The organism is Martelella sp. HB161492 (genome assembly GCF_013184775.1).
Classification (GTDB): domain Bacteria; phylum Pseudomonadota; class Alphaproteobacteria; order Rhizobiales; family Rhizobiaceae; genus Martelella.
This window is the reverse complement of the sequence record NZ_JAATVV010000016.1, coordinates 56,875-106,172: the sequence shown is the minus strand read 5'-3', so window position 1 is coordinate 106,172 and position 49,298 is coordinate 56,875. Positions and strand designations below refer to the sequence as shown.

37 protein-coding genes (1 of these 37 running past the window's edge) are annotated in these 49,298 nt (G+C 59.7%); 10 read left to right on the top strand and 27 right to left on the bottom strand.

All coding sequences use genetic code 11. The annotated features are described in order from the left end of the window. Positions 1-221 (top strand): hypothetical protein (locus tag HCK86_RS23985; RefSeq protein WP_210260000.1); only part of this gene is annotated, 221 nt, incomplete at its 5' end. Between the two features lie 152 nt (positions 222-373). Here the strand turns inward: HCK86_RS23985 and HCK86_RS21685 are convergent. Next, positions 374-1,108: an SDR family oxidoreductase gene (locus tag HCK86_RS21685; protein ID WP_176086578.1), complete on the bottom strand. Its 735-nt coding sequence runs from the start codon at positions 1,106-1,108 to the stop codon at positions 374-376. Positions 1,109-1,165: 57 nt separating this feature from the next. Here HCK86_RS21685 and HCK86_RS21680 point away from each other — a divergent pair, with 57 nt between their 5' ends. Then, positions 1,166-2,131 (top strand): AraC family transcriptional regulator, encoded by a 966-nt coding sequence (locus HCK86_RS21680; protein WP_176086577.1) that lies wholly within the window; start codon positions 1,166-1,168, stop codon positions 2,129-2,131. 141 nt (positions 2,132-2,272) lie between these two features. Here HCK86_RS21680 and HCK86_RS21675 read toward each other — a convergent pair whose 3' ends face one another. Together HCK86_RS21675 and HCK86_RS21670 are read right to left on the bottom strand one after the other, a co-directional pair. Continuing rightward, the gene (locus tag HCK86_RS21675; RefSeq protein ID WP_176086587.1) at positions 2,273-3,748 is read right to left on the bottom strand and encodes a protein adenylyltransferase SelO; all 1,476 of its coding nucleotides are present in this window, start codon (positions 3,746-3,748) and stop codon (positions 2,273-2,275) included. Positions 3,749-4,471: 723 nt separating this feature from the next. Further along, positions 4,472-4,735 (bottom strand): hypothetical protein, encoded by a 264-nt coding sequence (locus tag HCK86_RS21670; protein ID WP_176086576.1) that lies wholly within the window; start codon positions 4,733-4,735, stop codon positions 4,472-4,474. Positions 4,736-5,198: 463 nt separating this feature from the next. Between HCK86_RS21670 and HCK86_RS21665 the strand changes: the two genes are divergently transcribed. After that, positions 5,199-10,169, top strand: a complete 4,971-nt coding sequence (locus HCK86_RS21665) for an autotransporter domain-containing protein (RefSeq protein WP_176086575.1) — start codon at positions 5,199-5,201, stop codon at positions 10,167-10,169. Between the two features lie 88 nt (positions 10,170-10,257). Here HCK86_RS21665 and HCK86_RS21660 read toward each other — a convergent pair whose 3' ends face one another. From HCK86_RS21660 to HCK86_RS21560, 21 genes are all read right to left on the bottom strand, one after another. Continuing rightward, a complete protein-coding gene (locus HCK86_RS21660) occupies positions 10,258-11,421 on the bottom strand; it encodes an alginate lyase family protein (protein ID WP_176086574.1) in 1,164 nt (387 codons plus the stop codon). Positions 11,422-11,437: 16 nt separating this feature from the next. Continuing rightward, positions 11,438-14,203, bottom strand: coding sequence for an SEL1-like repeat protein (locus tag HCK86_RS21655; RefSeq protein WP_176086573.1), 2,766 nt, complete (start codon positions 14,201-14,203; stop codon positions 11,438-11,440). Positions 14,204-14,219: 16 nt separating this feature from the next. Continuing rightward, positions 14,220-15,572: a hypothetical protein gene (locus HCK86_RS21650; protein WP_176086572.1), complete on the bottom strand. Its 1,353-nt coding sequence runs from the start codon at positions 15,570-15,572 to the stop codon at positions 14,220-14,222. Between the two features lie 110 nt (positions 15,573-15,682). Then, positions 15,683-16,396 carry a hypothetical protein gene (locus tag HCK86_RS21645; protein WP_176086571.1) on the bottom strand — a complete coding sequence of 238 codons (714 nt, stop codon included), beginning with the start codon at positions 16,394-16,396 and terminating at the stop codon, positions 15,683-15,685. Continuing rightward, positions 16,393-17,961 (bottom strand): right-handed parallel beta-helix repeat-containing protein, encoded by a 1,569-nt coding sequence (locus tag HCK86_RS21640; protein ID WP_176086570.1) that lies wholly within the window; start codon positions 17,959-17,961, stop codon positions 16,393-16,395. The genes HCK86_RS21645 and HCK86_RS21640 overlap by 4 nt, the downstream gene beginning before the upstream one ends. Then, a complete protein-coding gene (locus HCK86_RS21635; RefSeq protein ID WP_176086569.1) occupies positions 17,958-19,130 on the bottom strand; it encodes a hypothetical protein in 1,173 nt (390 codons plus the stop codon). Before HCK86_RS21635 ends, HCK86_RS21640 begins: the two co-directional genes overlap by 4 nt. Positions 19,131-19,149: 19 nt before the next feature. Continuing rightward, complete coding sequence (locus HCK86_RS21630) at positions 19,150-20,610, bottom strand: glycosyltransferase (RefSeq protein ID WP_246739724.1); 1,461 nt, start codon at positions 20,608-20,610, stop codon at positions 19,150-19,152. A 309-nt stretch (positions 20,611-20,919) separates the two neighbouring features. Then, positions 20,920-21,804: a MurR/RpiR family transcriptional regulator gene (locus HCK86_RS21625; protein WP_176086568.1), complete on the bottom strand. Its 885-nt coding sequence runs from the start codon at positions 21,802-21,804 to the stop codon at positions 20,920-20,922. Between the two features lie 3 nt (positions 21,805-21,807). Then, positions 21,808-22,857 (bottom strand): ATP-binding cassette domain-containing protein, encoded by a 1,050-nt coding sequence (locus HCK86_RS21620; protein ID WP_176086567.1) that lies wholly within the window; start codon positions 22,855-22,857, stop codon positions 21,808-21,810. Beyond that, positions 22,854-23,612, bottom strand: coding sequence for a glycerophosphodiester phosphodiesterase family protein (locus HCK86_RS21615; RefSeq protein ID WP_348641112.1), 759 nt, complete (start codon positions 23,610-23,612; stop codon positions 22,854-22,856). Before HCK86_RS21615 ends, HCK86_RS21620 begins: the two co-directional genes overlap by 4 nt. Before the next feature lie 26 nt (positions 23,613-23,638). Then, positions 23,639-24,448 (bottom strand): carbohydrate ABC transporter permease, encoded by an 810-nt coding sequence (locus HCK86_RS21610; RefSeq protein ID WP_176086565.1) that lies wholly within the window; start codon positions 24,446-24,448, stop codon positions 23,639-23,641. Then, positions 24,438-25,307 carry a sugar ABC transporter permease gene (locus HCK86_RS21605; RefSeq protein ID WP_176086564.1) on the bottom strand — a complete coding sequence of 290 codons (870 nt, stop codon included), beginning with the start codon at positions 25,305-25,307 and terminating at the stop codon, positions 24,438-24,440. Before HCK86_RS21605 ends, HCK86_RS21610 begins: the two co-directional genes overlap by 11 nt. Positions 25,308-25,413: 106 nt before the next feature. Next, on the bottom strand, positions 25,414-26,670 hold the full coding sequence (locus tag HCK86_RS21600; RefSeq protein ID WP_176086563.1) for an ABC transporter substrate-binding protein: 1,257 nt from the start codon (positions 26,668-26,670) through the stop codon (positions 25,414-25,416). A 171-nt stretch (positions 26,671-26,841) separates the two neighbouring features. Further along, the gene (locus tag HCK86_RS21595) at positions 26,842-27,555 is read right to left on the bottom strand and encodes a FadR/GntR family transcriptional regulator (RefSeq protein WP_176086562.1); all 714 of its coding nucleotides are present in this window, start codon (positions 27,553-27,555) and stop codon (positions 26,842-26,844) included. Positions 27,556-27,781: 226 nt separating this feature from the next. Next, positions 27,782-29,356, bottom strand: coding sequence for an extracellular solute-binding protein (locus HCK86_RS21590; protein WP_210259999.1), 1,575 nt, complete (start codon positions 29,354-29,356; stop codon positions 27,782-27,784). Positions 29,357-29,470: 114 nt separating this feature from the next. Beyond that, the gene (locus tag HCK86_RS21585; protein ID WP_176086561.1) at positions 29,471-31,804 is read right to left on the bottom strand and encodes a DUF4962 domain-containing protein; all 2,334 of its coding nucleotides are present in this window, start codon (positions 31,802-31,804) and stop codon (positions 29,471-29,473) included. 170 nt (positions 31,805-31,974) lie between these two features. Then, positions 31,975-33,543 (bottom strand): extracellular solute-binding protein, encoded by a 1,569-nt coding sequence (locus HCK86_RS21580; RefSeq protein ID WP_176086560.1) that lies wholly within the window; start codon positions 33,541-33,543, stop codon positions 31,975-31,977. A gap of 33 nt (positions 33,544-33,576) precedes the next feature. After that, the gene (locus HCK86_RS21575; RefSeq protein ID WP_176086559.1) at positions 33,577-34,461 is read right to left on the bottom strand and encodes a carbohydrate ABC transporter permease; all 885 of its coding nucleotides are present in this window, start codon (positions 34,459-34,461) and stop codon (positions 33,577-33,579) included. A gap of 11 nt (positions 34,462-34,472) precedes the next feature. After that, complete coding sequence (locus HCK86_RS21570; protein WP_176086558.1) at positions 34,473-35,387, bottom strand: ABC transporter permease subunit; 915 nt, start codon at positions 35,385-35,387, stop codon at positions 34,473-34,475. Positions 35,388-35,398: 11 nt separating this feature from the next. After that, on the bottom strand, positions 35,399-36,499 hold the full coding sequence (ugpC, locus tag HCK86_RS21565) for a sn-glycerol-3-phosphate ABC transporter ATP-binding protein UgpC (RefSeq protein ID WP_176086557.1): 1,101 nt from the start codon (positions 36,497-36,499) through the stop codon (positions 35,399-35,401). Between the two features lie 28 nt (positions 36,500-36,527). Further along, positions 36,528-37,322, bottom strand: coding sequence for a GntR family transcriptional regulator (locus HCK86_RS21560; protein ID WP_176086556.1), 795 nt, complete (start codon positions 37,320-37,322; stop codon positions 36,528-36,530). Positions 37,323-37,848: 526 nt separating this feature from the next. On the opposite strand from HCK86_RS21560, the gene HCK86_RS21555 reads away from it, so the two are divergent. After that, positions 37,849-39,036, top strand: coding sequence for an iron-containing alcohol dehydrogenase (locus HCK86_RS21555; RefSeq protein ID WP_176086555.1), 1,188 nt, complete (start codon positions 37,849-37,851; stop codon positions 39,034-39,036). A 233-nt stretch (positions 39,037-39,269) separates the two neighbouring features. Continuing rightward, positions 39,270-39,530 (top strand): WGR domain-containing protein, encoded by a 261-nt coding sequence (locus tag HCK86_RS21550; protein ID WP_176086554.1) that lies wholly within the window; start codon positions 39,270-39,272, stop codon positions 39,528-39,530. A 132-nt stretch (positions 39,531-39,662) separates the two neighbouring features. On the opposite strand, the gene katG is transcribed toward HCK86_RS21550, so the two are convergent. Together katG and HCK86_RS21540 are read right to left on the bottom strand one after the other, a co-directional pair. Continuing rightward, positions 39,663-41,840: a catalase/peroxidase HPI gene (gene katG, locus HCK86_RS21545; protein ID WP_176086553.1), complete on the bottom strand. Its 2,178-nt coding sequence runs from the start codon at positions 41,838-41,840 to the stop codon at positions 39,663-39,665. 362 nt (positions 41,841-42,202) lie between these two features. Further along, positions 42,203-42,592, bottom strand: a complete 390-nt coding sequence (locus tag HCK86_RS21540; protein ID WP_176086552.1) for a hypothetical protein — start codon at positions 42,590-42,592, stop codon at positions 42,203-42,205. A gap of 178 nt (positions 42,593-42,770) precedes the next feature. Between HCK86_RS21540 and HCK86_RS21535 the strand changes: the two genes are divergently transcribed. Further along, positions 42,771-43,220, top strand: a complete 450-nt coding sequence (locus HCK86_RS21535; protein WP_176086551.1) for a GNAT family N-acetyltransferase — start codon at positions 42,771-42,773, stop codon at positions 43,218-43,220. 19 nt (positions 43,221-43,239) lie between these two features. On the opposite strand, the gene HCK86_RS21530 is transcribed toward HCK86_RS21535, so the two are convergent. Then, on the bottom strand, positions 43,240-44,445 hold the full coding sequence (locus HCK86_RS21530) for an ROK family protein (protein WP_176086550.1): 1,206 nt from the start codon (positions 44,443-44,445) through the stop codon (positions 43,240-43,242). Between the two features lie 357 nt (positions 44,446-44,802). On the opposite strand from HCK86_RS21530, the gene HCK86_RS21525 reads away from it, so the two are divergent. The 4 genes from HCK86_RS21525 to HCK86_RS21510 all read left to right on the top strand — a co-directional run. Then, entirely contained in the window at positions 44,803-45,786 is a 984-nt protein-coding gene (locus tag HCK86_RS21525) for a sugar ABC transporter substrate-binding protein (protein WP_246739726.1), read from the top strand. 118 nt (positions 45,787-45,904) lie between these two features. After that, a complete protein-coding gene (locus HCK86_RS21520; protein ID WP_176086548.1) occupies positions 45,905-46,984 on the top strand; it encodes an ABC transporter permease in 1,080 nt (359 codons plus the stop codon). Then, a complete protein-coding gene (locus tag HCK86_RS21515) occupies positions 46,981-47,769 on the top strand; it encodes an ATP-binding cassette domain-containing protein (RefSeq protein ID WP_176086547.1) in 789 nt (262 codons plus the stop codon). The genes HCK86_RS21520 and HCK86_RS21515 overlap by 4 nt, the downstream gene beginning before the upstream one ends. A gap of 194 nt (positions 47,770-47,963) precedes the next feature. Next, positions 47,964-49,298, top strand: partial view of a hypothetical protein gene (locus tag HCK86_RS21510; protein WP_176086546.1) — the start only. The gene runs 1,824 nt beyond the window's last position; 1,335 of the gene's 3,159 nt are visible here — the first part of the coding sequence; the start codon lies at positions 47,964-47,966; the stop codon falls past the right edge of the window.

Here is a 49,298-nt window from a genome sequence, read left to right as displayed (position 1 = left end):
TGTCGGGATTATTTACCGCAGTGGCAGCACAATGGCGCTGCTGCGGCCGTCACTTTTCGCTTGACTGGAACGGCCCCTTTACCGAAGTCCTGAGCCTAGGCACCATTCCAGCTGCTAGGTCGGCCGTCCGGTTCCTGCGCGTCTTCGCCATCCGTCCAAGACGCAACGAACGGCAGCTTTCGGCTTCAAAAATTGGCGAAGCAGACATTTACGCTCAATAGGCGCATAGTCGCTTTCGGCCCTCTGCGGACATTCTCTGTCCTGTTGGGCCGCTGCGGCGGGGCCTTTACCGAAGCGGCCGTCCGGGCCTCGAAGCAGCATTTCCAAGCATCCGTGGCCAGCAGTGCGGTAAACTTGCCGCTTGTCTCACCTGTTATCCCTGTGCGGTTGGCCGGACCACAATACTACCAACTTCGACATCAGCCGGCTGCTCGAGAGCATAGAGGATTGCTCGGGCGATCGCCTCCGGGGCCATTCCGATATCGCCCATCCGACCGTCGATCATCTCTCTGACAGAAGGATCCGTGATCGTTTGCGTGAAATTGGTCGAAACCATGCCCGGAGACACCTCGGTCACCCGCAGGTTAGGGCCCGCCTCCTGCCTGAGCGCCTCGGTCGCCGTTCGCACTGCATTCTTGGTCGCGGCATAGACGCCCATCGTCGGCAGAATCTTCAGCCCGGCCGTCGAAACGACGTTGATGATATGCCCGCAGTCCTGGCGGGTGAAGACCGGAAGCGCGGCCGCAATTCCGTAGAGCGTGCCGCGAAAGTTCACATCGATCATTGCGTCCCACTCCTCAACGCGCAGCGCGTCGAAGCGCGAGATCGGTCCGATTCCGGCATTGTTGACGATGGCATCGAGCCTGCCGAACCGCTGGACCGCGGTTTCAACAAGTCCTTCGAGGTCGGCGCGGCGGCGCACATCCGTTGCCTTGTGGGCCGCCTTGCCGCCCTCGGCGGTGATCTCTGCGACAAGCTGTTCAAGAATCGGTTCGCGGCGGGCACCCAGAACCATCGCTGCGCCTTGGGCCGCCAGCAGTTTTGCCGTGGCACGTCCGATCCCGCTGCTTGCGCCGGTAATGGCGACGACTTTACCTTCGAGTGTCATGAGCTGCGATCCTTTCGCTCTGTTTCGCTTGCCACGGATATATGTTACCAACGCAAGATGATCGATGCTAAGAAGTCCATCAATTTGTCGCAATCGTCTACATCTCAGCCCGACCCACTCTCCGACGTGCTTGAAGTGCTCGGCGCCCGCGTGACGCGGCAGACCCGCCTCGAGGCTGCAGGGGATTGGGCGCTGTCGTTCCCTGCAATGGATCGGTTGAAATTCGTGGCCGTGCTGCGAGGGAAGTGCTGGATGCAGACTGAGGGACGCACGGCGCAGCTGATGCAGGCCGGGGATGTCTGCCTGATCGGGAGCACGGACTATGCCGTTTCCAGCGACCCAAAGCTGCCGCCGGAGGACGGTCGGCACCTCTTTGAAGATCCCCGTTGCGACTTCGTCCGCGTCGGCGGGGATGAGGTGGTTTCAATTGGCGGAACAGTCACCTTTTCAGGGCCGAACGCCGATTTCCTGTTGGAAATGTTGCCGGACTTCATCTCTGTTCAGTGCCACATGGCAGGGGCCAATGCCATCTCGACCATCCTGTCCTTCATGTCGCAGGAGATCGAACGAGGTGCGATCGGTTCCACGATCGTGAGTGCACGCCTGGCAGACCTTCTGCTGGTCGAGACATTTCGCGCACATGCGGAGCAGGCCGGACCTGCACAATGCGGATGGTTCGGCGCGTTGTCCGACCCTCGGATCGGCAAGGCCCTGCAAGCCCTTCATGCCGATGTCGCGCGCGTCTGGACCGTGGCCGATATTGCGGCTGTCGCTGGAATGTCACGGGCCGCTTTCTCGGCAGAATTCAGTCGTCGGATCGGCCAGCCGCCTCTTTCTTATTTGCGCTCCTGGCGCATGACCCTCGCACGTAGACGGTTGCTTCAGGGCGAAGCCATTGTCGCCGACATTGCCCATGCCGTCGGCTACCAGTCGCAAAGCGCGTTTTCTCAGGCGTTTCTGCGCACCTTCGGGTGTTCGCCGAGTGCGGATGCGCGCGGGAAAACTGGCACTTCAGTACCTTGAAATTCCAACGGCATTAACGGCCTCAGCGCGACGGTCGCTTTGGGCTCGGTTTCCCGACTGGCAGAAATGATGCCGCTAACCGCCATTGAAAGCGCCGCTCCCCGGTCCGCCAAATAGATTGCGTCGCTTCAGGCCGCGCGTTTAGGTGCCGCAGAAGGTTCGGTAGGCCGTCTCGGGCACCGGCGGAAGGCCGGCGTAATCGGTGAACTCCGCCTGATCCTCGAAGGGTGTGGCCAGTGCTATGTTCAGGCGTTCGAAGGGTGCTAGGTCGCCGGTCATCGCGGCGGCAAGCGCTTCCTCGACGAGGTGGTTGCGCGGAATGATCGCCGGGTTGACCGCATCCATCGCAACGCGACGCTCCCCCGGCTTCCTCGGTTCTGCCGCGAGGCGCTGACGCCAGCGAACCGCCCAGCCGTCATAGGCGGTTGGGTCAGCAAAGAGACCGCGCAGCGCCCCATCGGCCTCACCGCTTTCCGCCGCTTTGCCGAGACTGCGGAAGGTCAGGGTGAAGTCCGCATTCTGCTGTGCCATGCGCCCAAGAAGCTCCTCGATCAGCGTGGCGTCTTCCGCCTGCGGTGTCTGCAAACCGATCTTCGCGCGAAAGCCGTCGAGATAAGCGGTGTTGAACGCGTCGGCAAAGCCGGAGAGGACGTCCTGTGCGGCTTCAATGGCCTTGTTCTCGTCCGGATCGAGATGAGGCAGCAGGCATTCTGCCAGACGTGCGAGGTTCCAGTGCGCGATGCGGGCCTGGTTGGCGTAGGCGTAACGCCCGTTCCGGTCGATCGAGGAGAAGACGGTCGCGGGATCGTAGGCGTCGAGGAAGGCACACGGGCCGTAGTCGATCGTTTCCCCGGCAATCGACATGTTGTCGGTGTTCATCACGCCGTGCACGAAGCCGATCTGCATCCAGCGCGCGACGAGTTCCGCCTGGCGGGCGCAGACGCCCTGAAGAAGAGCACGGTAGGGATTGGCGGCGCCCGCGGCCTCGGGGTAATGCCTGTCGATCACATGGTCGGCGAGTTTTCGAACTGCGGCGTCATCGCCCCGTGCCGCGAAGAACTGGAAGGTGCCGATGCGAATATGGCTGGAGGCGACACGCGTAAGAACCGCACCCGGCAGAGCCGTTTCCCGGTAGACTGGCTCTCCCGTCGAAACCGCGGCCAGCGCCCGCGTGGTTGGAATGCCGAGCGCGGCCATAGCCTCGCTGACGAGATACTCCCGCAGGACCGGGCCGAGTGCTGCCCGTCCGTCGCCGTTGCGCGAGAAGAGGGTGGGGCCAGCCCCCTTCAGCTGAATATCGCGACGCCGGCCCTCTCGGTCGACGACCTCGCCGATGAGGATGGCGCGCCCATCGCCGAGTTGCGGCACGAAGTTTCCGAATTGATGTCCGGCGTAAGCGGCCGCGATCGGCTCGGCCCCTGTCGGGAGCCTGTTGCCGGCGAAGATTTCAACCCCTTCAGCATTGTCCAACTGATCCGCGTCGAGCCCGAGTTCAGCGGCGAGCCGCCGGTTGAGCTTCAGCAGATGCGGTGCGGCGACGGGTGACGGCACGGTTGGCCGGTGGAAGGTGGCATCGAGACGCGCATAGCTGTTGTCGAAATCGAAATCTACCGTCATCTTTTCCGCATCGCTTCCTTCTAACCGCGTGGCCGCTGGCTCTCGACCATTCTTAACATAGGTGGCGTTGCCGATGCCGGATTTCCAGAGCAATGCCTGCCCCGAAACGCCTCTGTCTGACAGGTTACATGGGCAGGGAAGTTGCCGATCCATCCGAACAGGACAGAAGCACACCGAGGATCAAGGCAGTGCCCTCGTTGGAACGAAAGCGGCCGAGTTCCTCTCGACGATCGACTGAAACCTGGCCGTTGGTACGATCATGCAGCATGCTCGGCTACCGCTGGAAGTATAGGCCAAAAATCATGCTGCTTAATCGCCAGGGCTGACGGACAGTTGCATATTTTGCTCAAAGCCTGCCAGACCTTCCGCCGTGTCTGACGGAACGAGACCATAGCGGTTGAGCGCCGGACCATGACGCCGGGCATTTCGGGTCTGGTCAGATTTCAGGTTCCGGCCTGGCTTGTGCATTTGGGTTCAGGATTTCATCGAATAACGCCCTGTCACCGTCGCGGGCTCTCGGCAAAGGCCAGGCTGCGGTTCATCACACCATCGCCTGGCGCTTTTTCAGAAGTGCTCCGGTCATAGAGGTCCTAATCATCGACGCTTGGTATTGCGGTCCGGCGCGAAGGCAATGGCGGGCCGGAAAGTGAACTTCCGGCCGCCGGTTCGGCTATTGCAGCCGGCAAGATTGTGCCTTGCTGCGGCGAAGAATCACGCAGGCACTCAGCGTGGCTGCTGCGGCTGCTGCTGATTCTGGCGAATGTGCGCAATAGCGGCGTCGGCGTTTCTGCGCGCGTCTTCGCCTATATTCTTCGAGGCCTGACCGAGGTTGCGGACATTTTCCATGTACTCGGCGCTGCCAATGGCAGGGTAGCCAGGCCTGCCTGCATTGCGTATGTCTTTCGCAAACCGCTGCTGTGCGTCGACCATAGGCGAATTATTCATCTGGTTGAGATTGCCCGAACCGGATCCAATTCCATTCATCATTTTCAGAATTCCTTTATTCGTCTGTACAATCGCCTTCTACGTCAATGTATTATTAATAAAAATTTAGTTTGTGTTATATATAGACTTAAATCTATCTAAAATAGATATGTGTTATATATTAAATCAGTATTGATATATTCTATGCGTAACTACAGCAAGGTGGAACATCTTTTCGCACGCGATGTCCCCGGCGCAGGCGGCGAATTTGGTGTTGCTGCTCCGCCGAGGGCCAGGCGATACCGCTGGCCGAACACTGGATAGGTTCAGACTTTAATAAGTTATCGCCATAGTTGTATAATCGCAACAGCTTTACGGCATATATATTACTATTATAAATTGTTATATTACATCGATATTGTTGATATTTCCATTATCCAATACCGTCGCCCAAGACAATGACATTCCGGGCTTATGCTGGAATGAAAATCAATCAATGGTTGTTTTTCAGGTCGGGGGACCTTTCATGCATCTCATCGAAAATCAAGTGACGCCCGCCCGGTCGGGCGCGTCCGACGCCTATCGCCGGCAAGTCCGTGACCGCAGGGTTCTGGCAGGCCAGTCTGCCGGGCGAAGCCGCCTCAAGGCGCAATTATGGGCCGGGACATTGCTGACCGGCCAGCTGATCATCGCAACTGCGGGTCTCCTGAGCTTGACCGGGTTGCCGGTACAGGCAGCAGAGGTCCAATACTGGAACAGTGGCAATGGTGGCTCAGGAACCTGGTCCACGAGCGCGAGCAACTGGTCAGACAGCAGTGGAACGGTATCAAGCTGGGCCGGGGGTACCGCGGTGTTCGGGACCGCGGCCGGGACGGTGACACTTGCTTCACCCCAGTCATTCGTCGAGCTGGACTTTAACCAGATGAAGAGTGGCGGCAACTATACGCTGACGGGGCAGACCCTGACTGCAGGCAGAAACGCAACCATCTATGTTGATAACGGGCTGGCGCCGGTGATTGCCTCCGCTTTGTCTCTGGGATCAGGGTTATACAAGACCGGCGGGGGGCAGCTGGTTCTTAACGCGCCGTCGACGAGTCTAGTAGGGGGCGGTATATACGTGGAAGATGGTGAGCTTTACATAACGGGTGCACTCAATACCAACATGTTATGGGTCGCAAGAAGTGACAGAGAACAGGCCTCGGTGACCATCGACGCTGGTGTGGTCCAAATTTGCGGAAACGCTGAAGAATGCAGCGGGGGGGCCGGCATCCTGGCAATTGGCAGCAGCTCTGAAACGCCGGGTGCAATGGTCATTGAAAATAGCAGTACAGTTACGGCCGATTTTCTAGTTGTCTATGGTAGTTTGGAGATTACCGGCGGAAGTAGTTTATCTGCGAATAGCTCGGGAGCCTCGCCAAGAGTTATCGTGGGATCGGGAGTCGCCACAGCCACTCTTACGATCAGCGGCGCCCAGAGTAATCTGACGCTTACGACGAACGCTAAAACCGCTACCATAACGTTTGGTGATAAAGGCGTTGCAGAAGTTTATGTTGAACAGGGCGGCCAGATCCGCACCAATGGCCCAATTTCCATCGGTACGAATGGCGGTAGCGCCACTGTCACGGTAGACGGCGCAGACTCGCGGATCTCGACCAGCTATTCCGGCGGTACGCCAATCGAGATTGGTACCAATGGCGGCACGGGCACGTTGATTCTGTCTGGTGGCGGCACGGTAAAAGTTTCAGGATCCAACAGTGTTGTCAGCCTCGCCGCCGTCGCAAGCTCTGGCAGTAACCAAAGCGCGGCCACACTGGTCATCGGTGCGGCCTATTCGAATACGTCACTGTCAACGACCGCAGAACCGGGTGAACTTGATGTCGATACTCTGCAATTCGGTCTGGGTTCATCGACCCTGATCTTCAATCACACGGCGCAGGCAGACGATTCGTATTATTTTGGTGTAACCCTGGCCAGCGCAAATGTAGACAATGCACTGATCCAGCAGCTTGCCGGCTTCACTTTATTCGATGGTGATGATAACACCTATTCGGGAACTGTCGAAGTCAATGGCGGTTATCTTGATATTGTCGATCAGTACGAATTGCTGGGCAGCTATATCGTCAATGGCGGAACGCTCGCAGGCTCAGGCACCGTCGGCAGTGTGGTCGTTGGTACCGACACCGCCGGCATAACCTTTGATGCCACAAGCGAGTCCACCAGCCCGTACCTTTCGCCCGGAGACATCGATGGTAACGCACATGGCACGCTGACGATCGAGGGAGATCTGACCCTCAACGCGTCAGCCACCCTCCAGCTTCAACTCACCACTGCCAATCGCTTTGGCGTGGTCAATGACCTGATCATCGTCGACGGGAACGTCACGCTCGGCGGTACGCTGGAAGCTTCACTTTCGAGCGTCTTTTCGCAGGATCCCTATCCGATCATCACTTATACCGGCAGTATATCCGGATCATTCGATGTAGTTCCCAAGAACTATACAATCCAAATCGACTATAATGCTAAGGTAGTCTACCTGATATGGGATTCACTCGATACTTCCGGCTATTACTGGAATGGCGGCAAAGCAGGCCAGACCACGAATGGGCTCTATGGCGGCTCTGGAACCTGGAGCCAAAGCATGCCCGATTGGTCCAACGAAGATGGCTCTATGCAACCCGAGATCTGGCCCTATAAGCAAGGGATTACAGCCATTTTTACCGGCGCAAACGCTGGAACCGTCACGGTGGAATCGGTCCAGTTCTTTGGCGCATTGAAGTTTGGGATTACCGATGATGGGCAAAGCTACACCTTGACCGGCGGTACGCTGGTGCCCTGGGCCGAGGATGGGGAAACCGCCACTATTGACGTCGCGTCAATGAAGTATCCGACGGTCATTGCATCCACTATCAGCTATAGCGGGGCTGTATCGACCGCCCAGAACCTGACCAAAACGGGCGCGGGATCACTCACGCTGGCCGGAAAAAACAACATCGTCGGTGACCTTCAGGTGGCAGAGGGAACGCTTAGGCTCACAGGCACCATGACCGCCACCAAGTTTGAGGTTTATAACGACATCGTGGATGACGATAGCACCTCGACGGCGGGTGCCTCGACCATGATTGTCGACGGCGGCAGCCTTACGCTCTCGGGTGCCAGCGTTGTTGGCGGTGCGGAATCGCAACAATACTCCATGCTTCAGGTCATCAATAAAGGCATCATAAAAATTGGATACAATACAGAGCTCTGGGGAATGTATGTTGGCAACCACAACAAGGTCAATCCGGCCCGGATTGAAATACTCAGCGGCGGACAAATCATTATTGAGAAATGCTGCTTCGCAGTTGGACAGGATTTATCCGGATATGTCGACACGCGTTATGGTGTCCTGGCGATCAGCGGCTTGGGCTCGCTGGGACAGTCAGAGGGCGTGAATGCCGCAACCGCGCCTGAAGCCGTTGCCCTGATCATACTTCAGGATCAAGGTGTACTTGATCTGTGGGGAAACCTCTGGCTCACTTATGATGCTTCATCATCGCAGGCGACCCTGCTTTTTGGCAGCGATCCCGATGAAACGGCGAAATATAAGCCGGGAAGTCTGACAGGGAACGGGGAAGTCCAGTTCGGTGCAGGCACGGCAACGATTATCTTCAATCACACTGCGACGGAGGACGATCAATATGAATTCTCCAAAACCCTGGCCGTGAAGAATCCGGGTACGCATCTGATCGAGCATATGGCGGGCTACACCAAGTTCACCGGCGACGGCTCCGCATTCGATGGAACGACCAATATCACCGGCGGCACGCTGCAGCTTGATGGTTCGCTCAGCGGTACGATCAATGTCGGTGGTGATGACCTGCCGTCTCTCAGATTCGTATCCAATGGCGCGCAGGCGGGCAATATCGTCATGTTGGCGCATGGCAAACTCGACATGTCTACTTCGGACAATCCGCAGCTGGTTGCCAACGCTAATAGCCTGACAATGGCCGACAGTGATGCCGAAATGCACTTCGCCGCCAATTTCACGGACTATTACGGTGGTTCTCCGACCAGCGCCATGCTCAAGGTGAACGGCCTGGTATCCCTCACCGCGGGCACGATATTTTTGGATTTCCATTGGCCTGACGACTCCATCATCAATAAAGGTGTGATTATTATTACATCGACCCAGGAGATTGACTTCGTCGATGCAGAAAACGGCGGCGTGGATGTCGAACCACAGCAGACGGTGCTCTCAAGTGGTGATGAGACGATTGGTCTTTCCCCAGAGTTATCATCCGACGGCAAATCGCTTAAAATCTTTCTTGAAGTCAATTCGGATAGTCTTGCCGCTGATGCCGATGAGATGACGACAAACAGTGCCGCGGTGACCCACTCGCTGATCTCGCTTGGAAACCGGCATGATCTTCTGGTGAATTACGCGTTGATCAGCGCAGAGCACCGCGACTGGGCGGCTCAGATTCTATCGGGCGACATCTATGCCTCGGAAGCGACAGCGATGGTGGCCAACAGCCGCTATGTGCGCGATGTTGCCGGACGCCATATCCGTGATGTCTCCGGCGGTATTGCCACCGGTGAGGCCATTGCGACGGTCTCCAACTATGCCGCCCAGCCGGCGGCGGCGACCACGCCAGCCTTTGACGGATTCGCCGAAAGCAACAGCGGTATCGATCTCTGGGCAACGGGCTATGGTGCATGGTCCAGCTTCGACGGCGACAGCACCACTGGCGCTGCCAGTGCAAGCAACAATGTCGGCGGCTTCGTTTTCGGCGCCGATGCCGCAGCCTTCGGCAATCTCCGTCTCGGGGCACTCGGCGCCTATGGCCACTCCGCCTTCAAGGCGGATGATCATTATGCCAGCGGCACCAGCAATGATGTCACCTTCGGTCTTTATGGCGGCGGCAGCTGGGGGGCGATCGGTGTCGATTTCGGTGCGGCCTATACCTGGCACGACATCAACACCAACCGCACCATCGCCATGACCTATCTGGAGGATGATCTCGAAAGCGACTATACAGCCGGCACCTTCCAGCTCTTTGGCGGAGTGGGTTATACGTTCGACGTCGGCCATGGCATGCGCCTGGAGCCCTTCCTCGATGCTGCCTATGTCCACTACCAGGCCGGCAACATCACTGAAGCCGGCGGGGCGCTGGCACTTTCGGTCCTCGATTCCGACATGAATACCGGCTACACGACCGTCGGTCTGCGTGGCGCATGGGATTTCGATATCGGTGCGTCGCAGAACAAGCTGACGGGGGCTCTTGGCTGGCGTCATGCCTATGGCGATGTCGAACCCTTTGCCAATGTCGGCTTCGCGCTGGGCGGCGACATGCAGATGATAGCGGGCACGCCACTGGCGTCCGATCAGGCGGTTGTCAGCCTGGGCTGGGTCACGGAGCTCAACAAGACCGTCTCCATCGGCGTGGATTATACCGGGCTGTTCGGCGGCGGTTCCAACAGCCAGACGGTTTCCGGAAAGCTCAATTTCCGCTTCTGAGACAGATAAACCGACAAGACCGCAAGGCCGGGGCGCGCAATCTGCCCCGGCCTTTCCTGTCCAGGCAATCGCCGCAGGGATGCGCCAGTCAGCGTTTCGCGGGGTCTGGCAGGCCATCTGGAGACGCGCAGTCAGCGGCTGAAACCTTGCTGAAACGATAGAGCATCGTCAGATCGCCACCGAGCTTTGAATTTGACAAGGGGCGCAACGGCCTGAGGCTGAGATCCAGCGGCACATCATTGAAGAGGCTGAGATAGGCTTCGAGAAAGGCAATCTCGAATTTCTGCTGGTTCACAAGCCCGCGCGGCAGCGACTGCCGGTCACCGGTGATCTGCTCGACGCTTGCGGGATCGTCGATCCCGGCCAGAGCGAATTCGACCCCCTTGCGAAGCCGGGCCATATGGTCGGCGCTGTCCATGCGGCCAGCCTGGCACAGAAGCAGACGTGACACGGTCAGCGGTGCCAGGGCGTGAAGCTGGTAATGAAGCGCATATTTGCCGCGCCGCATCTCCACCGGCAGACTGCCATCATCGGACTGGGTATCGAGGATCTGGCTCTGGCTATCCGCGCTCCAGTCGAGAAATCCGGGCTCATCCAGTATAAGTCCGACTTCCGTTACGGCGAAGGCGGCCCAGGCCCGCAGATTGGAAACCCGCGCAAGCGGCGGTGCATCATCATTCCAGTAACGGATCATGGCGCTGGCATTTGTCCGGAGCCAGGCCCCGATTGCCTGTTTCTCGTCCTGGCGGCCGGGGACAAGCGACATCACCTGCCGGTAGGCGGCGGCGATGCCGCCTAGCCGCGACGGGTAGGTCATTTCAGCGTTGGCGCTGTCCAGCTCGCTGAATGCGCCGGCACTGGCCCAGGCATAAACCGCATCGATGACGCATCCGGCATTGTCCGCGGCCACGTCCGGGTTGATCACTGCGGCATTGCTCAGTTCAGCAAGCTGGCGCACGAAATTGTCGGCGTCCTCAAGCGCTTTCGTGACTGCCGCATCGGCCTCGGCATTCAGATCGGAGCGGTCCTGGCTGTCGGCCTCGTAGCGGCTGCCATAATCGAGCCTGACCGTGGGGTCTGGAAAGACCGGGCAGCCCTGGCTTTCAGGCCCCGAAGCGTCCGGCGCCGGCGCGGAAGGCAGCTCTGACGCAGGTTGCCATTGGGCCTGCGCCTGAGGCGCGATGCTCACGGTCATCGCCATTGCCGTCGCCGAGATCGTCAGGAAAAAGGCCGCGGATGCTTTGTGACCCATTGATCTTTCGTCTGTTTCACTGGTGCTTCATCAGCTGAAGGCGTTGCTGGGCATCTTTATCACCTGCTTTTGCGGCGGCCTGCAACCATTTTGTCGCTGCGTCTCTGGAAACATCGGTGCCAATGCCGAAGGCATAGGCGTCAGCCAGCAGCGACATGGCTTTGATGTCATTGGCTTCTGCGGCACGCTTGAGCCAGGCGGTCGACTGGAACAGCTCATAAGGCGTTGCATTCGGCCGGCGCAGCATCAGCCCCAGTTCGCGCATGGCGTCGGGATTGCCGGCATCGGCAGCATTCTGGTAGGCGCGCTGAAGATCGAAACGCGCCAGAACCGCCGCCTGAACCGCTTTCGGAGCCTTTTTCAGCCGGCTGGCAACACTGTAGAGCCGGTCGGCAGTAGCGCCATTGAGAAGCGCCAGATAGATCTTTTGCTCGAGGGCGGCATCGTAAAAGCCGTCGCCTTGCGAGAACCAGTCCAGCAGCCGGTAGGCCGCCGGCTGGTAGCCCGCGTCATAGGCACGCTTGTAAAGCGCGAAGGCCTCGGACCGGGACTGTTCCGAACCAAGCGCGAACAGGATGTCAGCATTGTGAAGATCCTGCCAGGGTTCGCCGGAGCTCAGCTCGACGGCCACCTTGGCAAGGTGTTCCGCCTCCTGGCGATAACCGCGATCAAGCGCGAAATGGGCCATCCGGTCCACGGCGGCATAGGTGCAGGGCATGGTGCCGAAGGCCTTCAGGAAAAGAGCGCGGGATTTCGCCCGGTCCGTCGTCTGGCTGGCGGCAAAAAGAATGGCGGCATAGTCGCCGGAATTCGACAGCGCGCTGAGAACCGTCGCAGACGGTTGATATCCGCTGCCCTGTTGCGCTTTCAGAGCGGCATCGAGCCGCCAGAGATCGTCGCCCTGAACCTGTCCGCCCAGATTCGTAAACAGCGCTTCAATCTCGGCCAGGCTGCTCTTTTCCGGGTTGAGAAGATAATAATGCGCCAGTGCCTGCGCCGCCTGAACATCGCCGCCTGCCGCCTGGTTGCGCAGCGTCTTTATCGCATTGTCATCCAGGTCATCGAGCGGGGCAGGGTTGCCTGTGTCCGTCTGGCCGGCCTTCATCGTCCCGGCCTGCCGCTGCCAGGCCGACAGGATCAGGCTCTGATCTTTCGGCCTGAGACGCGTTTGCCGGGCAATTTCAGCATGGATGGCATCGGCATTACCGGAAAGTGCTGCTGATTGCAGTACGGCAAGGTCAAGCGGTCCGCCCGTCTTACCGATTTCGGCAAGCTGGTCCCCATCGAGATCGGCGGCGCCGTAGCGGCTGCCTTCCGCTCTCCAGAACCGTGCAAGATCAATATCGGGGTCATCGGGTGCGAGACATAGCTGCGCCCGCCAGAGGGCGTCAAAGGCCGCCTTTTTGCCCTTGTCCATGGCGAGCGGGTAGAGCAGATCCAGTGCCTGAGCGTAGGCGGCAGGATCCTCCGGCGTCGTGAGATTAAGACGGGCGAGCTCAAGCGTTGCATCATCGTCGCCGCGCTCCCGTGCCTGGTTGAACAGTGACGAGGCTTGGCTGCGCCCGACAAAGGGACCCTCGTCCTCGAGGATCATCCGCCCAAGCCGCAGGAAGGCCCACCCGGGCGCATCCTTGGACTGGGTGAGAGCGACAAGCTGTTTGCGCAGCAGAGCCCGGCTTTCGCCGGATGTCAGCCCCTGCTGATCTCTCAGCTGGATCGCGGCGATCGCCGCTTCCGTATTGCCCTCGGCAGCAAGATCATCGTAGATCTTCAGCGCCGCCGCCGGATCAGCAGGCAGCAATGCACCGGCGACATAGGCCTTTGCGAGCGCGAAGCGGGCGGCAACGACGCCGCTGTCCGCCGCCTGCAACAGATATCGCAGCAGCAGACCATTATCCTTCTGGATGAACTGGCTTTCCAGATGATACTGGGCAACGCGCCAGGCAGCGTCACCATCCCCCATCTCGGCGGCAAACCGGTACCATGCCTCGGCATAGGGGTAATTCTGCTGCACGATCTCGCCCTGCTCATAGGTCCGCGCAATCCGCTTGGCACGATCGCAGATCTGCGGATCAGCCTTGCCCAGCATGGCGCCGAAGCCAAGCAGAAATGCCGCCTGCGGCTCAAGTGCCCAGCCCGGCGGCGGAGACCCCGTCGCCGAACGCGACGCAAGATCGAGAACCGCATTGCCGTTGCCGCCATAGGCAGCCTGTATCTTGTAGTCTAGGCCCTTTTGCTGATCGGCTGCCACTGCAATACCGTTCAGGTAGAGATCACCCAGCAGGTTCAGAACGCCGGGCGAACGCTTGAGATCCGGTGCCTGCAGCTGCGAGATCAGGTCCGTCGCTTCAAGATCGGCGATCCGGCCGGCGGCGATATAGAGATTGACCATATCGAGCAGATAGCTTGCTGAACTGTAGCTGCTATCAATGCGCAGTCGCAGATCGGCACCCTGCTTGATGATCTCGAAAAAGCCGGCCGCATCGATTGCCCGCAGCCGCGCCAGATCGCGATCCATATCCTCGACCCGCACGCCGGACGGCAGCCGCTTGCCGTCGAAAACGGACCATTCGCGCTGAATGAGATCATCGGAGCGCCAGGGCGCGCATACCTTGCCCGGCAGCGTGTCGGGTGGCAGGAAGTCGACCGCCGGCGGCGGCGCCTTATCGGCTGCCGTGCCTGCTGCCGTGACGTCTGCCATGTCCGCTCCAATTGCCCGCACCGGAAATGCAGCCATGCAGAGGATCGTCGCAAGGGCGATGTATCGTTTGCCTTTCACCATTGGGATCTCCTGCCGATCATTGGGTTCGCACAGCTGGCGGGGTGCAGAGGAAGAGCTGAAGCGGCGCATCGGCTTTTCCGTCCGGCACGACTGAGAGATCGAGAAGGCCTTCGGAAGAAAGCGGGCGCAACGGCACGAAGAAGTCGCCATTGGCCGCGAGCTGGCCGTCGGCGCTGATCCGCAGATGCCGTTCCTTGCCCTTGCTGTCCGTTGTTCTGAGATCGATATGATCGACCATGCTCTGGCTGGCCGCGTCTGCGCTCATCGTATCGTCGACCGTGCTGATCATCAGCACGGATGCGCCAGGATTGGCCACTTTGCGCATATCGACGCTCAGCCCCGGTGCGCCGGAGGGCATGCCCGCGGCGGGAAGTGGCTGGCACTCGCTTCCGGCTGCTGCAAGTAGAATGCTCCAGCCGATCGCCTGCAGGCCGGATCGCGCGCTGGCGACAGGGGCCTCCCAGACCAGAAAGGCGGGCGGGTCCGAGCGGAAGGCCTGCGATTTCACATACTGGATCATCGCGGCAAGCGGATCATCGCCAGCCACGGCATAGGACGCTGTCTGCAATGCACTGAATTCTTCGAAAAAGCCGGTGAAAGGGGAGAATTCAGGCCGGGAAAACTGTGTGCCGATCAGAGCGGCGGGCGCGGCGTCCTGATCACCGGCAGTGCTTCCTTCGACTGGTCTGGTTTGAAAGACATGGCCTGTCACCGGCGGAAGGTTCTTCACGCAAAAGGCCTGCAGCGCCTTGCGCATCGGCGAAGGCCGCAGCACCGGGCCATACATCAATGTTTCAAATGTCGTATGGTCGGCGGCGCCATAGCCCGGAAGCGCCATCACGGCATTTGCCACCGCCTTGGCAGCAATGCGCGCGCCGTGATCGCTCCAGTATTCGGCGCTGCGATAAAAGGCGGGCGCCTCGGTTCCTGCCGCGCTTAACGGCGTCAGCAGATCAACAGCGGTAACATCGGCCGTCCGGAGCTGGCTGATGAAATCATCATAGAGTTGCCGCGATGCATCGGCCTCGAAGCCGAGGGCGAAAGCGCTGTCCGGCAGCATTGCCGACATGACCTGCCCCTTGGAAGGCACCGGAACATAAACAAGCGTCGTGCCTCTGGCCGCCAGCTGTCGCGACAGGGTGGCAATATTGCTGACCATCGGCTGACCGCCGATCAGCGGCATGCGGATGTCATCATCGACGGAAAAGAAGAAGCCGTCCTTGCCCTCAACAGCCTTCGGACTGGCAAGCGTTTCAAGACTGCTGCAACCGTAATCCGATGTCGTTGCCTCTTCAGCGTCAGCGGAGGCAATGCCAGTGACGAGCAGCAGGCAGGCAAGGGCAAGTTTTCGCATCGTCCGACGTTCCATTCACATGTTTCCTGCCTGTAGCATGACCCGACCGGAGCGAAACGAGCGCCGGAAAGGGCATGCGGCAAATGGGACCTGAAGCACCGATCTGATCACATCAGATCGGTGCTTCAGGGTCTGAGGTCTGAATAGGCGCGCAGCAGATTTTGCGCGGCGGCCCTGGTTCCCGGTTCCTGGCTGCGCGAAGCGACCAGAAGATAATAGCGCATCAGCGCAAGCTCGACCGCATCCGGCGTCCCGCTTGCGGCAATGTTGACGGCAAGCTGAAGCGCTTCAGAAGAATCGAAGCGGTTCAGCCTGTTTGATTTGAGCAGCGCTTCAGCGTCGTCCGGCCTGGCACCAAACGGGCGGCCGAGCTGGTAGAGCGAGACAAGCGCCAGTATCGCATCCGGCGATCCGGCATGTGCCTGCCGCAGAAGAGCTGTTTCGATAAAGCTGAGCTGACCTGATTTGTAGGACACTCCAGGCGTGGCAAGGATCGTCGTCAGCGGCTTGATGGCATAGGCCCGGCCATTCAGGGCCGCTACGGCGTAATAATAGGCTGCCTCGCCTCTCACCGCCGCTTCGCCGGATGAGGCAAGCCTTTCGGCAAGTGCAAAGGCTGCCAGACTGTCGCCGTGATCGGCGAGCAGACGAAGCTCAGCCGATGAGACGTTCTGATGCGCACCGAGCCGTTTGCGGATGTCTCTGAGTGCTGGGTTGCTGTAGGGATTTGCAACCTTGATCATCAGTGATGACGCAGCATCGGCATGGCCGGCGGGCGCCGTCGCGGAGAGTGCGATCGCCAGAGCAAGTATCAGCAGCGGCCAGTTGCGTCTTCTCACTGTCCTGCTCCCTGTTGGCGGCATTGGCTGAGCTTGACCAGCGAAAACCCGTCAAATGGCTGCGCGCCGGCCGGGCTTATGCTGCCCTTGTCGGATGACGAGACGGCGAATGGTCCGGTGGATTTTTGCGCGGCAAGAAAACGCGGCATCTCTGCCGAAAGCGCGCCCGAGAACAGAATCGGGGACTGACCGGTAAAGTCATTCCCGACCAGCCTCAGCGTGCCGAACCGGTCAGCGCGGATACCCGCCCCATTTGCAGAGATCTGATTGCGCGCAATTTCGGTCGGCTGTTCGGAGGGCAGGCTGTTTGCAATCGTCAGACCATTGCCACCATTGCCAGAAAGACGATTGTCGGTGATCGCGACGTCGAAACTCTTGGTCAGCGCCGCTCCGTCCGTTCGGTTGGCGACACTGGCATTGCCGGTTATGTCAACACAGGCGCCACCATCCATGGCAAGTCCGGCGCCGTCATTGGACAGAAAGACGTTGCTTTCAAGCGTGCTCAGCATGAAATCGTCGCCGGCGAGGAGGCCGGAATGACCGTTGCGGGTGAGCAGATTATGGTTGAGGCGGATATCGGCGCTCTCGATCAGCCGCAGGCCATGGCTTTGCGAGCGGTCAATGACATTGCCGGCGATGGTGCCGCCGGAGAGGTTGATCGCAAACAGGCCGACGCCGCGGGCATGTTCGATCAGATTGCCGCTGATATCAAACCGGGTGAGCCCCCGCAATTCCAGCGAGATCAGATCATCGAACCGGTTGCCGCTGAGATGGGCTTCGGTTGGAACGGGATAGAAGCGGTTCGAAACGAAGCTGACGCCGCGCAAAGATGGCCGCTCGCCGAAGCCAAGGCCTGCAAACCGGCTGTCGGTCGCAAAGACCCGGCCACCCTTGACGCTCAGAATGAAGGGACGAAATTCCGCCTCGGCATTTTGATCATCCGAGGCCGTCACGGTCGCCTGGTTCACGACAAGTGTTCCGGTGTTTATCAGGAAGGCACCGTTTTTCGTCGACATGTCGAGCGTTTCGCCGGGATTGATCACAAGGGCCGCATCTGCGGCGATGACGATCGGCAGCATGACGTGAAAATGGCCGGCCGGGTTTTCGACAATGGCGGTGCCACTGGCCAATGAAAGCTGCGTCAGAAGTGCGGGGAGTGAATAAGTGCCACCGTTCAGCATGATCGCCATGCCGCCGTTGCGCTTTGTTACCGCCGCAAGCGCTGCACCCGCATCATATCCGGTCTGGAGCGCAATGTCCGAGAGCGTCGGCTGAACAGGCATGAGCGATGCGTCTGCGGCCGGTCCGGACGGCAGATCCGGCAGTGCTGCCCTTTGCGGCGGATCGCGCCTGATTGCCGTCGTTTCAGGCAGAAGGCTTGCAGCCAGCGCAATCGCCCCTTCAGCGCCATTCGGCGAACCGGTATCCAGATACTGGCCAATCGCATCGACCCTGGCCTGGAGCGCCTCGGCCTTTTCCATGTCAAAGGCAAAGGCACGCCCCGTTGCGACCGCTTCAGCAAGCAGCACGACCACAATCATCCAGGGGAGCCGGTCGCGGCTCACGATCCCGAAGTCCCGGCCGCCGCCGGCGTGCCTGTCGCGGCATCGCCAGCCTGGCCAGCGGTGCTTGCGCCGGTCCTGTCGCCGGTGAGCTTGCCAAGCATAGAGAGCAAGCGGGCATAGCTCTTGTCGATCACCTCGACCGGCAGCGTGCTGCCAACGCCGGCGGCCCGCAGGACGCCCTTGTCTGCGCTGAAGGTTGCGGCACTCTCGGCCTGAGACGAGCCGGCAATCGGCGTTGCCGACACAAGATGGAGGTCAATCTTGTCGCCATCGGGCAAGAGGGCGACGGCGCGGCCGCCAAACATCAGCTTCTTCGTCAGGGCGGACGGCATGGTCGCCTTCAGCACGGGCTCATCATCACCTTTCTCGACATAGGCGATCACTTCACCCGGCAGAACCGTCGCGCCACTGGCGCCATACTGGGTCACGAAGACTGCGCAATCACAGGGATTGGTGAAATTCAGCGCCTCTCCGCGCACGGATTGCAGCGAGAACACGACATCGCCCTGTGCCGCCTGATCATTGACATAGACGATCTGCCCCGCCTCCGGCGCCCGCAGCGGCAGACCGACCGGCTCGACCGAAGCCAGCGAGGGAACCTGGTGGACGAAGACACGCTTTTGCAGCGTATAGCCCACCAGTGCCAGCAGGCCGATCGTGGCAAGCGTGACAAAGGCGACGCCGGATATGCGGCGTATCAGCATAGCCGCCGTTTTCGGCTCGCCGGCCTTGCCTGCCTGCGATGGCGCGGCTTTCTCGCCCCGCACCCTGAGCAGTTCGTCGATCACCACGAGATCGCCGGCCAGATAGGAGTTCAGCAGATAGCGCAGATGCGGAAGATGCGGCCCGGTGGGATTGAGAAACGTAATCCTGTAGGAGCCGGAGCGGTCGAATTCACGCGCAATCAGCACATCTGCGGGAAGATTGAAGCTGTACCCCTGGAACAGGAAGGTAAAGGTTGCGATCAGGTTGCGATCCACGGCCTCCGGCGGCAGGTGCCCGCTGACAATGGCGTTGACAAGCGAGAGGCCGACGCCCTTGAGTTCATGGCCATTCACCATCACCGTAAACGGCATCCAGATTGGCGGATGTTCGGTCTCGTAATTGCTGCGGACCCGCGCGGAGGCGATATGGGATGCTGTTTCCTGTGCTGCAGTGCTGTCGAGCATTTGATCGTTCCTCTCGGCCCTAAACGAATTTCACGAGCCAGAATACGCCCATGACCATCCAGCCGACGGCGAGCGCGTTGAGATACATTGATAGGGTCTCTCCTGCCCAGACGGACCTTGGCCCGGCCTTGGAAGCGCCGGCCGATTGCTGGCGGGTCCATTTCTGGCGGTCGAGGCGGAAGAGGACGTAAATCTTGACCGATGCGCCAACGATCTGCCCGAAATAGAGCAGGAACGGATAGGTCACCGGAAATGGGCCGCGTCGGTACAAAGAGAGAATGAAGCAGTACAGGTAGCGCGTTGCCATGATCCAGGCGATGTAGAAACTCAGGAAAAGCGGATTGATGACCAGGGCCGCCATCGCCATGCCTGTCGGGCCGGCGACCGTCGTCCACATCGAGATGCGCTGATCCAGAATCGAAAGCCAGGTGAACCAGCCGATCCGCCACGGCGGCAATTTCAGCGCCCTGCCATTTGTGCGCATCGTATTGCCGAACCAGCGGCGCATCAGGGTGATGGCGGAATCAAGAAAGGTATCGCGCGGTTGTGTTTCGATCGAGACCGGAGCGACATCCGGCAGATAGGTCATCTTGTAACCGTTTTTGAGAAGCCAGAACCAGGTGGATTTGTCATCGCCGGTCAGAAAGGCAAGCTGTCCGAAACGCCAATGGTTGATACTGTCGTGCTGGACCATCTCGATGAAGGAAGGCTCTGTCGCCAGATTGGCGCGAAATGCCGAAAGCCGCCCGGTCAATGTCAGCACACGGCCACCAAGCGCAAGCGATGACATCATGACCTGACGCTGGGTGAAGCGGAGGGCGAACCAGTCGCGGAACCAGCGGCTGCCCGTCGCCTCGGACCGTTCATCGGTCGTCAGGGCACCGATCTGCGGATCAGTGAAGAAGGGGGCGCATTTGCCGACGACATCGGCCGGCACACAGGTATCGCCGTCAACCAGGAAGACCAGATCGTGACGCGTCGGCGCCTGCTGCCTGATCTTGCGCAGCCCCTGAGCCAGAGCATCACGCTTGCCGGTGCCATGGGCATGTTCGAAGATCAGCTGGACGCGGCTCCGGTCGATGTGAGAGGCCGAAAAGATGGCCTTGAGCAGCCGGATATCGCTCGGGTCGACGATCACGGCGACGACCGTGGCGCCGCCCTCCGACTGTGACGCTGCCAGGAAAAGGGCTCTGTAGGCGCGCAGCGTGACTTCAGCATCGATTTTGTAGGAGGTGATCAGGAAGAAGGCATGTGCCTTGTTCCGGCGCTGGTTGTAGAGCCGCTCCGAAACCCGGCGAAGCCGGGGAAAATCGATGCGCAGATAGAGCGCGGAGCGGATGAAAATGGTCATCATCCATGTGTAGCGCCAGATGCCGATTGCGCCGATCGCCAGGATCAGACCTGACGGCGCATCATGCGCCTCACGCGAAACCGCGAAGGTCAGCAACAGGCATAGGAGCAAATACAAAACATGAAACAACGATGTTTTCCCACATTCAAGACCCGAGCAACACGCAAAAAGACAGCGCTATCACAGCATATAAAAACGAAAACAAGGGCAAGTCGATTTCGGTTGCTGTTCCGTCGAATGACACGAAATCAATAAAATCATTTTTGCGCAATGAAAAGTCCGAAAGACCGTTTCTTTTTAGTTGATTCCGGCCTGTTGCGGTCCAGAACCAGACGGCGACGGCTTTAGTCTGACGACATATCGCCGCTCGTTCATCGCTGGAGCGTGTTCCTCATGCGAGCGCCAGATCGGCTTTCGCGCCGGCGCATGCAGCCGTCGTCACGCCCAGCCAAAGGGCGGGCCCTGCTCGCGGAACCGGTCAAATCGTTCGATCGCTTTCAGCGACCGGCCATCATCGATCGCAGCAAGGTCGAGAATGACAGTGTTGGCGATCGTCATGGGAACGACAAGCGACTGCGATTGGCCGAGTGCACCGCGCGAGACGATAATATGGTGTTCGGGTAGGGGGGTGAACCGGCCGCCGGCAAGGTCCGTTATGGCGAGCGTCGTCGCACCGCGCTCGGCAGCAACGGCGCGGATATCATGCATCAGCGATGGCGGGCTGCGGAAGGCAAACAGCCACAGCACGTCCCTGTCCGACATCATCATCAGCGTTTCGCGCATCAGGTTCGGTGTCGCGGTCAGGTCGGACGCTTCGTAGCCGGAGCGGTTGAGACGCAGGTTGATCAGATGCGCGAGCGCGCCGAAATGCCCGGTTCCGACAACAAAGATGCGCCGGGATCCGCGCAGGGCTTGCGAAAACGCCCGGATCTGCGTGTCGGTGACGACGGCGCGGGCATTTTGCAGGGCAGCGATTTCACTGTCGATGACGGAAGAGACCAGCGCACCGTCATCGGCCCGCAGCAGTCGGGCTGCCACGCGCGCCGCGCCATTGGTGAAATCCTCGCCCTCATTGGCAAGACTGGTCTGCAGAAAGGTGCGAAATTCCGGGTAGCCCTCGAAGCCGAGCCGTTTTGCCAGCCTGACAGCCGATGAGGGATGCAGCCCCGCGCGGCTGGAGACTTCCTTTCCGTTCTCGAGCGCTGCGCGCAGCGGGTTCTGCATCAACACGTCGAGGAGACGGGTATCAGCATCGGTAAGCCGTTCGGCATTGCGTGAGATGAGATCGCTGAGATGCTGGGGCGTTTCGTCCGTCTTGTCCATGTCTTACCAGTTGTGGGTTTCAGGCGTTGCCATCGTGCGGCGTTCGCCCGTTTCACGATCAAAGAAATAGGCGGCCTTCATATCACAGGCAATCCAGCACTGATCAGGATTTGCGGGCAGCGCACTGCGATGTGCAGTGAGCGTAACCCGGCCGGCGGGCGTCTCGCAATGGAGCACAACGTCGGATCCGGTCATTTCGCTCAAGGTCACGCGGGCGGGAAGGGCGGTGCCTTTGGGGCGGTCGTCCAAGATCGTGAGCGCATCGGCGCGCAGACCCACCGTCAGCCGCGCAGGGATGTTCGTGCCCGGCAGTTCGGCTGCATCGAGGAAATTCATCTCGGGCGCGCCGATGAAGGAGGCGACGAAGTGGTTGGCCGGCCGGTCGTAGATCGCCTCGGGCGTATCGAACTGCTGCAGATGGCCGCCTTTCATCACGGCGATCCTGTCTGCCAGCGAAAGCGCCTCCGTCTGGTCATGGGTGACATAGATGATGGTGGCGCCAAGCGCGCGGTGCAGTTCCTTGATTTCCCGGCGCATGACGATCCTGAGCGCATTGTCGAGATTGGACAGCGGCTCATCCATCAAAAAGGTGGACGTCTCCCGTGCGATCGCCCGGCCCATGGCGACGCGCTGGCGCTGGCCCCCGGAAAGCGCCGCCGGCTTGCGGTCAAGATAGGCCTCAAGCTGCAGGGTTCGGGCGACCTCTTCTGCTCTCTGGTTGCGTTGTTTCTTCGGCATGCCGCGCAGTTCCAGTCCGAAGGCGATGTTTTCACGCACGCTCATATGCGGGTAGAGTGCATAATTCTGGAAGATCATCGCAATGTCGCGGTCCTGCGGCGCGACGTTGTTGCAGAGCCTGCCATCGATCAGAATGTCGCCGTCCCGGCAGGTTTCGAGACCTGCGATCAGCCGCAGAAGCGTCGACTTGCCGCAGCCGGACGGTCCGACAATTACAATGAATTCGCCGGGTTCGATATCCATTGAAACGCCATGCAGCACTTTTGGTCCCTGATCATAGGACTTCTGGATGTTTTTCAGTGTGATCCGGCTCATAGCGAGGTCTCCTCTGCGCGAACCCTGTCGCGGATCGCGACGGCCAGTGACGGGCGATCCGTTGTAAAAACCTTGACGCCGAGATCGAGCGCCTTGCCGATCTGGCTTGCGGTGTGGGCGGCCCAGCAGCCGAAGGCGAGGCCGTTTTCTTCTGCCATCATTTTCATCCCGGCATCGGCGCAATCGATATGAACGCCGATCTCGGCGATGCCGCGCAGCCGCGCGAGGTCGATGACGCCGCGGGCACCGAGCTGTGTCAGAACCGCGGGACTGACGAGCCAGAGCGCGGGACGGTCGGTTGCCGCCGCGATGTCACGCATCGTGTCGAGCAGGAAAGAGGAAAAGGTGGTGGTGGTAAGACGCTGGTGTTCGGCAAGCACGGCGACGACCGCCGGCACGAAACCGGCATAGGGTTGCCCGTGCTGTCCGGGCTTGATCTCGCAGCGAAAGGCGACCGGGCTGTCCGCGAAAATGGCGCATAATTCCTCGACATAAAGCGGATGGCGAAAACCGGATCCGGCATGATCGACGATGGCCGCACGAACCGCCGCTGCATTCAGATCGGCAATGGCCCCGCTCCGATCGGTTGTCCGGTCAAGCGTTGCGTCATGATGGACGAAGATCCGGCCATCGGCGCTCGGATGCAGGTCGAACTCAACCTCATCAACGGCCATGGCGGCCGTTGCGGCGAAGCCGGCAAAGGTACTGTCGCCGAATTCCAGGGTTCCGCCGCGGTGGGATGCAATGCGTGTCACAGTGTTTTTTCCAGTCATGTTCTTGATTATTTCACAGCGCCCATGGTGATGCCGCGCACCAGATGGCGCTCGACAAGCACGAAGCCTGCAATCACGGGCAGCATGGAGATTGTTGATGCGGCCATGACCAATGGCCAGTCGATCAGTCCCTCGCCGGGATTGACGCGGTAGAGCCGGGCGAGACCGACCTGCAGGGTGTAGAGGTCCTGGCGGCTGGTGGCGACCAGCGGCCAGATATAATTGTTCCACTCGGTGATGAAGATATAGAGACCCATGGAGAAGATGGCCGGCCGGGCGATCGGCACGATCACGCGCCAGAGCACTTTCAGCGGCGAGGCGCCGTCCATATAGGCCGCCTCATCCAGTGCCCTGGGGATGCCGCGTATATATTGCCTGAGGAAAAACGCGGCAAAGCCGTTGGAGATTGCCGGCAGGATCAGGCCTGCATAGCTGTCCAGCAGTCCGGCATTGGCGAGTGTCAGATAGTTCGGGATCAGGCTGATATGGCTCGGGATCATCAGTGTCGCGACGGTTGCGGCAAACAGAAAGTTGCTGCCGAAAAAGCGATAACGGGCAAAGGCATAGGCGGCCATGGTGGCAAAGGCCGTGCCGATCACGGTCACCGCACCCGAGACAATCAGGCTGTTGATCAGGTAGCGGGCGAAATTATACTGGCCGATGGCGACGGCATAATTGCCGATCGTGAAGTCCGTGGTCCCTGTATAATAGGCGTTTGACGTCTGGAACGACATCCAGATCGAGTAGAGCACCGGCGACAGGAACAAAAGCCCGGCGACAAGCGCCATAGCTGCGATGAGCGGATTGTCAGGCTTCATAGTGAACCCTCCGGCCGAGAATACGCGACTTGATGACGGCAAGCGCCACCAGCAGGATGAAGAGCAGCACCGCAAGCGCCGAGCCCTGTCCGATATCGAACAGCGTGAAGCCGATCTGGTAGAGCCGATTGACGAGGAGATCGGTGGCACCGGCCGGTCCGCCCTCGGTCATCACATCGACAAGGGTGAACACCTGAAAGGCCTCGATCACCGAAATCACCAGCAGGAAATAGGTGGTCGGCATGACCAGCGGAAAGGTGACGCGCCGGAATATGTGACGCTTCCTGCCGCCATCAACGGCTGCGGCATCATAGAGTTCCTGCGGGATGGCCTGCAGCCCGGCGATATAGATGACGATGTCATAGCCCAGCTGCTTCCAGGTATTGATGAAGATCAGCACGCCGAGCGCCAGATCGGGGCTCTGCATCCAGTGCACCTTGTCAACGCCGACAAGCGCCAGCAACCCGTTCATCATGCCGAAATCGGTCGAGAAAACCCATGAGAACACCACGGCGATCGACACGGTCGAGGTGACCGAAGGCAGAAACAGTGCCCCGCGCAATATCCGCCGGGCAAAGGTCTCGCGCGACAGCGCCGCAGCAATCAGCAGCGCCAGCGCCAGCCGGATCGGCACGGAGACGAAGGCGAAGATGGCGGTGACCTTCAGCGAATTCCAGAATTCATGCGAGCGGAACAGGATCCGGTAATTGTCAAACCCGACAAAGGGCTTGTCGGGCGACATGAAGTCCCATTGCCTGAAACTCAGATCAATACTGGTGATGATCGGAATATAGGTGAACACCGCGATGAAGATCATCAGCGGCAGAACGAAGATATAGGGTGTCAGCTTGCGCGGCATCGGCGATGCTTTCTGTGCGGCCGCTCTTTCAGAAACGGCATGCTCATAGATGGCCGGTCCGCAGGCGCAACAGCGCCGTGCGGACCCTGCCATGTCGGTCCGGGTCTCAATTGGAGAGACGGCGGGCTTCTTCACGGGTGCGCTCGGCAAAATCGCTCAGCGCCGTATCGGCGTCCTTGGTCCCGAGTGCGATGGCCTGCCAGACATCATATTCATTGGCGCGCATCCAGGTGACGACCGGCGGGCGCGGCCTGCCACGGGCGAAATCGAGCTGGTTGATAGCGACGTTGATGCCGTCCTCATTGGCGAGCGCCGCGGCGGCGCGGGGTTCTGCTGCCGTCTTCTTGTTGATCGGCATATAGCCGGTGCCTGCGAACCAGATCGCGTTCGATTGCGGCGAGGCGGCGAAGGAGATGAACTTGTAAGCCGCATCCTTCACGGCCGGATCTGCGGAGGCGAGAATGCCGATGCCAGCGCCGCCGATCGGAACCGCACAGACCTTGTTGCAGGGCATGGGCAGAACCTCGACATTGTCGCCGAGCGCTTTCTTGACGTCGCCATAATCGCCGGTCGAATTCATCATCATGCCGGCATGACCGGAAAGGAAGAACTGCTTGTCGGAGGCTTCGTCCGTCACGCCGTCGGGGGAGGCGACCTTGTCCTTGATCAGCGACGACATCCATTCATAGGCTTCAACCGTGTTCGGGCTGTCGATCAGAACGTCACCGGTCTTGGAATCGATCAGGTCGCTGTCATTCGACATGATCAGGCCCCAGCGTGCAAATTGACCGGGCGATGTCATGCCCATCACGCCGTCACCGCCAAGTGTCTCGGTAATCCGGGTCGCGGCGGCCTTGATCTCGTCGAATGTCTTGAGCGGCGGGATTTCGCTATAGCCCGCTTTGGCGAAGATATCCTTGTTGACGTAGAGCACCGGCGTCGAGGAATTGAACGGGATGATGTAGTTCTTGCCCTGATAGACGCCGACCTCGCGGGCAAAGCCGAACAGGTCACTGGAGAGGCTGTCACTGGCGAGCCTGCCGGACAGATCATCGAGCACGCCGCGATCGGCAAACAGGCCGTAACGGGTCACTTCCATGATCACCGCATCGGGTGCACGATGGGCCGGAATGGCAGCCTGCAGCTTGGCGACGATATCATTATAGTTGCCGATATACTGGGCATCGATATGGATGTCCGGATTGGCCGCTTCGAAATTGGAAATGATTTCCGAAAGCGCGACCCCGTTCGACTTACCATCGGCGAAGCTATGCCAGAATTCGACAGTGGTGTCTGCGGCAAAGGCGACGGACGAGACGAAAGAGATGGCCCCTGCCAGGGCGAATGCTGAGAGTTTCAACATCAAAATGTCCTTCCTGCAACGAAAATTGCATTGTGCGTGCCACATGCAATTATCGTCGCAAGACGACAAAGCGTTAAACGAATGATGAAGAGTTGATGACGGCGACAGCCCGCGCCTATACCGCTCCGGTGTCAGACAAGCGGCGCCCTGAGGCCGCTGTTTATCCGCGCATCAGGCGCCGGTCGCCAGCCGGTGCTTTTCTTCCTGAAGCAGCACCAGCGACGCATGGCGGCTGCGCTCGGCATCACCTGCCATGATGGCGTCGTAGATCGCCCGATGCTCGTTGAGACACATGCCGCCTTCCTCGGACGAGTGGTTGAAGAAATTGGCATAGACCGAGCGGAGGATATTCCCGAACGGGATGAAAAACAGGTTTCCGCTCGACTGGAAAATCAGGCTGTGGAACCGCAGGTCGACCTCCTGCCATGCGGCCTGATCGAAGTCTTTCGACACCGCAACCATGCCCTGAAAGGCTTCGGAAATGGCAATCCGCTGACTGGCCGTGGCATTGACCGCCGCAAGCGCGCAGGCTTCCGGCTCGATGGAGCGGCGCAGCCCGAGAAATTGCGTCAGCAGAACGGCAGGATCGGCCGACGCCGTCATCCATTCCAGGATTTGCGGATCGAGCACGTTCCAATGGGTGCGCGGCATGACCCGCGTTCCGGTTTTCGGACGGGACTCCAGCAGCCCTTTCGAGGCCAGAAGCTTGGTCGCCTCGCGGATCGTCGTGCGGCTGATGCCCATCTGCTCGCACAGGGTCATCTCGCTGGGAATAGCTTCATTCTCGGCAATGTCTCCGGACAGGATCCTGGCGGCAATCGCAGCGGCAACCTGCATGTTCAGGCCACGTTTGGAGCTTTCGATCGTCTTGAAGCTTGTCGCCATCCGGTCCGGTTCCTGTTTCTGCCCGAAATCGGGGCGCTCTATTCAGCGCCTGCAGGGCGACGGGAAGCCGCCTGACAAACGCGCGCCCTGAAGATGTTCATTAATCATACAAAAGCACTTTAGTGGCATCATATGCGCTGAAGCACGCCATGGTGCAAGTCCGTTCCGGAGCGAAGCGCCATCGCCCGGCGCTGAAGAATGGCGCCGGGCGATGGCTATTTCAGGGTCAGTTGGCCTGATATTGCCGTTGATAGGCTTCCTGCATGACGGCGAGCACCTGCTGCATGCCCATGCTGTCCAGTTGCGCCAGATAGCCATCCCATTCCGCATCGACATCGGCTGAGCCGAGCAGCCAGGCCTGCTGTTTTTCCAGCATCAGGTCGAGAATCGGCGGCCAGTATTTGTCGTAGACGGCCTGTTCTTCCGGGTTCAGCGACACGCCGGGGAAAAGGTCGATCAGATAGTCGCCCTGATCATAGAGGGCAATGCCATCAAGCGCGGCCTGATTGGTCCATTGCCGCTCCTGCTCATAGTCGCGCGGATAGCCGCGTGTCTGCAGCGATGCGCCGATCGCATACATCTGCGCGTTGACCGGCTCGCCGCTGCCGAGCACCTCTGGCTTGAGCCTGGGCTTGCCATCAACCATGTCCCACTGCTTGCCCTCGACGCCGTAATTGACGAGGTTCTTGCCAACCGGTGAGAACCAGAAATCGAAATATTTCATCGTTTCTTCCGGGTGCGTATTGGTGTAGCCCATCGCCCAGCCGTCAGGGCGGACAGGGCTGCGGCGGGTCTCCTCCATCCGCACGCCCGAGACCGAGGCCGGTGGCGGAAAGGCGCGGAAATCAAAGCCTTCGACCTTGTCACCGATGGAATCATTATAGCCGGCAGTCGAGGCAAACCAGTCATGGGTCATGCCGCCGAGATTTTCCGACAGAAGATATTCGCGTGACGAGGCACCGCGGGTGAAGATTTCCGGATCGATCAGGCCTTCCTGATACCACTGGGCGAGATTGCTGATCCCGAGATGATAGCCCTCGCCGATGAAACCGTGGCGCACCTGCCCGTCATCCACATAGAAATCATAATAGGTATCCGACCCTGATGTCCGCCCGTCCCACAATGTCACAAGCCGCGGAAACTCCTGCCAGGCGCGATTGAAATAGGGAATCTCGTCCTTCAGGCCGTTGCCGTTGGGATCGTCGTTGCGGAAAGCGAGCAGGACCTGATGCAGTTCCTCGACATTTTGCGGCACGTCGAGGCCGAGCTTGTCCAGCCAGTCATAGCGGATGAAAAAGCCCATCGTATATTTTCCGTCCGGCATATCGGGAATGAAATAGATATTGCCGTCAGATGAGGTGATGGCCGAGCGGATACTCGGATTCTGGTCGAGCACAGCCTTGATATGCGGCGCATATTGGTCGATCAGGTCGTTCAGCGGCTGAAATGCGCCTTCCGGTCCATATTTGTTGACGACATCCTTGATGCCCATCATGCCGACAATATCGGGGATCTTGCCCGATGCCATCAGCAGGTTCAGCGCCTCGTTGGAATCGTCGGAATTGGATCCGACGGTCGCATTTTTCAGGCAGATATTGGTGAGCCGGCAGGCCTCCACCTCGACCGGCCAGCTTTCGTCATAGCGCGGATAGCGCTTGTGATGCATGTGGATCGTCAGCGCAAGCGGGCTTGCAACGATCGGCAGCGCCATGCCTTCCTGCGGTGCTGTCTCATCGGCCAGCGCCGGAACGGCGGCAGCGAACGTGGCGAGCATGGTGGATATCAAAAGTCGTTTGCGCATATGGTCCTCCCTTGGTCATGCGAAACGAGAAACCCCAGAAACCTCCCCCGGGGGCTGCCCTCATGGGCCACCCGGAGCACGGGCCCCGGGCGATGCTTGATCTGTCGATGCTGTTCAGGCGCGCGCCTTCTTCTTCACCACAACGCGGAAGCTGTTTTCATCGGCATCGGTGAAATAGAGGTCGCAGTCATAGCCCTGGTCATCGATGAAGGAGAAAACCCGTCTGGGCTCGGCCGCCGGATAGGGCACGATCAGCGTGGCGATCCGGTGTCGGTCGGCACGCGGGAACGTGGCCCGCAAATGGGTTGAAACGGGCAGGCCCTTGATCTCCTCCGGATCGACATCGGCATAGCCTGTCACCTGGCTGAGCGTCGGCTCGCCAGCTTCGGAAAACAGGAACTTGCCATAAAAACCAGCCTTTTCGCCCGAATAGCGGAAGGTGTCCTTGCCCAGATCGAAGGGCGCGTTGGCATGCAGCAGGAAATCGACTTCGACCGGCTCATCGGCATCAATCACGTCAACGATGACGAAATAGCTGCTGCGGACGAAATAGACCTCACGCTCGACGCGGGTCACCTCCGGAGACAGCGAGCGATAGGCTGCCGTGGCATTGCCGCGCATATAGATATGGTCATCATGCTCGCAGACCGTCTCGATATTGCCGGTTGCCTGGATCGTCCGGGCCTTGTCACGATCGGCATATTGTCCCTTGCCATTGATGAGGATGGCGTTTTTCGAACGCGTCTGGCGCCGCCACTGCCGGTGCATCGTGCTGTTGAACGCGACATAATAGCCCGACTGGATCGCCAGATCCTCCCCGAAGGCCGACATGCAGAAGGCATTCTGATCGCCATGGCTGTGGCTGATCGATCCGAAGGGCGAGGACTTGAAGATGAAGCTGATATGCTCGTCCGGCGTCCCCATCTTGTGCTGGATCGCCGCCCAGCCAATGCCGCGGAACCAGCGCAGCCTGTCCGTGTCCGCCGGCGGTGCGCCCTTTATGATGGGAAAGTCATGGCGGTAGCACATTTCATCGAAATTCAGATCCCACCAGCCGTAATTGTAGAACTCCATCTCGGTCCCGGCATCATTGGCCCGGACCGTGTCGTAATACCACTGATAGGCAGGATTGCCGGTGACACCGGCATATTGGCGAAGGTTGTAGCCGACCTTGAGACTGGGCAAGGCACCCATGGTGCTGTCATCGCCAAAGGTTCCGCGTCTTAAGTCAGGGGCTTTGGTGTAGAGCGGAAAATCGCCGGTCTTCTGGAAAAAGGGCCGCTGATAGAGATCGATGCCGGCGAATTTCTTCAAGAGATTGGCGGCATCGATCAGATAGGCCATGCCGGTCATCCAGTAATGCGGCCCCTCGGCCCAGCCGCCCTCATCATCGCCCCAGGGCGAATAGACGGTGAACAGGAATTCGATGGCATAATCGAGCCAGCCGCGCGCCTCTTCGGCTTCGTCGAGAAGCGCGATGGCCGCCGGCACCAGCACGGCAGAGACGGCGCGCACGGCGTGGCTGTCATAGGGGAAGAGGTGAATATTGGCGTGTTTGATGATGTGATCGGCAACCTCACGGGTGCGCAGCAGCAACGCCGAACGCACTGCCTCGCGCTCATCATCATCAAGCTGGTCGTGGAGCCAGTCATAGCCCCAGGCAAGCGCCAGCGTCACGCGGAAGGCCCATTCATCGGTATAGGCGCGTGAGGTCGTGCCCGAAGGATCCCAGCCGGCAATGGCCAGCAGCCAGGTCTTTGCCCGTGCGAGCAGCGTCTCGTCTTCCAGCACCCGGCCGGCGATCGCCATATGGCGGATGGCATAGATCAGCTCCTGGCAGCGGATATAGGTCTCGCGCCAGATATCGGCCGTGCGGGTGTCGTTGGGATAAGGTTGCGGCTCGGCCATGACCGCCCGGTCGCGCCAGGGTTTGACGCTGTGCTCGAAGAAGCGGCCCCATGCGCAATAGTCCGGATCATCGGCCAGGCGCGTGCGAAAGGCGGCAATTTCGTCCGGCGACAGCCAGAGCCGGGGATGCGCCATATTGGCGCCGGCATAGCGCGTGTCGCGCCCGGCAAGCGGCACGTCCGGCAGGCCCTCTTCGAGGACAAAGCTGCGCACCGAGCTCCAGTTCGTCGCTGCCTGCTTGTGTACCGGATCCCATACGGCATAGGACCAGTAATACTGCCCCGGCGCGAAGTGCCGGTCCGGTGTCAGGAAGTTGAGCGGCAGATCGGCGAAGACCTCTGTCGCGGTCTCAGCAAAGGCCGGATCGGTGGACACCCGGAGCACATAGCGTGCCTCCTCCTCGATCACCGGCAGCCAGGTGAAGCGCGGCGGATTTTCGGTGATGCGGCGGTCATTGACAGGGGCGTATTGGATGTTCAGCCGGCCCGCGCGCGGCTCGTCGAGAAGCGTTTGCTGTGATGGTTTGGGTGTCGAAGTCATCGACGCAGTTCCTTGTTGCTCGAAAGCCGGTTCGAGTGCCGTTCTCGGCGCGAAAGGGCTGATTTTGGTAAAGTTCCACCGGTCGGGCCAGCAGGGCCGCCCCGACGGTATCCGTTCGTTGTGCTGCGGACCCTGGCAGACGCCCATGCGGCCGCCTGCCAGGGGAAAGGTCAGTTCGCCTTGTACTGGCGGTCATAGGCTTCCTGCATGGCACCGATCACCTTGCTGTAGCCCATCCGGTCAACCTCGCTCAGATAGTTGTCCCAGTCCGCATTGATATCAGCCGAGCCGAGGATCCATGCCTGCTGCTTTTCCAGCATATAGGTGCGGATGCCCGGCCAGTACTTGTCGTAAACGGCCTGCTCGTCCGGGTTCAGCGACACGCCGAGGAACTGATCGATCAGATAGTCGCCCTCATCATAGAGCGCGATGCCGTCGAGCGCTGTCTGGTTGGTCCATTGCTCCTCATAGGCATAGTCCTGCGGGTAGCCGCGCGCCTGCAGCTGCGATCCGACGGCATAGAGCTGATTGTTGACGGGCTGGCCGTTCGTCAGCATTTCCGTGGTGAATTGCGGGTGGCCGTCGACCATGGTCCATTGCTGCCCCTCAACGCCGAAATTGGCGAGATCTTTGCCCTCGGGCGTGAACCAGAAGTCGAAATATTTCATCGTCTCTTCGGGATGCTTGTTGGTATAGCCGATCGCCCAGCCATCCGGCTTTACCGGGATGCGGCGATGTTCTTCCATCCTCACGCCGGAAACCGAGGCGGGCGGTGCCATGGCTTCCCAGTCAAATCCCGGGATCTTGTCCTTCAGCGTGTCATTGTAGCTGGCGGTGGAGGCGAACCAGTCATGGGTCATGCCACCGAGATTCTGGCCGAGAAGCGCCTCACGCGAATTGTTGCCGCGGGTAAAGATTTCCGGGTCGATCAGGCCTTCCTTGTACCATTCGGCCAGGTTGCTCATGCCGACATGATAACCCTCTTCGACGAAGCCATGATGGATTTCGCCATCCTTGACGTAGAAGTCGAACTGGGTATCAGAGCCCGAAGAACGTCCGTCCCACAGCGTGACAAGCCGGATCAGCTCGTTGAACTGGGTGGCGAAATAGGGAATTTCATCCTTCAGCCCGTTGCCATTCGGATCGTCGTTGCGGAATGCAAGCAGCACGTCATGCAGCTGGTCGACATTCTGCGGAACGTCGAGGCCGAGTTTCTTCAGCCAGTCGTAGCGGATGAAATAGCCACGGCCATATTTGCCGTCCGGCAGATAGGGAATGTAGTAGATATTGCCGTCTGACGAGGTGATCGCCGACTTGATGTCGGGATGGCTGTCCAGAAAGGCCTTGATGTCGGGCGCATCTTTGTCGATCAGGTCGTTCAGCGGCTGGAACGCGCCCTCGGGACCATATTTGTCAACCTGCGGCTTGATGCCGGCCATGCCGACAATATCCGGCATCTTGCCGGATGCGAGCAGCAGGTTCAGGGCTTCGTCGGAATTGTCGCTATTGGAGCCGACCGTGGCATTCTTCAGATAGATGTTGGTCATCTGGCGGGCTGCCTGCTCCACCGGCCAGTCCTCATTATAGCTCGTATAGCGCTTGTGATGCATATGGATCGTCAGCTCGAGCGGCTTGTCCACGATCGGCAGCTGAAGCAGGCCGGAACCATCCTGGGCAAGTGCTGGAATGGTGGCGAGGGTCAGGCCGAGCGCCGTTGTTGCAAGTATGAATTTTCGCATAAATTCCTCCCATAATGGCTGATGCGAAGCGGGTTATTCCTTCACGCCTCCCAGAAGGATGCCCTTGTTGAAGTACTTCTGGATGAAGGGATAGAAGATCAGAACCGGGATGATGGAGCAGACGATGATCGCGGCGGTGACCGTTTCGACCGAATAGGGGGCGCTCAGCAGCGTCGCGGTAAACTGGTCATCATCCGAAATCGCGGCGATGGTCTGGCGCAGATACACCTGCAGCGGAATCTTGCCCTCGTCGGTCAGAAGCACCATGGCCCAGAAGAAGCCGTTCCAGCGGGCAACGACGCAGAACAGCGTCACCGTGGCAATCGCCGGCTTCGACAGCGGAATGAAAACCTTCCAGAGGATCTGAAATTCATTGGCGCCATCCATGCGTGCCGCTTCTTCGAAGGATTGCGGAATATTCTCGAAGAAATTGCGCAGCAGGATGACGTTGAAGGCGGAAACGGCAAAGCCGATGATGATGCCGAAATAGCTGTCCAGCAGTCCCAGGTCCCGCATGTTGAGGAAGAAGGGGATCATGCCGGCATGAAACCACATGGTAAAAGCGACCATGAGATTGAAGAAACGCCGGCCGAACAGCTTGCGGCGCGACAGGGCATAGGCGCCGGGGATGATGATCACCAGCGACATCGCCGTGCCGCCGATCGTGTAGATGAAGGTGTTGAGATAGGAACGCCAGAATTCCGGCTCGGCGATAACCCGCTCATAGGCTGCGAGCGTCAGTCCGACCGGCGTCAGCACGACCTGGCCGGCGCGGGCGGCAAAGCCGGAGGAGAAGGACAAAGCTGCGATATAGATGAAGGGATAGAGCGTCGACAGGGTGAAGATCGCGATCAGCACCATGTTGATGACGACAAAGAAGCGGTCGCCCTTCGAATAGAGGTTCATATTGGCTTGCATGTGCGCGCTCCCTACCAGAGCGAAGTGCCGGAACGGCGCTTGGCAATGGTGTTGGCCGTCATCACGAGCACGAAGGCAACGACAGCGTTGAAGAGGCCGGCCGCTGCGGCGAGATCATATTGTCCGCCCTGCAGGCCCTGTCTGTAGATGAAGGTGTTGATGACATCGGCGGTCTCGTAGGTCGCCGGCTGATAGAGCAGCAGGACCTTCTCGAAGGATACTTCGAGCAGATTGCCGATGCGGATGATCAGCATGATGATGATGGTCGGCATGATGCAGGGGAGCGTGATGCGCCACATCATCTGCCAGCGCGATGCGCCGTCAACCACGGCGCTCTCGTAAAGCGAGGGCGATATGCCGGCAATCGCCGCCAGGAAGACGATCGAGCCGAAGCCGGATTCCTGCCAGATGCCGGAGGTGATGAAGATGGTGCGGAACCATTCCGGTTTGGTGAGGAAGTAGATCGGCTCGATCCCGAACCAGCCGAGTATGGTGTTGATGATGCCCGCCGACGGCGACAAGGCGGTGATGATGATGCCGGCGATGATGACCGTCGAGATGAAATGCGGCAGATAGACGATGGTCTGCGACGTGCGCTTGAAACTCTGATGCAGCACCTCGTTGAACATCAGTGCCAGGATGATCGGCATCGGGAAGCCGAACAGCAGGCTGTAGAAGGACAGAATGACCGTATTCTTGAAGGCGCGCAGGAATTGCGGGCTGTCGAACAGGGTCTGGAAATGTTCGAACCCGACCCAGGGGCTGCCGGAAATGCCGCGGAAGACGCTGTAGTCCTTGAAGGCGATCTGCAGCCCGTACATGGGCTTGTAGAGGAAAAGCAGCAACCAGATGATCATCGGTGCGAGCATGAGATAGAGCTGCCATTCCCGCTTCAGGTGATCGGATATCCGCTCGAAGCGTGTCATCGCGACCTCCTTCAGGCCAGAACCGGCGCATCGAGCGCCCGTCCCGTCTTGGCATCGAAGATTTTGATGAGATGCGGCGGGAAGTAGAAGGTGTCCACCCCGCGAAGATGATCGATGCGGCCATGCGTTTCCACCTTGGCGACAAAGGGAACGCCGCCGACATGGGTGTGCAGCAGTGCTTCGGAGCCGAGCGTCTCGACAAGGTCGAGCTCGATCGCGATAGCGCTGGCATCCGCCGTCCCGTTCAGCAGGACATGTTCGGGCCGGATGCCGAAAATGATCGGGCGACCCTCGGCGTCTGCGAGGTCCGGCAGCTGCGGCAGGCGGATGCTGCCGCCGTCGAACTTGGCGGCCAGTCCGTGCCCGTCCTTGGTGATTGTTGCCGAAATCTGGTTCATCGGCGGCGAGCCGATAAAGCCGGCGACGAATGTATTGGCCGGATTGTTGAACAGGTCCATCGGCGCGCCGATCTGCTCGATAATCCCGCCATTCATCACCACGATCCTGTCGGCAAGCGTCATGGCCTCGACCTGATCGTGGGTGACATAGATCGAGGTGACGCCGAGCCGGTTGTGCAGGCGCTTGACCTCGGCACGCATCTGGGTTCTGAGCTTGGCGTCGAGATTGGACAGCGGCTCATCGAACAGGAAGACATCGGGGCGCCGGACAATGGCGCGTCCCATGGCGACGCGCTGGCGCTGGCCGCCCGACAGATCGGCGGGGCGCCGCTCGAGATAGGGGGTGAGGCCGAGCACTTCGGCAACCTCGGCAACGGTCTTGCCGATCTCCTGCTTGGGCGTACGCCGGATTCTGAGCCCGAAGGCGATGTTCTCGGCCACGCTTAAGTGCGGATAGAGCGCATAATTCTGGAACACCATCGCGACGTCGCGATCCTTGGGCGCCACGCGGTTGACGATGCGATCGCCAATCTTCAGCGTCCCGTCAGAGATTTCCTCCAGGCCGGCGATCATGCGCAGCGTTGTCGATTTGCCGCAGCCGGACGGGCCGACCAGAACGACGAATTCCTGCGGCTGAATTTCCAGATTGATGCCGGGGATCACCGTCAGCGCACCATAGCGCTTGACGATCCCCTCCAAATATACCCCAGACATTATTCCTCCCGTTTATTCTCGCCGCCGGCTATTTCCTCTGGCCCTGTAACCTGGCGGCAGCATTGTTGAGGGTTTCGATGTGTTCGATCAGGCCCGGCTGGCGTGAGAGACTTTCGATCTCCTGGCCCAGCGAGCCGATATGGGCAACGAGGGCGGCTTCGGCATCGGCAGGGTTGCCGCGCTCGATGGCCTCGATGATGGCGATGTGCTGATTGATGACATGCGGACCGCGGCGGATATTGTAGAGCCGCTTCAGATGACGCACCCGGATGACATCGGACTGCAATCCCTTGACCGTCTTCCAGACGCCGGCAACGCCGGCAAGTTCGTAGAAGGCCCGGTGCAGATCCTCGTCCAGCTCGAAAAAGGCGACGAAATCGCTTTCCTCCAGCGCCTTTTCCTGGGCTGCGAGGATGCCGCGCAACGTCGCGCGGGTGATATCAGGTGCAAAATGGGCACGCTGTGCCGCCTTGCGCACGGCGCCGATCTCAAGATTGAGGCGAATGAAACAGGCTTCGAGAAACCGGTCGACCCGGACCGGTGTCACATAGGTACCGCTCTTCGGCACGATGTGGACAAGCCCGATCTCCTCCAGACGGATCAATGCTTCGCGAACTGGCGTCTTAGATGTCAGAAACGCCTCGGCCACCTCGAGTTCCGAAATTTGCTGGCCCGGCAAAAGTTTCAGACTGACAATGAGCTCTCGTAATATCTCAAATATCTGAGTAACTTTGCTATTATCGGGATCAATCCTGACATCACGCAGCAACTCAACGATTGGAATCAGTTTAATATCTGGTTTTTCAATAGTTTGAGTTACCATGGCAAAATCCCTCTCATCGCCAAGTTTGTAAAACTAGTATCTCAGAATGATCAGGCTGACCAGTGGTGAAATCTGACGGACTGCGTTTTCCTGCGCGAAATCGTAAATTTCCTTGATGTTTTTCAAGATGGCCGATGCGGATCATGCCCCTTGCAACCTCAGACTGATATCTCAAGCCTATTGCGTGGCGTTTCTCGTGGGTGTTGCCGTAGCGCCGATTTTAATAATCATACAATATGTTTTAAATTCGCTAATTGTCCAGAGGAAATTCGTTCCGAACAGCTGTTGAAAGCGCAGGGAGACAGTGAGGCAGTTTGCGGGAATCTGATGAACGATGGATAAGAGTCCAGAAAAAAGCCTTGTAAAACAATAAAAATGAGAGCTGTTTTCGGGCGTTTCGCCATGGGCATCTCTGTTGCTGGACGCGTATACGCATTGTCCTTCCGCTGCTCATATAACCCTATTGTATTATAAATACCCTGGTGCTATCCGTTTGCAGACAACAAAAGTGACCGGGAGTATCGCAATGCAGAATTTCGCGTGGAATTTTCCAACCAGACTGACCTACGGGCCGGGTCGGCTGAAAGAGATCGGCTCGATCGCCGCCGGCCTGGGCAAGAAGGCCTTTCTGGCGACCTATGCGCCCCATCCTGCCTTTACGCCGACGGTCGAGCGTGTGGTCGCCTATCTCCGCGAGGCCGGCATTGACGTCGTCACCTTTACCGGAATCGAACCCAATCCGCGGGTGGAGACGATCGACCGGGCCATTGCCCTGTTCAAGCAGGAAAATTGCGATCTCGTCGTCGCTCTGGGTGGCGGTTCGGTGATCGACGGTTCGAAATATATCGCCGCCACCTCCTATTCGGGCGGTTCCTGCTGGGACTATGTCGTGCTCGGCGAGCGGACGCCGCGCGAATATACCGGCGCCTATCCGATCATCTCGATTCCGACGGTTGCCGCTTCCGGATCGGAATGCAATGCCGGGGGTGTTCTCACCAACTGGGAGACCAAGGAGAAGAGTTTCTCGCGCTCGGAATATCGCATTCCCAAGGTCGCCATCGTTGATCCCGAGGTGCAGGCCACGCTGCCTGATCTGATCACGCGGGAGAGCTGTGTCGACATTTTCTCGCATCTGGTCGAGCACTATCTTTCCTCAGACGGGCAAAGCGGCTTTGCCGACCGCATGACCGAAGGGATGATCCTCAATCTGATGGACAATTTCGACCGCATCATCGCCGATCCTTCGGATCTCGAGGCGCGTGGCGAACTGGCGCTCTGCTCGATCTTCGGCTGGTCGGGTCTGCAGGCGCTCGGCCGGCTCGGCTCGATCCCGATGCATTCCATCGAGATGGCGCTGAGCGCCTATTATGATATGCGCCATGCCCGCGGCATGGCCGTGATCATTCCGCCCTATCTCGAATATTTCGCCGATGTCAGGCCCGATCGCTGGGCCCAGCTGGCGCGGCGTGTCTTCGGTGTGAGTGAAAGCGATGACCTCAAGGCGGCGCATGCGCTTGCCGGCAAGGTGCGTGACTGGCTCGGCCGTACCGGCATGCTGATCCGTCTTTCCGATGATGGCATTGGTCAGGAAAAATTCGACGCGATGGCCGAGAGCGTCGTGCGCATGTTCGCGATTGCCGGAACAAGGACGATCCCGGGCTCGAAACCGATCAGCAAAGACGAGATCATTGCGATCTATAAGCTGGCGAGCTGACTGCGCTCGGCCCGGGGCGGCGGCATTGCCTGGTGCGGCCGCCGGCTTGTCGGGCCGGTCTGAAGGCGGCAGGCCATCTTCGGCCTCTTGTGCGGCGCGCAGATATGTCGCAGAGTCAATCTGCGCGCGTATCGGCCCTGAACCGAGCGATCTGGGCCATGACGTTCACGGGCGTCTCGGATGGCGGGGTGATAACGCGCTGCCGCAGGTGAACAGGCCGGGCCGGAGAGGGCATGATGATCTATATGGAACGGATTGATCCGCCCCGGCGCATGCGGCGTTTCTATCGTGTCACGGTCGAGCCGACGCTTTTCGGCGAATGGGCGCTGGTGCGCGAATGGGGCCGGATCGGCAGTTCCGGCGGACAGCGCCTCGAGCGGTGTTTTTCCGACACAACAGCCGTCGCTGCCGCGCTTGCAACAATCACCGCTGCCAAGCAGCGCCGCGGCTATGTGCTGCGCCAGAATGAGGGGGCGACCGGAGCAGGGCTGTGAATGGCAAGAGCGCCGACCTGCACCCGGCAGATCGGCGCCTTTTCGCGGCCGGATGACGCCAGGCGCAAATCCTGGCGTTGACCGTCACTCATCCGAACCGGATGGTCCGGATGAGCGCGTTCCGATCGTCTGTCACGCGGCCAGATCGAAGCGATCTGCATTCATGACCTTCACCCATGCCGCGACAAAGTCCTGAAGGAATTTTTCGGCATTGTCGTCCTGGGCATAGACTTCGGCATAGGACCGCAGCACCGCGTTGGAGCCGAAGATCAGATCCATGCGGGTTGCTGTCCATTTCACGGCGCCGGTCTGCCGGTCACAGATCTCGTAAAGACCATCGCCCGCAGGTTTCCAGACATTGGCCATATCCGTGAGATTGACGAAGAAGTCCTGCGTCAGGACGCCGGGGCGGTCGGTGAAGACGCCATGCGAGGCTCTGGCATAATTCGTGTCGAGAACCCGCATGCCGCCAACCAGAACGGTCATTTCGACCGCGGTCAGCCCCATCAGCTGGGTCCGGTCCAGCATCAGCTCCTCCGGGCTGACGGCATAATCCTTCTTCAGCCAGTTGCGATAGCCATCATGGATCGGCTCCAGCGGTGCGAAGCTGTCACCATCGGTCATGTCATCGGTTGCATCGCCGCGGCCGGGCGCGAAGGGAACCGTGACCATGAAGCCGGCGGCCTTGGCGGCCTGCTCGATCCCGACACCGCCGGCCAGAACGATGGCATCGGCAATACTGGCGCCGGCCTGTTCGGCAAGCGGGCCGAGCACGGAAAGGACGTGGGCCAGACGGGCCGGCTCATTGCCTTCCCAGTCCTTGTGCGGGGCAAGGCGAATGCGGGCACCATTGGCGCCGCCGCGCATGTCCGAGCCCCGGTAGGTACGGGCACTGTCCCAGGCTGTCGTCACCATGTCGGCGATCGAAAGACCGGAGGCAGCGATCTTCGCCTTGAGTGCATCGACATCGTAACCGGTCGGACCTTCAGGCACCGGATCCTGCCAGATCAGATCTTCGGCCGGGACGTCCGGACCGAGATAGCGCACTTTCGGTCCCATGTCGCGATGGGTCAGCTTGAACCAGGCGCGGGCAAAGGTATCGGCGAAATAGGCGGGATCGGCCATGAATTTCTGGCAGATCGCGTTATAGACCGGGTCCATCTTCATCGCCATGTCGGCATCCGTCATCATCGGATTGTGGCGGATCGAGGGATCGGAGGTGTCGACTGGCTTGTCTTCTTCGGCGATTGTCACCGGTTCCCATTGCCAGGCACCGGCCGGAGACTTGCGCAACTCCCAGTCATGGCCGAACAGCATGTCGAAGAAGCCCATGTCGAACTGGGTCGGATGGGTCGTCCAGGCGCCTTCGAGACCAGAGGTGACGGCGCGGTTTGCAAGCCCGTTCTGGTTGGGATTGGCCCAGCCAAGCCCCTGCATCTCGGGACCGGCCGCTTCCGGGTCGGGCCCCAGCGCCGCAGCGTCGCCATTGCCATGGGTCTTGCCGACGGTGTGACCGCCGGCTGTCAATGCTGCGGTTTCCTCATCATTCATCGCCATGCGGGCAAAGGTCTCGCGCACCTGGGCGGCTGTTTTCAGCGGATCAGGCTTGCCGTTCACGCCTTCCGGGTTCACGTAGATCAGGCCCATCTGCACGGCGGCCAGCGGGTTCTCCATGGTCGACGGATCATCGACATTGCCATAGCGCGCATCGCTGGGGGCGAGCCATTCTTTCTCGGCGCCCCAATAGGTGTCCTTTTCCGGCGCCCAGATGTCTTCGCGGCCAAAGGCGAAGCCAAAGACCTTCAGGCCCATGGATTCATAGGCAATGGTGCCGGCAAGAATGATCAGATCGGCCCAGGAGACCCGGTTGCCGTATTTCTTCTTGATCGGCCAGAGCAGGCGCCGCGCCTTGTCGAGGCTGACATTGTCCGGCCAGGAATTCAGCGGTGCAAAACGCTGGTTGCCCGTGCCGCCGCCGCCGCGGCCATCGGCGAGGCGATAAGAACCGGCCGCATGCCAGGCCATGCGGATCATGAGTCCGCCATAATGGCCCCAGTCGGCCGGCCACCAGCTCTGGCTGTCGGTCATCAGGGCATGAAGATCTTGCTTCAGCGCGGCGACATCAAGCTTGAGCACTTCCTTGCGGTAATCGAAAGCCTTGCCGAAGGGGTCGGTCTTGGTGTCGTGCTGATGCAGAATGTCAAGGTTCAGGGCATTGGGCCACCAATCCATGACCGAGGCGCTGGAAGCCGTGTTCGCGCCGTGCATTACCGGACACTTGCCGGCACTCTTGGTTCCATTTCCGTCCATGCTGTCTTCCTCCAAAATGATGCATCGACCTGAAACGATCGTGCATTCAGGCAGATCAAGCATCAACCGCCAGTCTGAGACACGTGTGATGCTTTCGCTATGCTTTGGTTCGAATGCGTTAACACTGTATCACAAGGCCTGTTCTTCATGTGACGCTTGTCTGCTTTTACGCATTTCTTCGTTCGCGGGCAGAATAGGGAGAAGCGCCGATAATCTCCAATCGCATTTTCTATCGATTTCGATAATCTCAGATTATTATAGCCGGTTTGGCGATGTCATCGCTGGCATTCGCAATGGCAGCACCGGGGCTCAAAGACCATGCTGCCATGCGGAGGCCGGAAGACGGACGCTGCGGCGCGAAGCTATCGCGCCGATGCCGTGCTGCGGCTCTTCTGCGCGGCGGCCGCAGGCTTGCGGGCAAAGGATGCCGCCGGCGAGCGCGCCGGGAGCGTGCGGGAAACGCTTCTGGCTTCCTCACTGTCGACCCAGCGCGCAATGGCTTCCAGGCCCGACTGGAGATTGCGTTTCAGCGCGTCCGTCATCTCGCCGTCAAGGCAGCAGCCGTCGCTGATCGACTGCCAGTCAATGCCGTTACGCTTCTTCGGCGGGCGCTGGCGGCAGGTGATCAGATGGGTGAGATAGGGTCTGATATTGTCGAGGGTCTGTTTTGGCACGAGCGGTGCGATGCGGAGATTGCAGAATTCGGCGATTTTACGCTGGAAGTGAAGGGATGCGGCAGTCTGGGTTTGCATGTCAGTCTAGATTTCATCATCGTTGCCGGCAAAAGTGCCGGGGAGTGGCCTGCTAAAGCCATATGGTAAAGGAAGCCTGAATTTCTCTCCGATCACGCGGCGGAGAGCGAAATTTGCCGCCATTATTGTTTCAATCGCGAAGCCGCTGTCGACGGCGCCCAACACGGACATTTTGCCAATGATTGTCGTACCATCGGATCCTGGCCATCCCGACGCCCTGGCCCTGATCGAAACATTGTCTCTGGTGTTGCGTGAGATCACCGGCGACAGCGGTGAAAGCTCTTTCGATGTCAGGGATGTCAGTTGTGCGCGCGCGCTGTTCGTGATCGCCAGAGACAAGGACGTGCCGGTCGGATGCGGTGCGATCAGGCCGATCGCAGACGATACCGCGGAGCTGAAGAGAATGTATGCTGAAGCCGGCTGCGGCGCGGAAATCCTGCATTATCTGGAAAATGCTGCCCGTGACTTCGGCTTTTCCCGGATCGTTCTGTCGACCCGCATCGTCAACCGTCGTGCCGTGGGCTTTTATGCGAGGCACGGCTACCAGCGGATCGCCAATTTCGGAAAATATGCTGGCCGGTCCGAATCAGTCTGCATGGAGAAATGGCTGGCCGGTTGTCAGATCTGAGGCGGCGCTGTCTTCCGGTTCACTTCCTCTGCAGCGTGTTCTGGTCGATCATGCAGTCGGTGGAGATGTCGTAGGCTGCCGCGCCCAGCGCGCGGGCCACGGCACCAAAATGCCCGGCGCTGATCTCCGGCCGGGAAACGCCCTGCAGGTCGAGCCGGCCCATCTGTCTTGTCACCTCGTCAACGAGGCGGGTACGGATGCCTTCGGGAAAGGCGCCGTCGATGATCACCGCTTCGAAATCGATCACCGCAAGGGTTGAAACGATCGCATGGCCAAGGCTGCGCCCCGCCCGGGCGATCCAGTTGCTGACCAGCGGCTCGAATTGCTGCCAGTCCGGATTTTCGACATAAAGCGCGTCGGGATTGCCGCCGGACGCGGCAATCTGGCGTTCCAGAACGATAAGCGACGCATGGTCGATCAACCGGTGGCCGCCCGGCTCGTCGGGGATCCGCAAGGGGCCGAAACCGCCGGAATTGCCGTTGCGTCCGGTAAAGACACCGCCATTGAGGACTATGCCGCCGCCGATGAATGTTCCCGCGAAGAAATAGATGAAATCCTGCTTGTGGGTCTGCGGTCCGAACACGAGCTCGCAACGGCAGGCCGCCGTGCCATCATTCTCGCAGATGACGGGGCCGGGAACGAAGCCCTGCAGCGCAGAGACGATATCGAAGCTGCGCCAGCTGCCCATCTCCTGGCGCGGGGCATCGAAGATATCGCGCCAGTGCCAGATTTCCGACGGCATGGCGACGCTGAAGCCGGAAATCTCTTCGCGCTTCTTGTGCGCCGAGCGCAACAGCGGCGCAAGATTGGTCTTGACGAAATCGAGCAGTCCTTCCGGCGTCGGATAATTGTGCTGCCGGTTTCGCCGTGCGACCACGGCGCCGGTGAAATTGGCGATCACCATGTCGAAACTGCGGCGACCAACCTTCAGACCGATATAATGCCTTGCATCGGGATTGAGGCACATGGGCACGGATGGCTGGCCGACGCGCCCGCGAATGGGTGTCCGGCGCAAAAGCAGCTGATCGGCCTCCAGCGCATTGAAGATGACCGAAACGGCGTTGGGTGAAAGCCCGGTGGCGCGTGTCGCCTCTGCCTTGGTAAGCGCGCCATACTGACGGACAAGATGCAGGACCAGACGCTCATTGAAGCCACGCACCGTCGTCTGGTTCGATCCCCTGATCGGCGTCGAAAGCAGGCGGTCTTCTTTGTCGGCTGCGTTCATTATCGTTTTTTTCCAATATGTTGGGTTGGCCTGACCGGGCGCCAGCGAGACGGCTCGCGCGTGCCCGGATCATAGGGCTGCTTCACGGGCTGCACAAGATATTACGGTGCGCGTCAGCTAATTAATATTTCATTCAAAAGTTTTTATTGACAGTTTTTCTGCTTCAACCTAGCCTTGCTGCAGCCTTCGCGGCAGGGAGGAGACTGTCCGGCGAATGGGATCAGCAGCGGTGAGGAGACCGATCTGGATGATCTCTCGGACATTAAATACTTCCCTATGAAATATTAATGTCCGTGCGGGCGGAAACCGATATGGGAGAGGATCATGAAAATTCTGAAACTGGCTGCTTTCAGCCTGATGGCATCCCTTGGTGCAGCCGGCGCGGCTTCCGCGCAGGGCAGTGCATGCCTGATCACGAAAACCGACACGAACCCCTTCTTCGTCAAGATGAAGGAGGGCGCGACGGCACAGGCCAAGGCCATGGGCATTGAGCTCAATACCTATGCGGGCAAGATCGACGGTGATGTCGAGACCCAGATCGCGGCGGTGGAGACCTGCATCGCCGCCGGTGCCAGCGGCATCCTGATCACGCCGTCCGACAGCCGCGCTCTGACGCCGGTGATCAAGGAGGCCAAGGATGCCGGACTTCTGGTGATCGCGCTCGACACGCCGTTTGAACCCGCCGATGTTGCCGATGCCACCTTTGCCACCGACAATTTCAAGGCTGGTGAACTGATCGGCGAATGGGCGCTGGGCACGCTCGGCGACAAGGCGGGTGATGCCCGAATTGCCTTTCTGGATCTCAATCCGTCGCAGGTTTCCGTCGATTATCTGCGCGATCAGGGCTTCATGAAGGGGTTCGGGATCGACATCAAGGATCCGACCAAGATCGGCGATGAAGATGACAAGCGGATTGCCGGACATGATGTGACGGACGGCAATGAAGAGGGGGGCCGGCGGGCGATGGAAAACCTGCTGCAGCAGGACCCGACCATCAATGTCGTCTACACGATCAACGAGCCTGCGGCGGCCGGCGCCTATGAGGCGCTGAAGGCGATGGGGCGCGAGAAGGATGTCATCATCGCATCGGTCGATGGCGGCTGCCCGGGGGTCGAAAATGTCAAGGAAGGCATTATCGGCGCAACGTCGCAGCAATATCCCCTGCTGATGGCCTCCAAGGGCATTGAGGCGATTGCCGCATTCGCTGCTGACGGCACCAAGCCTGAAACCACGCCGGGTCTCGACTTCTACAATACCGGCGTCAACCTGGTGACCGACAAGCCCGTCGACGGCGTGCCGTCGATCTCGGTTCAGGAAGGCCTCGACAAGTGCTGGGGCTGATGCCTGAGCAGCAGACCGGATGCCCGCAGGGCATCCGGCAGTCATTCATGTCCGGCGTGGGAAGATGCCGGCCCGGTTTCACAGTGGGCTTTGGATATGCCCCTTCGGGGATAGAAGCATGAGCGAGCAGAACACAAAGACGGCCGGAAGCGATTTTGAGGCGAGCCTGGCCGAGAGCAACCGCGATCAGGTCCATTTCGATGATGATGCGCCGACCGCCATTGACCGGCTGCGCAACCTTCTGCACGGCAATCCGACGCTGGTGCCGATTATCGTTCTTCTGGTCAGCATCATCGCTTTCGGTTTTGTCGCCGGAGAGCGGTTCTTCTCCCCCTTCAATCTGACGCTGATCATGCAGCAAGTGTCGATCATCGGCATGCTGGCCGCGGCGCAAAGCCTCGTGATCATCACCGCGGGGATTGATCTCTCTGTTGCGGCGATCATGGTGCTGATGGCCGTCATCATGGGCAATCTCGCCGTCTATCTTGGTGTGCCGGCGCCGCTGGCCATTGTTGTTGGCTTCGTCGGCGGTGCTGCGGCCGGTGCGCTGAACGGCTTTCTGATCACCAGGATCAAGCTTCCTCCCTTCATCACGACGCTCGGGACCTGGAATGTTTTCTACGCGCTCGACCTCTGGCTGTCCGGCGCCCAGTCCATTCGCAGCCAGGATATCGACACGGCGGCCCCGGTTCTCAAATTCTTCGGGGAATCGCTGAAGATCGGCGATGCGCGGCTGACCTATGGCTCGATCCTCATGGTCGTCACCTATATCGCGCTCTGGTACATGCTGAACAAGACCGCCTGGGGCCGGCATGTCTATGCCACCGGCGACGACAAGGAGGCGGCGGAGCTCGCCGGTATCCGCACCAACCGCATCCTGATCTCCGTCTACATGATGGCCGGTCTCGTCTGTGCGCTCGCTGCCTGGTCTTCCATCGGCCGGGTCGGCTCCATCAGTCCGCAGGCCTTCTATGATGGCAATCTGCAGTCGATCACGGCTGTGGTCATTGGCGGCATTTCATTGTTCGGCGGACGCGGATCGGTCATGGGGGCGCTGTTTGGCGCGCTGATCGTCGGCGTTTTCCAGTCAGGCCTTCGTCTGGCGGGTGTTGATGTGCTCTGGCAGGTCTTCGCCATCGGATGGCTCATCATTATCGCGGTCGCGATCGACCAGTGGATCAGAAAGGCAGCCGCATGACCAAGAACGCAAAACCCATTCTCAGGGCGCGCAACATCGTCAAGCGCTATGGCCGTGTCGTGGCGCTCGATCACGCCGATTTCGATCTCTATCCGGGGGAGATCCTGGCAGTGATCGGGGATAATGGCGCAGGAAAGTCATCGCTGATCAAGGCCCTTTCGGGTGCCGTCCAGATTGATGACGGCGAGATGTATCTCGAGGATGCGCCGATCCGGTTCAGCTCGCCGCTGGAGGCCCGTGAGGCGGGTATCGAGACCGTCTATCAGACGCTTGCACTCTCGCCGGCGCTGTCGATTACCGATAATATGTTCATCGGTCGGCAGCGGCGCAGACCCGGACCGCTCGGCCGCTGGCTGCGCATGCTGGATCACAAGGCGATGGAGCAGTTTGCCCGCGAAAAGCTCTCCGATCTCGGTCTGATGACGATTCAGGATATCAATCAGGCCGTTGAAACCCTGTCCGGAGGGCAGCGTCAGGGCGTTGCTGTGGCGCGTGCCGCAGCATTCGGCTCGAAAGTCATCATTCTCGACGAGCCGACAGCGGCCCTGGGGGTGAAGGAATCGCGCAAGGTGCTGGAACTCATCCAGGATGTGCGCGCACGGGGCATTCCGATCGTGCTGATCAGCCACAATATGCCGCATGTCTTCGAAGTGGCGGATCGCATTCATGTTCATCGCCTCGGCCGCAGGCTCTGTGTGATCAATCCAAAGGATTATGCGATGGCTGATGCCGTTGCCTTCATGACTGGCGCCAAGGAACCGCCGCACATGGAGCATCTCGCCTGAAGCAGGCAGCGCATGCGAACGGCCGCAGCGGGACGCCTCCGGCGCGGCCGACGCCTGTGCTTGCGCGCGAATATGATGGCAAGAATAGAAATAGTATTAAAAAATAACGGCTTATATCAGGTGCATTGAAGAATCTGATTGTTTTATAGGGACGATGTCACAGATTTTCTCCGGAAAATTGTCGGAGAATTGAAATGCAGAAATTGACTTCGGTCAGTCGTCCGGCCGGTGTTGAGACCAGTCCGGCCCCGCCCTGTTCTGTCGGCCAGGGTGAAGACGGGCGCCGCTGCAACGCCGGAGCGGTTCCGGTGAACTCAGGAACGGCGGCGGGAGCGGCCGAACCTGGCCTCGGCGACATTCTGCGTCACATTCCCTCCTTCGAGAAATATCTGACGACGCGGGATTTTGCCGCCCTGATGGGGGCGTCGCAGCAGTTCTCCGATCCGCCAACGCGGTCCAATGAAAAGCGGCGCAATTTCGAAACTCTCTATGCGCTTGCCGCCGAGGCCGAAAAGCTCGGCTCCGGCTATCTCGGCGAGATCGTGCTCAGCGCGCTGGAAAATGCCGACGGATCCGCGCATGGCCGGCTGTCGCCGCGTGAAAAGGCCAGGGTGCTCAGCCAATTGTCCTTCCAGGCGGAAGATCCGCGTGATCGCGTGCCAGGGCTTATGCGCCGCGCCTGGGCGCTGGCCGACGATATCATGGGAAAGACCAGGCAGGGTTTAGCGCTGGAGCATAGTCCCTATGGCGGCCTGGTTCGCGGATTACAGGGCCGCTTTTATGAGAGAGATCAGGCCTTCCGTGCAGAACTCTCTGCCGCATTGACCGAGGCGCTTTCGGGCGGCGCGCGCGATGACGCAGCTCTGCTGGCGAAACACCTGCATGAAGCCGAGGGCTGGTTCGACGAGGGGTTTCTGTCCAGTTGCCTTGAGGCAGCCAGTCGCTTTTCAGGTGATCAACACCGGGAGATCCTGCAGCAGGTGATCATCCCGCAGGTGCGCCAGCGGATAAGATCGGGAGGCAATATCCCTGAGGATGAACGCGAACGGATCAGCCGGATGATCGGCGAACAGGGTCCGCAGGTTCAGCAGGACACCATAGGTCGCGTGTTCGACACGCTGGTCGGGCTTGCGGATATCGCCGACCGGGGGATCAATCCGCGTGTGCTGGAGCAGGGCCTGCTCTTTGCGTTCAACATCGCCAGGACGCTGCCGGATCCGGCCAAGACGGCTGGCCTGCAGCTCTGTGCACAAAGACTGGCCGCGTTTTCAAGCCATATCGGAAATGACGGCGCCAATGTTACGTTCCGGACGGAGATGTTCGAGCAGTTGAGGCGAGAGATCGGTGTCAATGCGGAGGACGATACTCAGCTTCGCGCGCGCAATGATGCTCTTTTCGCGGCGCTCGGGCAGTTCTGCCCAAATGCTGGATGGAATGGCGCGCTGAACTCCCTGATCATGAACGAATTCCTCGATGCGGTGACCGGCCAATTCATGCGCCCGCTCTCGGCCATCGATCCTGCTTCTTTC

Bases quoted from the DNA above. Each gene is read 5' to 3' on its own strand.
- HCK86_RS21685 (WP_176086578.1), bottom strand. From the start codon at position 1,108: ATGACACTCGAAGGTAAAGTCGTCGCCATTACCGGCGCAAGCAGCGGG.
- HCK86_RS21680 (WP_176086577.1), top strand. From the start codon at position 1,166: ATGATCGATGCTAAGAAGTCCATCAATTTGTCGCAATCGTCTACATCT.
- HCK86_RS21675 (WP_176086587.1), bottom strand. From the start codon at position 3,748: ATGACGGTAGATTTCGATTTCGACAACAGCTATGCGCGTCTCGATGCC.
- HCK86_RS21670 (WP_176086576.1), bottom strand. From the start codon at position 4,735: ATGATGAATGGAATTGGATCCGGTTCGGGCAATCTCAACCAGATGAAT.
- HCK86_RS21665 (WP_176086575.1), top strand. From the start codon at position 5,199: ATGCATCTCATCGAAAATCAAGTGACGCCCGCCCGGTCGGGCGCGTCC.
- HCK86_RS21660 (WP_176086574.1), bottom strand. From the start codon at position 11,421: ATGGGTCACAAAGCATCCGCGGCCTTTTTCCTGACGATCTCGGCGACG.
- HCK86_RS21655 (WP_176086573.1), bottom strand. From the start codon at position 14,203: ATGGTGAAAGGCAAACGATACATCGCCCTTGCGACGATCCTCTGCATG.
- HCK86_RS21650 (WP_176086572.1), bottom strand. From the start codon at position 15,572: ATGGAACGTCGGACGATGCGAAAACTTGCCCTTGCCTGCCTGCTGCTC.
- HCK86_RS21635 (WP_176086569.1), bottom strand. From the start codon at position 19,130: ATGCTCGACAGCACTGCAGCACAGGAAACAGCATCCCATATCGCCTCC.
- HCK86_RS21625 (WP_176086568.1), bottom strand. From the start codon at position 21,804: ATGGACAAGACGGACGAAACGCCCCAGCATCTCAGCGATCTCATCTCA.
- HCK86_RS21620 (WP_176086567.1), bottom strand. From the start codon at position 22,857: ATGAGCCGGATCACACTGAAAAACATCCAGAAGTCCTATGATCAGGGA.
- HCK86_RS21610 (WP_176086565.1), bottom strand. From the start codon at position 24,448: ATGAAGCCTGACAATCCGCTCATCGCAGCTATGGCGCTTGTCGCCGGG.
- HCK86_RS21605 (WP_176086564.1), bottom strand. From the start codon at position 25,307: ATGCCGCGCAAGCTGACACCCTATATCTTCGTTCTGCCGCTGATGATC.
- HCK86_RS21600 (WP_176086563.1), bottom strand. From the start codon at position 26,670: ATGTTGAAACTCTCAGCATTCGCCCTGGCAGGGGCCATCTCTTTCGTC.
- HCK86_RS21595 (WP_176086562.1), bottom strand. From the start codon at position 27,555: ATGGCGACAAGCTTCAAGACGATCGAAAGCTCCAAACGTGGCCTGAAC.
- HCK86_RS21590 (WP_210259999.1), bottom strand. From the start codon at position 29,356: ATGCGCAAACGACTTTTGATATCCACCATGCTCGCCACGTTCGCTGCC.
- HCK86_RS21585 (WP_176086561.1), bottom strand. From the start codon at position 31,804: ATGACTTCGACACCCAAACCATCACAGCAAACGCTTCTCGACGAGCCG.
- HCK86_RS21580 (WP_176086560.1), bottom strand. From the start codon at position 33,543: ATGCGAAAATTCATACTTGCAACAACGGCGCTCGGCCTGACCCTCGCC.
- HCK86_RS21575 (WP_176086559.1), bottom strand. From the start codon at position 34,461: ATGCAAGCCAATATGAACCTCTATTCGAAGGGCGACCGCTTCTTTGTC.
- HCK86_RS21570 (WP_176086558.1), bottom strand. From the start codon at position 35,387: ATGACACGCTTCGAGCGGATATCCGATCACCTGAAGCGGGAATGGCAG.
- ugpC (WP_176086557.1), bottom strand. From the start codon at position 36,499: ATGTCTGGGGTATATTTGGAGGGGATCGTCAAGCGCTATGGTGCGCTG.
- HCK86_RS21560 (WP_176086556.1), bottom strand. From the start codon at position 37,322: ATGGTAACTCAAACTATTGAAAAACCAGATATTAAACTGATTCCAATC.
- HCK86_RS21555 (WP_176086555.1), top strand. From the start codon at position 37,849: ATGCAGAATTTCGCGTGGAATTTTCCAACCAGACTGACCTACGGGCCG.
- HCK86_RS21550 (WP_176086554.1), top strand. From the start codon at position 39,270: ATGATGATCTATATGGAACGGATTGATCCGCCCCGGCGCATGCGGCGT.
- katG (WP_176086553.1), bottom strand. From the start codon at position 41,840: ATGGACGGAAATGGAACCAAGAGTGCCGGCAAGTGTCCGGTAATGCAC.
- HCK86_RS21540 (WP_176086552.1), bottom strand. From the start codon at position 42,592: ATGCAAACCCAGACTGCCGCATCCCTTCACTTCCAGCGTAAAATCGCC.
- HCK86_RS21535 (WP_176086551.1), top strand. From the start codon at position 42,771: ATGATTGTCGTACCATCGGATCCTGGCCATCCCGACGCCCTGGCCCTG.
- HCK86_RS21530 (WP_176086550.1), bottom strand. From the start codon at position 44,445: ATGAACGCAGCCGACAAAGAAGACCGCCTGCTTTCGACGCCGATCAGG.
- HCK86_RS21525 (WP_246739726.1), top strand. From the start codon at position 44,803: ATGGCATCCCTTGGTGCAGCCGGCGCGGCTTCCGCGCAGGGCAGTGCA.
- HCK86_RS21520 (WP_176086548.1), top strand. From the start codon at position 45,905: ATGAGCGAGCAGAACACAAAGACGGCCGGAAGCGATTTTGAGGCGAGC.
- HCK86_RS21515 (WP_176086547.1), top strand. From the start codon at position 46,981: ATGACCAAGAACGCAAAACCCATTCTCAGGGCGCGCAACATCGTCAAG.